The organism is Halomonas sp. CSM-2 (assembly GCF_002119345.1).
In the GTDB taxonomy this organism is placed as follows: domain Bacteria; phylum Pseudomonadota; class Gammaproteobacteria; order Pseudomonadales; family Halomonadaceae; genus Vreelandella; species Vreelandella janggokensis.
Genome location: NZ_NBYR01000009.1, coordinates 114,890 through 172,560, shown reverse-complemented (window position 1 = coordinate 172,560; position 57,671 = coordinate 114,890). Strand labels below are relative to the sequence as shown.

Here is a 57,671-nt window from a genome sequence, read left to right as displayed (position 1 = left end):
CATTTTTTGTGGGTGCCGATTGGGTGATCACTCCTCGGCGACTTGTGGAGAGGGAAGTGATGCCGATATTACCGAGCAAGACGTTTATTGAGCGCAAGGCGCGGGTAGTGGGCTACCACGACAAGGGGATTATCGTTGAAGCGACGGCATCGTCTGGCTGCACTCAATGCGCGAAAGGGCAGGGTTGTGGGCTGGGGCTTCTCTCGCGTCCCCGCTCGTGGCAGTTGGAAATAGACGTACCAGCATGTTGGGAAGGAGACCCCGTTCCGCCACTGAACAGCGAGGTAACGGTGGCGATAGAAAAAACCTCAGTGACTCGGTTGACGTGGTTGGTCTACGGGTTTCCGCTTCTGGCCGGATTGGTGGTCGCCGGCCTGGGGAGTGTGGTGAGTGATTCGACCTGGCTTGCCCCGGGGCTTTTTTTTGGTGTCTTGATGTGTGGCATGGTGGGTCTTAAATATGCGTTAGGTCAGCGAGCGGAGTTATTTCGCCCACGATTGATCGACGCACCGTGATGGATGGCTCGCTGTGAGCTGTATTAACTTGGCATGATAGTGTTTTTAGTAGGAGTTCTCATGAAGCGCTTAATGTTTTCCTCCACATTGTGGGTATGCTTTGTCGTGTTGTTCGCTTTGGGGCAAAACGCCCACGCCCAGGATCTGCCTGACTTTACCGATCTCGTTGAAGACGCTGCCCCCGGTGTGGTCAATATTTCCACTAGTCGCACGGTGCAGCGCGGCGGGCCCTCATTTGACAATTTTGGCGGGCAGGAGATACCCGAGATATTTCGCCACTTCTTCGGCGATAATTTTAGTGATCGTTTCCCGTCACCTCCAGGTAGCGGTCGTGGGCGAACAGAAGAACGCCAATCACTGGGCTCTGGCTTCATTATCAGTGAAGACGGCTATGTGATGACCAACGCCCACGTGGTGCAGGATGCCGATGAAATTCTGGTGCGTTTGAACGACCGTCGTGAATTGAACGCCGAGCTTATTGGCAGTGATCCGCAAACTGATGTGGCGCTTTTGAAGGTGGAGGCAAGTGATTTGCCCACGCTAGAACTCGGCGATTCCGACGAGCTTCGCGTCGGTGAGTGGGTGGCGGCGATAGGTTCTCCATTCGGATTCGATCATTCGGTGACCGCTGGCATTATCAGTGCGATCAATCGCACGCTTCCGCGGGATGCCTACGTGCCGTTCATTCAAACCGATGTGGCGATCAACCCGGGTAACTCCGGTGGTCCGCTGTTCAATCTCGATGGCGAAGTTATTGGTATCAATTCACAGATTTTCACGCGAAGCGGCGGGTTCATGGGCGTTTCCTTCGCCATCCCGATCAATGTCGCGATGGATGTGGCCGATCAGCTTCGCGAAGATGGGTACGTTAACCGTGGCTGGTTAGGGGTGATGATACAGCCCGTATCCCGTGACCTGGCCGAGTCATTCGGCATGGAAGAAGCCGAAGGCGCGCTAATCGCTGATCTTGACCCTGAAGGGCCGGCGGCGAAAGGCGGGCTTCAAGCAGGTGATGTGATCCTTGAAGTCAACGGCGAAACCGTGGACAGTTCGAGCAGTCTGCCGCGTCTGATCGGGCGTGTCGCGCCGGGCAACGAAGTGGACTTGCTGTTGATGCGTGATGGAGAAGAGCGCAGTGAGTCAGTCGAGCTGGGGACCTGGCCGAACGTTGAACAAGCGTCTGTACCATCGTCGTCCAGCGATAGTCAGGTACGCCTTGGGGTGTCGGTGGCCGAAATTGACCAGGAAACCCGTGAGCAACTTAACCTGGAAGGCGGTGTCATCGTGCGTGAAATAGAGCCCGATAGCGTGGCAGCACGTGCAGGGCTGCGTGCAGGTGATGTGCTGGTGAGCCTGGACCATCGCAGCTTAACGTCGCCTGAAGAGCTGCGTCGCATCGTGGAGGAGTTGCCCACTGATCGAGCGATTCCGCTACGCCTCTATCGCGAGGGGCGCTCGCTCTTTGTGGCGCTGCGCTTTGAGTAACTGATTAACCTCTCTATAACGGCAGTCCGTTTTCACTTAACGGGCTGTCGTTTTTTTTGCTCTTTTTTTTGCACATAGCACCGGGACCGTCGTAACGGTACAATGGCGTCAAATTTCTACTGCGTATACCACAGCAAGACTGTTAACCGTACATGGTTGCGTACATATACCGGATAAAAACGGCCAATGACCCAAGAAACAGTTAGCAAAATCAAGCACATTAGAAACTTCTCGATCATCGCGCACATTGATCACGGCAAATCCACCCTATCAGACCGGTTGATTCAAACCTGTGGTGGTTTAACCGAGCGCGAATTGAAAGAACAAGTGCTTGACTCGATGGATATCGAACGCGAGCGTGGCATTACCATCAAGGCTCAGTCGGTAACGCTGGACTACACCGCGTCCGACGGGCAGGTCTACCAGCTCAATTTTATCGACACGCCCGGGCACGTCGACTTTTCTTATGAAGTGTCCCGCTCGCTTTACGCCTGCGAGGGCGCGCTGCTGGTTGTCGATGCCGCTCAGGGGGTTGAAGCCCAGTCGGTTGCCAACTGCTACACCGCCGTTGAACAGGGCCTGGAAGTATTGCCGGTGCTGAATAAAATCGACTTGCCCCAGGCCGACCCTGACAGGGTGGCTCAGGAAGTCGAGGAAATCATCGGCATTGATGCGACCGATGCCTGTCAGGTGTCCGCTAAAAGCGGGATTGGCATCGATGAGCTGTTAGAACGTCTGGTACGCGATATACCGCCCCCCAAAGGCGACCCTGACGCCCCCTTGCAAGCGTTGATTATCGACTCGTGGTTTGATAACTACCTTGGGGTTGTGTCGTTGGTTCGCCTGTTTGACGGTACGCTGCGCAAAGGCGACAAGATCCGAATCAATTCCACAAATAGGGATTGGAATACCACTGAAGTGGGTATTTTTACGCCGCTGCGCAAACAGACCGATATTCTGCGTGCTGGCGAAGTGGGCTTTATCGTGGCGGGTATTAAAGACATTCACGGTGCCCCGGTGGGTGATACCATCACGCATACCAAAACACCGGATGTGCCCAGGCTGCCAGGCTTTAAAAAGGTCAAACCGCAGGTGTATGCCGGGATCTTCACCGTCAATTCCGATGATTATGAAGATTTTCGCGATGCGTTGGAAAAGCTGGCACTTAACGATGCCTCGCTCGAATACGAACCTGAAAATTCGGATGCGTTGGGCTTTGGTTTCCGGGTAGGTTTTCTTGGCACGCTCCACATGGAGATCATTCAAGAGCGCCTGGAACGTGAATACGATCTGGACCTGCTGACGACCGCTCCCACGGTGGTCTACGAGCTTTCCATGAAAAATGGCGATCTCCTTTACGTATCGAACCCCTCCAAGCTGCCCGACATGGCCGACGTTGAGCAAATGCGCGAGCCCGTTGTGCGAGCAAGTATTCTGGTACCCCAGGAGTTTGTCGGGAATGTGATTTCCGAATGTGAACTCCGTCGCGGCACCCAGCTGGACATGCAGTTTCTCGGCAACCAAATCCAGTTGACCTACGAATTACCGATGTCTGAAGTCGTGATGGACTTTTTTGATCGATTGAAGTCTATTTCACGGGGTTACGCGTCGCTTGAATATAATTTTGAGCGTTTTGAAGCGGCCCAACTGGCCCGCCTGGACGTGCTGATTAACGGTGATAAAGTAGATGCCCTCGCGGTGATTATTCACCGCGATCACGCCCACTCGCGGGGTCGACTGCTGGTGGAGAAAATGAAAGAGTTGATCCCCCGGCAAATGTATGACGTGGCGATTCAGGCCGCTATCGGAGGGCAGGTCGTGGCGCGCTCCACTGTCAAAGCGCTGCGTAAAAACGTGACGGCAAAATGTTACGGCGGTGATGTTAGCCGTAAGAAAAAACTGCTGGAAAAACAGAAAGCTGGTAAGAAACGTATGAAGCAGGTCGGTCGGGTGGAGATCCCCCAGGAAGCCTTCCTTGCTGTACTCAAGGTTAACGACTAAGGAAGACGTCCACCCATGGATTTTGCATTACTGCTGGTACTTGCCGTTGCGCTTTCTGGCGTTATCTATTTGCTTGATGTGGTTTGGCTGCGTCCCAAGCGTCGGGAGCGTGTCGAGCGCGCCGACGCCAATACCCAAGAGGGGGTGGACTCGGCCACCCGGGAAAAGCTGCTTAAAGAGCCATGGCTAGTCGATTATTCGCGCTCATTCTTCCCGGTATTGCTGGTCGTGCTGGTGGTACGCAGCTTTATCGTTGAGCCGTTTCAAATCCCTTCCGGGTCGATGCGTCCGACCCTTGAGGTGGGCGACTTTATTCTGGTCAACAAGTTCGCTTATGGCCTGCGCCTACCGGTCGTCAATACGCGGTTCCTTGAAGTCGATGATCCTGAACGTGGCGATGTCATGGTGTTTCGCTTCCCTGAAGAGCCCTCGGTCAACTTCATCAAACGCGTGGTAGGTCTGCCTGGTGACCAGATTCGCTATGAAGGCAAACAGCTGTACATCAATGGCGAGCCGGTGCCCAAGGAGCTGATGGAAGAGAGCGCGACTCAGCAGCCGTTATTTGAAGAGCGTTTAGGTGACGTGGAGCATTATATCTATAACAACCCCCGTGATCCCGGGCCGCAGATGCGTGAGGTGGAGGTGCCCGAAGGCCACTATTTCACCATGGGCGACAACCGCGACCACTCCAACGACAGCCGTTACTGGGGGTTTGTGCCTGAAGACAATATTGTCGGGCGCGCCTTTGCTGTCTGGATGCACTGGGATGGTGGTCTGCCAAGCTTTACCGACGTGCGCCGTATTGAGTAATGAAAACAATCGTCATGTATAACCATTTATTTTTAGTCGACGTCAATGACGTAGGGGCCCCGTGAGTACTTCGTTAACCGCTTTTTGCCGACGTATTGGCCATACCTTCGGCGATATTACGCTGATAGAGCTGGCCATGACCCACCGCAGTTACGGCGGCCGCAATAATGAACGCCTGGAGTTTCTGGGCGATTCCATCGTCAATTTCGTGATTGCGGAAGCCCTTTATGAGCGTTTTCCGCAGGCCCGTGAAGGTCAGCTATCGCGCCTGAGGGCGCGTCTGGTTAAAGGACAAACGCTGGCAGAGCTGGCCAGGGAAATGACGTTTGGTGAATGCTTACGGTTAGGCTCAGGCGAAATGAAAAGCGGCGGGCATCGCCGGGAATCGATTCTGGCGGATGCGGTAGAAGCGGTGATCGGTGCCATCTACCTGGATGCAGGCATGGATGCCGTTCGCGAGCGTGTCCTGTCATGGTACGCCGAACGGCTGGCGGGTATATCGCTGCAGGACACCCAGAAAGACCCTAAAACACGGCTGCAGGAATTTCTTCAGTCTCGCCAGGCGGCGCTACCCCGCTACGAAGTGGTTAGCGTCAAGGGGGAGGCCCACGCCCAGATGTTCACTGTGGAATGTTACATTGATCTGCTGAGCGAACACACAACGGGCAAAGGCCCCAGCCGTCGCCACGCAGAACAGCAAGCCGCTGAAGAAGCGCTCGCCCACCTTGAAAAACGTCCTGGAGACAATGCATGAGCCAGTCCTGTGGATTCGTTGCGATTGTCGGCCGCCCCAATGTCGGCAAATCCACTTTGATGAATCGTATTCTGGGGCAGAAGATTTCGATTACCTCCCGGCGGCCGCAGACCACACGCCACCAGGTGATGGGGATCAAGACGGAAGGCGACGCCCAGTTTATTTACGTCGATACACCGGGCATGCACATCATGTCCAAAGATCGCAATAAAGCGATTAACCGGTTCATGAACCAGGCGGCGACCCAGGCCCTGCGTGACGTTGACTGTGTCGTGTTCATTATTGACCGCACTCGTTGGACCGATGAGGACCAAGCGGTGCTTAAGCGCCTTGAACACGTCGATGCGCCCATCATCCTGGCGGTTAACAAGGTGGACCGTCTCAATGACAAAAGCGACCTGCTCCCCTGGCTTTCCGAGGTGGGAGCGCGCCGTGAGTTTGCCGCCATTGTGCCCATTTCCGCCAAGCATGGTACCCAGGTAGATACCCTCGAGGAAGAGGTTGCCAAGCATCTTCCCGAAAGCATTCACTATTTCCCCGAAGACCAGATTACCGATCGTAGCCTGCGGTTCATGGCGGCTGAGCTGGTGCGGGAAAAAGTCATGCGCCAGTTGGGTGACGAGTTGCCCTATCAGATGACCGTGGAAATAGAAGAGTTTCGCGAAACTGAGCGCGTGACCCACATCAGTGCGCTGATTCTGGTGGAACGCCAGGGGCAGAAAGTCATTTTGATCGGTGAAAATGGCGAGCGCATCAAGAGCATTGGCCGTGAGGCGCGCCTGGATATGGAGCGTGCGCTGGGTACCAAAGTCATGCTGAATCTGTGGGTGAAGGTTAAACGTGGCTGGTCAGACGATGAGCGCGCGCTGAAGAGCCTGGGCTACGATCTCGATTGAGCATGGCAATGTCGGCGGAGCCGGCCTTCCTGCTTCACCGAAGGCCATACCGCGAAACCAGTGCGCTGGTGGATCTGTTGACACTCCACCATGGGCGTATCCGAGCGGTCGCCCAGGGCGGTCAGCGACCCACGTCAAAATCGCGCCAGCGGCTTCAGCCTTTTACTCCTCTTCTAGTAACCTGGCGAGGCGAACGTGAGCTCAAGCGGCTGAACCTGATGGAATCACGGGGAGCGACAGCGCTGTTGGCGGGCGAGGGCCTGCTTTGTGGGTTTTATGCCAACGAGATTGCGACTCGCCTGTTGCCGCTGGAACTGCCCGCAGGCAATGTCTTCGCCTTTTACACGGCCTTGCTGGAGGCGCTGCCGGTGCCAGCCGCCCGTGCGCTGGCGCTGCGCCGTTACGAATGGTCGCTCCTGGAGGTCCTGGACGCCACGCCACGCTTCTGCACCCCCGACGGTGGCGCACTCGATCCACATGCCCACTACCGATTCGATGCGGCCAGCCGGGCGTTCATCCCGGCCGCCAAAGGGCTGGACGGTCGAACCCTGCGTTATATTGATCACCATGACTGGCAGGAACCGACACTTTCCAATGCGTTGAAAGCCGTCATGCGTGCCGCCCTGGCACCGCATCTGGGGACCACCGCATTACGCTCCCGGGAGTTGATGCGCGATCTCGCCCAGCGTCGCCAACGTTAGGTAGTCACCCTTTATAAAACTGGAGGTCATTTATGCATCCCCCCCGGATACTGTTAGGTGTCAACATCGATCACATTGCCACGTTGCGTCAGGCACGCGGCACCCGCTATCCGGATCCTGTGCAGGCGGCGCTGTTAGCCGAAGAGGCGGGCGCCGACGGCATTACCGTGCACCTGCGTGAAGATCGCCGCCATATCCAACCGCGCGACGTGAAGCTGCTCGCCGAGGTGCTCAATACGCGCATGAACCTGGAAATGGCGCTGACCGAGGAAATGCTGGCCCTTGCCGAGGAGATTCGCCCCGCCCATGTATGCCTGGTGCCCGAGAAGCGCGAAGAATTGACCACTGAAGGCGGTCTCGATGTGGCGGGTGGTTTCGACGCTGTTGCCAGTGCCTGCCAGCGACTTGCGGCAGCCGGTTGCGAGGTGTCGTTATTCATTGATCCGGACGCTGACCAGATCGATGCGGCGCAGCGCACGGGTGCGCCGGTCGTTGAATTGCACACCGGTGCGTATGCCGAGGCGCGCCCGGGCAGTGAGATAGCCACGGCCGAGTACCAGCGGTTAACCGCTGCCGCCACGCACGCGGTATCACTTGGGCTGGTGGTCAATGCCGGCCACGGGCTGCATTACCATAACGCTGAGGCCATCGCCGCATTGCCGGGCATCAATGAGTTGAATATCGGCCACGCGATTATTGCACGCGCTCTCTTTGTTGGTCTGAAAGACGCCGTTGCCGAGATGAAACGGTTGATAATCGCGGGTCAGGAAGCCGGTCTGATGGCGGCGCTGGATGCTCATGACCATGAACATGAGGAGCAGCACGGTCATGTCCATGATGGCTGCTGTGGGCACTGATCCGTGATCGTCGGTATCGGCTCAGATATAGCGCGGATAGAGCGTTTTGAGCGGGCCTTAAAGCGTCATGGACCGCGCTTCGCACTGCGTATCCTGGGCCCTGAAGAACACGTCATGTGGCAACAGAAAGCGCATCCCGTCGCCTTTCTGGCCAAGCGGTTTGCGGCCAAAGAGGCTTTTGTCAAAGCGCTGGGCCTGGGATTGCGGCATGGGTTGCAGTGGCGCGATATTCAGGTGCTCAATGATGCCCTGGGCAAACCCTACTTTAACCTCCAGGGGGCTGCCGCCGAGAAAGCGTCAGCCGCCGGGGTGGCCGCTCTGCATATCACGTTAAGCGATGAAGATGACTATGCCATTGCGTTTGTAGTCCTGGAAAGCTAAGTGGTCCTGGAAAGCTAGGTCGTCCTAGCCAAGCGTTCCGCGCTGGGCAATGAGCTTGTCCATGGCCCGGTAAAGATCGTTGATGAGGGTGTCCGCATGGTCCAGCCCGCTGGTGCGCAGCCGGGTTTCCAGGGTCTCGACAATCAGTGCTAACTCGGGGGTCCCGCAGTAGCGGCTGGCACCGTTCAGGTCGTGGACGTTGTCCAGCAGCGCTTCAATGTCGCGCTGCTGATGAGCGGCATCCATGGCTTGCCGCGTGGCGGGCAAATTGTCGATCAGGCGCTTGATCTGGGCCCGTGCAATGTCGTCCTTGCCGCCGGCCAGGCGTGTACCCAGCGTCAGGTCGATCACCGGTAACGTGGCAGATGTCGAGGTTTCGCTGGGCAGCTTTTTAGTCGGCAGGGGCGCTGAATCCGGTGCGTCAATGCCCAGGAACCGGTTGAGCAATTGGTTCAAGTCATGTTCGTCTATCGGCTTGATAATCACGTCGTCCAGCCCTTCGGCCAGCCAGTGCTGACGCTCACTATTCAGCGCGTGCGCGGTCACCGCAATGATCGGACAGCGGCTCCAGGCATTGCTGATGCGTCGCAGCGTCTGGGTGGCTTGGACACCATCCATCTCAGGCATGCGGATATCCATGAACACCATGTCAAACGTCTGCTCCCGACCAATCTTGATCGCTTCATGACCGCTTTCCGCCAAGGTAATGTGCCGACCGGGTGCCTCCAATAACGCACTGAGCAGTTGTCGGTTGGATGTATTGTCGTCGACAACCAATAATCGATACCCCTCGTCCGCGGCAGGTAACGCCGGAAGAGGAGCGTTTTGGAGGGAGGGGACTTCGCTGACCGACACCAATAGATGCGTCAGCGAGACAGCCAGTTGCGAACGGGTAAATGGCTTGCAAAGCAGCTCGCCTTTGAACGGAAAATCGAGTTTTGGCAGTTCAAAGCTTGACCCGTTGACCAGCACCAGTACGGGACACTCGGCGGCACGGATGATGTCCTGCCATTGGCTAAGCGCCTTGGGTTGTAAATCATCCTGGTCAAGACTGATGAGCAGCAAATCGCTGGCCGCGTTGCTGGAAAGCGCGACCGGCATTGCTCCCCAGCGTTCCAGTAGATGATCCAGCACATGGCGCGTGGTGGTGTGTGGTTCGTGAACGCGGATGATCGGACCGTCAAGGCGCAGCTCTGGGCTGCGCTCGTCGGCGTGGGTGGCCTGGAGGGGCAGGGTAAAAGAGAACGTCGAGCCTTTATTCAGTTCGCTCTCGACGCTGATCTCGCCCCCCATACGGTGAATGAGCTGACGGCAGATGGTCAAGCCGAGCCCGCTGCCGCCAAACTGCCGGGGGTGGCTGGGCTCGGCTTGAGAAAAGGCGCTGAATAACTGTTGCTGGTGTTCTTCGCTCAGGCCGATGCCTGTATCGCTGACGCTGATATTCAGCACGACATGTTTGCCCGCATAGTGCTCCAGCATGACCCTGACGACCACATCGCCCTGATGGGTAAACTTGAGGGCATTGCTGAGCAGGTTGTTGAGCACCTGATGCAGTCTGAGCGGGTCGCCGCTGAGCGGTGTTGGCACATCGTCGTACACCATGGCCACCAGATGAAGGTGTTTACGCTGGGCTTCGGGGGCATGCAGGCCGAGAACCTCATCAACCAGCGTCACGATGTCGATATCGGCTTCTTCCAGGGTTAGCCGGTTGGCTTCCAGCTTGGAAAAGTCGAGCACATCGTTGACCAGCATGAGCAGGTTATCGCAGGCCCTATGCACGTGCTGTAGCCAATCGCGCTGGCGGGCATCCAGGGATGAACGGCCCAGTAGCCGACAAAATCCGATGATCCCGTTCAGTGGTGTACGGATCTCGTGACTCATGTTGGCGAGAAACTCCGACTTCACCGTATTGGCCCGCACCGCGCTGCGATGGGCCAAGTCGAGCTTGATATTCTGTTCTTCGATGGTCTCCATGGATTCCTGGAGTTCGCTGGTCGCCTGTTCGATTTGCGTTTGCATGTCATGTTTGGCGCTTTGGAGATGACGGGCAAGGGCATTGATCTGTTGGGCTAACCGGTTAAGCTCGACGGCGTCATGTGACATCGCCGTTTGCTCATAATCGCCCCGCGTCAGACGATAAAGTGCATGGTTTGCCTCTTCAATGGGCCGCGTGACATAGCGGCTGATCGCAAAGGCAATCAGGAACAGGCAAAGCCCGAGAAGCATGCCGCCCAGGCTTAAACTGGCAATCATCTGATAGCGAGCAAGGTTTAGTGAATAGGTGTCAATCGTGGCTTCGAGCCACCCCGCTCGTGAGGGAGATTCGTTGCCTGTCGTCGACGCCTCCAGAGGAGCTTGCAAGCGCCATCCATCATCAGTGGTGACCAGTTGTGTGGTATCGGGATATGACGAGAGCGGTGATGCTGAGTTGGTGCGCCCGCGCACCATGAGACGGTTTTTGTGATCATCGAAGATGGTGACTGAACTGATGCTCGGCTGTGCCAGGAAGGCGGCAACGTGGGTGTCCAACTGATCAATATCTGTTTCCAGTAACGCCTCTGCCATGTCGGGGGCAATGGCGTGACTGGCGCTTACAATACGCTCCTCTAACAGCGCGTGGGCTTTTTGGTCGTTTTGGATGATGAGCAGTATCGCCATGCAGGCATAGACCACAAGCGGAAGGCCAAGCAGCGCAAAAAGAAGTCGCGTGTTCAAAGACATGAAAGCAGCCTGCTGATTCAAGAGGGTTACCTGTCCAGTGTACGTTAGCACCGATATAATGTAGGTAACGATCACGATAAGGAATTGATGCGATGGATTATCCCACGTTAGAAGAGGTGGTTGGCAACACGCCGTTGGTGCGTCTGAAGCGTATCAGCGCGGGGCGCAACAATACCCTCCTGGCGAAACTGGAAGGTAACAATCCGGCAGGGTCGGTGAAAGACCGGCCCGCGTTGTCGATGCTCAGCGAGGCAGAAGCGCGCGGCGATATTACGCCCGGCGACACGCTGATCGAGGCCACATCGGGCAATACCGGGATTGCCCTGGCGATGGCCGCTGCCATTAAGGGTTACCGCATGGTGCTGATAATGCCCGAGAGCGCATCCGAGGAGCGTAAGCAGGCCATGGCAGCATTCGGCGCTGAGCTGGTGTCGGCAAGTAAGGAAGGCGGCATGGAAGAAGCCCGGGATATTGCCGACGACATGATTGCTCGGGGGGAAGGCAAGCCGCTCAACCAGTTCGCCAATCCGGACAATCCCCTGGCCCACTATCGGACGACAGGCCCTGAAGTCTGGCGGCAGACGGGCGGCGAGGTAACCCATTTTGTCAGCTCCATGGGGACAACCGGTACCATCATGGGGGTATCGCGTTATCTGAAAGAGCAGAATCCTGCCATCCAGATTGTTGGCCTGCAGCCAGCAGATGGGGCGAGCATTCCGGGGATCCGGCGCTGGCCGCAGGAATATCTGCCAGCCATCTTTGAAGCGCCACGAGTGGATGCCACGCTGGATATTGCCCAGCACGAAGCCGAGGAGCACATGCGGCGTCTGGCGCGTGAAGAGGGCATTTTTGCGGGCGTCTCCTCCGGCGGGAGCCTGGCGGGCGCGCTGCGTATTGCCGAGCAGGTGGAAAATGCCGTGATCGTGTTTATCGTCTGCGATCGCGGAGATCGCTATCTTTCCACGGGCTTGTTTGCCCCGGAGGTATAGATGGCCATGCTGGGAAAACGGCGACCGCCGCGTCCCGCGTCGGGGCATTCCGGGCTGGCACGCCAACCCACGGCGAAACCCTCGAGCCAGTCGCCGCAAGAGTCAAACACGCTGGTGATAGAGCGCCTGGCGCATGACGGCCGGGGGGTGGCTCACAACGCCGAGGGCAAAACGGTTTTTATCGACCAGGCGCTACCCGGCGAGTACGTTGACGTGGCGGTTCACCAGACCCGCAAGCGCTACGACGAAGCGCACGTCAAAAATCTGCTGACCCCCTCGGCGCAGCGTGTTGCGCCGCCGTGCCCGCATTTCAGCCATTGCGGCGGCTGCGATCTTCAGCACATGACAGTGGCGGCGCAGCGCGAGCATAAAAGAGAGGTCGTGCGTGATTTAATGGCCCGCCAGGGAATCGAACTGGGTGAGATCGAATCGTTGCACGACGATGTTCAGGGCTACCGTCGGCGGGCGCGCCTGGGCGTTAAGGTCGATGCTGACGGCCATCCACGGCTGGGCTTTCGAGCGGCCCATTCTCACAGACTGATCGACATCGAACGCTGTGTGGTGCTGGTCGATGGGTTGCAAGCGCTGATTGCTCCCTTGCGCGATCTGCTGGCAACGCTGGATGCCCCGCGTCAGGTTGGGCATATCGAACTGCTGGCGACCGCCAGCCAGCGAGTCGTTCTGGTTCGTCAATTGAAAGCCAATCCATTGGACGCCGAGCGCTGGCAGGCGTTTGCTGACCACCACCAAGTCGCTTTAGGCACCTGGTTAGGGCGTGAGAGCCCGAGACTGCATTGGTATGGTGCAGCGCCGGTACTGGAAGAGACCCTCGATAGGCCGGATGCGACGCCGTTGACTCTTCATTTTGCGCCTGGTGACTTTTTACAAGTCAACGCCGCCGTGAATCAGCAGATGGTCAATACTGCCATGCATTGGCTGGCGCTTTCGCCCGGCCAACGAACGATGGACCTGTTCGCCGGTATCGGTAACTTCAGCCTGCCAATGGCAGCGGCCGGAGCATGTGTACATGCCGTGGAAGGCAGTCCTGCCATGGTCGAGCGGCTTGCGGATAATGCCCATCGAAATCGACTTGATGTGACGGGCCAACAGGCCGATCTCAGCGACCCGGATACCGTCGCCTCCCTGCTCAAGGCCGAAGGTCTGGAGGCACTGGTGCTTGACCCGCCACGTAGTGGGGCCGAGGTCATTTGCCAAGCACTGGCGCGCAATCCGGTTGCCAGGATAATGTATATTTCCTGTGATCCCGCCACGCTTGCCCGTGATGCGGCACATCTTGTGCATGCAGGTTACCGCATCAACCGCGTCGCAGTGGCCGACATGTTCATGCACACTGCACATATGGAAACGCTGATGCTGTTTGAACACACTAAGTGTGCCTAAAACGTCGTTAGCCTCGGCAGCGGTGTCGCAAACGGCTGCCTCGAATGGATGAGAATCGTCATGGTAAAAGTGCGTGAAGACCAGCCGCTAACCGACAGCGGAACGGTGGACTTGCAGAAATGGTTATCTCGCCTGCAAGAAGACGTGCGTCTTCCGGAACCAGCGCGTTTACGCGAGGCCTGTGAGCTTGCTCAAACCCTGGAGCTCGAGGCGCCCAGGTCACACCGTGTGTGGCTGACGCCGGGTTCCAGCTTTCGTATGGGCCTGGAGATGGCCGACATCCTGGGGGAACTCAAGCTCGACCAGTCAACGTTGGAAGCAGCCGTTCTCTATCGTGCGGTGCGAGAAGGCCTGTTGAGTTTGGAGGGAGTCACCAAGCGCTTCGGCGATGAGGTGGCCAACCTCATCGATGGTGTCTTGCAGATGGCCGCGATCAGCTACCCGCTGGCCCCCAACCATGGCATGGGCCAGCACAACCAGCAGGAAAACCTGCGCAAGATGCTGGTCAATATGGTCAGTGACGTGCGCGTGGCGCTGATCAAAATTGCCGAGCGTGCCTGTGCCCTGCGCCAGGTCAAAGATGCGCCCCGTGAAAAGTGCCAACAGGTCGCCCGGGAAGTGGCCGATATCTATGCACCGTTGGCGCACCGCCTGGGTATTGGCCAGCTCAAGTGGGAGCTGGAAGACCTCTCGTTTCGTTATCTCCACGAAGATGAATACAAAGCGATTGCCAAGCTACTGGCGGAAAAACGCCTTGACCGGGACCGCTATATCAATGATGTCGTAGAGACCTTGAAAGGCTTGATGGAAGCTCAGAACATCCATCATTACGATGTCGATGGGCGCGCCAAGCACATCTATTCGATCTGGCGCAAAATGAAGCGCAAGCGGATCGATTTTTCCCAGGTTCACGACGTACGCGCCGTACGTATCCTGGTGCCTGAAGTGGCCGATTGCTACACGGTATTGGGGATTGTTCATTCCCGTTGGCATCACGTACCCAACGAGTTTGACGACTACATTGCCAACCCCAAGAAAAACGGCTACCAGTCGCTGCACACGGCTGTGATGGGACCGGAAAACAAGGTTCTGGAAATTCAGATTCGCACCTTTGCGATGCACGACGAAGCCGAGCTAGGGGTCTGTGCCCACTGGCGCTACAAGGGCCACGACACCAACGCCAAGAGCCGCAGCTACGAGGAAAAAATCGCCTGGCTGCGCCAGGTGCTCGAGTGGCAGGACGAGGTTGGCGGCTTTGGCGACCTGCGCGAAGGGCTTTCAAGTGATGTCGCCCCGGACCGCATCTACGTGTTTACCCCCGATGGCCACGTGATCGATTTGCCACGGATCGCCACGCCTATCGATTTCGCCTATCGCGTGCACACTGAAATTGGACACCGTTGCCGCGGGGCCAAGGTCAATGGCCGTATCGTGCCGCTTACCTACAAGCTGAAATCCGGTCAGCAGGTCGAAATTCTTACAGCGACAAAAGGCGGGCCAAGCCGGGACTGGCTCAACCCGAGTCTTGGCTATGTGCGCACCTCCCGGGCCCGGGCGAAGATCCAGGCCTGGTTCAAGTACCAGGCCCGCGATCAAAACCTGGACGAAGGTCGCGTGCTTTTTGATCGTGAAATGCGCCGCCTGGATGTCGATGGGCTCGATCTTCCCAAGCTGGCCAAAGCGGTTAATTACCAAACGCCGGATGACATGTATGCCGCCTTGGGGGCGGGCGACTTGCGCATTGGACAGGTTCTTCACCAGGCCCAGCAGCTGTTTGGTGAAACCGATGACCAGGACCAGCTCGACCGACTGCTGGCCAAGCCCAAGCGTCAGTCCAGCAAGGCGACCAAAAGCGATATTACCGTGCTGGGGGTCGGCAACCTGAAAACCAGCATGGCGAACTGCTGTCGCCCGGTTCCCGGCGAACCCATCGTCGGTTTCATTACCCAGGGTCGCGGCGTGACGGTACATCGCCAGGATTGCAGCAACATCCTGCAATTGCGCCTGGACGAACCCCAGCGCATTATTGAGGTGGAGTGGGGTGAGCGCGCCGAGACGCGCTATCCGGTAACTATCGAGATCCAGGCCTGGGACCGTTCAGGCCTGCTGCGCGATGTCACCGGTCTGCTGGGCAACGAAAAAGTCAACGTGCTGGCGGTGAATACGCTGACCGACACTGACGAAGGTATTGCCCGGCTTCGCATTACCCTGGAAGTCGATGGTCTGGAAGCGCTGGGGCGTCTTTTCTCACGTATTCAACAATTGCCCAATGTGACCGAGGTGCGTCGCCTGCGCGACACCGACCCAGACAAGACAGCGCGGGGGGGAAGGGGCTGATGCGTTACTCGCTGGATGATTTGCTCACCCTGATGCAGGTGCTTCGAGACCATGAGCAGGGCTGCCCCTGGGATATCAAGCAGGATTGGGACAGCATCGTGCCGCACACTCTTGAAGAAGCCTACGAAGTTGCCGATGCCATCGAACGCCGCGCTTTTGATGAATTGCCCGGCGAGCTGGGCGATCTGTTGTTTCAGGTGGTTTACTACGCCCAGTTCGGGGCGGAAGAGCAGCGCTTCGATTTCCATGACATTATCGATACGCTCACCGACAAGATGTTGCGTCGCCACCCGCATGTCTTCCCCGACGGCACCTTGAACTCACGTCGACCACCGGGGGTCAGTGCCAGGGACGTACAGACACAGCAGGTGAATAGCCGCTGGGAATCGCTGAAAGCCGCAGAACGTGACGAAAGGGCGCGTGCTGACAGGGCAGGCGTACCTGCCTCGGTGCTTGATGACGTGCCCCGAACCCTGCCCGCACTTAGCCGTGCGGCCAAGCTTTCCAAACGCGCGGCAAGGGTGGGCTTTGACTGGCCGGATTCCCATGGCGTTCTGGCCAAGATCCGCGAAGAGCTTGATGAAGTGGAAGAGGCCCTTGCCGCAGGCGACCAGCAGCACGCCCATGAAGAAGTCGGTGATCTGCTGTTTGCCGTCACTAATTTAGCACGCACGCTAGGGGCCAACCCGGAACAGTGCCTGCGCGCGACCAATGCCAAATTCGAGCGGCGCTTTCGCTACGTAGAGGGCGAACTCAGCGCTGCCAAGCGGCCACTCGCCGAGGCCACGCTGGACGAGATGGAAGCCCACTGGCAGGCAGCCAAAGCCGAAGACACCCAATAACATCGTTATCAACCGTTTATACGCGACCCCTGCAAGGAGGCCACGCCATGAGCCATGATCTACACGAATCGCTGCGCGATAACGTGCGTATTCTGGGCGACAGCCTGGGGCGTACCATTGCCGACGACCTAGGCCAATCATTTGTCGATAAAATCGAAACCATTCGTGCCCATGCCAAGCAGGGGCGGCAGGGTGATTCGCTACAGCAACGTGATTTGATTGAATACCTGCGTCAGCTACCTGAGCAGGATTTGCTGCCCGTCACCCGTGCTTTCAACCAGTTCCTCAATCTCGCCAATATCGCCGAGCAGCACTACCGGGCGCGATTCCGCCGTGTTGAAGACTACAAGCCAGGCTCGCAGCCGGTGCTAGGCGAGCTGCTCAAGCGCGCCGAGCAGGCAGGCAACTCGCCGCGCAAGCTGGTCGAGAGCCTTGCCAATATGCGGGTTGAACTGGTGCTCACCGCGCACCCTACCGAAGTCATTCGCCGCACGCTGATTCAAAAGTACGATGCCATCGACGACTGCCTGACGGCCATTGAAGGTTCTGATGACTACCCTGAGCGTGGTGCCCGCGCACAGGGGCGGCTGGAGGAACTGATCAGTCAAGCCTGGCATACCGACGAGATTCGCCATGAACGACCCACGCCCGTCGATGAGGCCAAGTGGGGCTTTGCCGTGATTGAAAATTCGCTGTGGCAGGCGGTGCCTGACTTTCATCGTGATCTGGACAACCTGCTGCTCGATACCGCTGGCGAACGCTTGCCGCTGGACGCCGCGCCCATTCGCTATGCCTCCTGGATGGGAGGTGACCGGGATGGCAACCCGAACGTCACGGCCAAGGTCACCAAAGAAGTGCTTCTTTTGGGGCGTTGGATGGCAGCAGACCTCTACCTGCGTGACCTTGAGCAACTCAAGACCGAGCTCTCCATGTGGAAGGCCAATAGCGCCCTTAAAGCCGAAGCGGGCGACGTGGCAGAGCCTTACCGCGAAGTACTGAAGCGCCTGCTGGCGAAAATGGAGTCCACTCGCGACTGGGCAAAGGCCGAGCTGGAGGGGCATAACTATGACGGCGGGCCGATTATCGAAACCCGCGACCAGCTGTATGCGCCCTTGCTGGCCTGCTACCGTTCTCTGTGCGATGTGGGCCTGGACACCATCGCCAACGGCGCGCTGCTGGACACCCTGCGCCGGGTGGCGGTCTTCGGCGTCACGCTGACCAAGCTCGACCTGCGTCAGGAAGCTAGCCGTCATGCCCAGGTAATGGAAGAGCTGACCGACGCGCTGAACCTGGGTCACTACCGTGAGTGGGATGAAGCCCAGCGCCAGGAATTTTTACTGGCCGAACTTGAATCGCGGCGGCCGCTGATCCCGCGCCGCTGGGAGTGTTCGGCAGAATCCCGCGAGGTGCTCGATACCTTCAAGGTGGTCGCCCAGGAGCACAGTGAAGCGCTGGGGACCTACATCATCTCCATGGCGGCTGAACCGTCAGACGTGCTTACCGTAGCGCTGTTGATGAAAGAGGCCGGCGGCAACGTGACCCTGCCGATTGCACCGCTGTTTGAAACCCTGAACGACCTGGATCACGCAGGCGACGTGATCGACCAACTGCTGGCGCTGCCGGGCTATCGCAAGCTGATGCGCAAGGGCCAGGAGGTGATGATTGGCTACTCGGATTCTGCGAAGGACGCCGGGCAGCTGGCCGCCGCCTGGGCCCAGTACCGCGCTCAGGAGTCGTTGGTCAATGTGTGTGAGCGCCATGGTGTCGACCTCACCCTGTTTCATGGCCGCGGTGGCACCGTTGGCCGTGGCGGCGGCCCCGCCCACGCGGCGATTCTTTCCCAGCCGCCTGGCTCGGTGAACGGCAGCCTACGGGTGACTGAACAGGGCGAGATGATTCGCTTCAAGTTTGGTCAGCCCGATATTGCCCTGCGTTCGATGGAAATTTATGCCTGTGCGGTGTTGGAGGCCACGCTGCTGCCGCCGAGGGCACCCGAACCGCACTGGCGCGAAGAGATGGACCAGCTTTCCAGCGTTGCCCACGCCGCCTATGTTGGCGTTGTGCGTGAAGACCCGGACTTTGTACCTTACTTCCGTTCGGTAACACCGGAAGGCGCACTGGGTAGGCTGCCGTTGGGCTCGCGGCCAACTAAACGCCGCCAGGATGGTGGGGTGGAGACACTCCGCGCGATTCCGTGGATTTTTGCCTGGACGCAGATACGTCTGATGCTGCCCGCATGGCTGGGTAGTGGCGAGGCGTTCTCGCACCGGCTGGCGCAGCCGGGCGGGCGCGAAGTGCTACAGGAAATGCGCAACGAGTGGCCGTTCTTCGGCACCTACCTCGATATGCTGGAAATGTTGTTGGCCAAAGCCGACGTGGCGATTGCTGCCTACTACGAGCACCGCCTGGTGGACGAGCCTTCGTTGAAGGCATTGGGTAAACAGTTGCGTGAGCGGTTCGCACGGCTGGAAGAGTCCGTGCTGGATATTCTGCAGCAGGAGGAACTGCTGGAAAATACGCCGCTGATTCGTCAGGCGATTGATGTGCGTAACCCCTATATCGATCCGCTCCACGGCTTGCAGGCGGAGCTCTTGCAGCGTAATCGTGACGCCGACGGGGCTATCAGCGCCGATCTTTCAAGAGCACTGATGGTTACCATGGCGGGGATTGCGGCTGGTCTACGTAATACGGGCTAGTTTTTATCACCATCAGCGTTTTTGTCACCATCAGGAGGCGTCAATGTCATCAGATGCTCAAGCGGTACTCGATTTCTGGTTTGAGGCCTTGACGCCTGCGCAGTGGTTTAAAAAAGACCCCGAGATGGATCAGGTGATCCGGGAGCGGTTTGGCACTCTGCATGCCCAGGCAGCGCAGTGCGAGTGTTACGCCTGGCGGAAAACGCCCCAAGGGCGGCTCGCGGAGATCATCGTGCTGGATCAGTTCTCGCGCAATATCTATCGCGACGACGCCAGTGCCTTTGCCACCGATACCTTGGCGCTGGCGCTGGCTCAGGAAGCGGTGGCCGCTGGCGCCGATGCTGAGTTATCCAGTGAGCAGCGGGCGTTTCTGTATATGCCCTATATGCATAGCGAGTCGGCGACAATTCACGAGCGGGCGATGGAGCTGTTTAACCAGCCTGGGTTGGAGAAAAACCTCGACTTTGAAGTGCGCCACAAAGCGATTATTGATCGCTTTGGGCGCTACCCGCACCGCAATGCGCTTCTGGGGCGGGAGTCTACCGACGAGGAACTGGCGTTTCTGAAGCAGCCCGGGTCGTCTTTTTAACCGTTTATTTATCTCTTTCAGCCACATGGCGTTCTATGACGTTACGAAAATCTACCCGTATCAATAAATATATCAGCGAGAGCGGCCTGTGCTCACGGCGGGAAGCCGACCGTTTTGTGGAGCAGGGCAACGTCTGGATTAACGGTCGCCGGGCGACCACCGGTGATCAGGTGGTGGCAGGCGATCGGGTCAAGGTGAACGGCCAGGATATCGAGCCCCAGGAAGAGGAAGATCTCGTCCTCATCGCGCTCAATAAACCGGTGGGTATTGTCTGTACCACGGAGCCGAGCGAAAAAGACAACATTGTCGATTTTGTAAAACACGGCACGCGCATTTTTCCCATTGGCCGGCTGGATAAAGACTCCCAGGGACTGATCCTGCTCACCAATAATGGCGACCTGGTGAACAAGATTCTGCGTGCCAACAATCATCATGAAAAGGAATACCGGGTAACGGTTAACAAGCCGATTACCGATGACTTTATTCAAGGGATGCAGAACGGGGTGCCCATCCTTGGCCAGGTCACTAAAAAATGCCAAGTGGAGAAGGTATCCACCTTCGAGTTCACGATAACGCTGGTGCAAGGGCTGAACCGCCAGATTCGCCGCATGTGTGACTATTTCGGCTATGACGTCACCCAGCTCATTCGCACGCGCATCATGAATGTGTCGCTAAAGGGCCTGGCGCTGGGTGACTGGCGCGACTTGACCCCGAAAGAGATCGCGACGCTTGAGGCGTTAACCGCCAGTTCAGAGGCCAAGCCCGCGCCGCCGTCTGCTCCAAAGCGTTCGGGCGGTCAGAACAAATCCCGGAAAAATGCGGCGGGTACGCCGGGCAAGCGTGGCGGTAAATCCGGTGACAAAACGCCGAGCAAAAGGGCGGGAAAAGCGGCGGGAAAACGCACTGCCAGCGCCTCGGGGCGGCCCAAGGCCAAAAGCGCTGGCGGCAAACCAGCGCTTAAAGGCAAGTCGAGTGGGGTTCCTTCCGGCCGGAAAGCAGCCGGACAGGGCAAGCCTGTGAAAAAAAAGCCGGTTAAAGGAAAGCCGGCCCCCCGCCGAAAGTAGTGGCGATGGCGTCAGGCTGCATAGGCAAACAGGAAATTGCCAATCAGCTCCTTGCCGCCCTCGGTTGCAAACGATTCCGGATGGAACTGAATGCCGTGGATGGGATAGTCCCGGTGTTTAACGCCCATCAACTCAAACTCGCCGACCGCCTGCCAGCGGCTACGCTGTTCAAAGTTGTCCGCCGCCAGGGCGCCAACCGTGGCGGTCACTTCCAGGCACTCGGGCAGGGTGGTCGCATCGGCAATCAGTGAGTGATAGCGCATCACTTCAAGCTGGTCGGGCACGCCGTTAAATACCGAATGGTTGTTGTGGTTGATGGGACTGATCTTGCCGTGCATGGGTAGCGGCGCCTTGACCACCTGGCCGCCGAACACGTGCACAATGCCCTGCATACCCAGACAAACCCCCAACAGCGGGGTGGTCTTGCCAAGCTTTTCTATCACCTCGGCACAGACGCCAAAGTAACGCGGGTCATCCGGTGAACCGGGGCCGGGGGAGATAATAATGCGGTCCGGCGCCATGGCTTCAATCGCTTTGAAGTCGATCTGGTTGTTGCGCTTAACGAGTATCTCGAAATGGGGCACCTTACCGCGATTTTTTTCCGTGGTCAGAATCTCACCGATGAACTGATAAAGGTTATAGGTGAAGGAGTCGTAATTATCGATGATCAGTACCTTCATGCTTGGCTCTCCATGTCCGTCTCCATAAAGGGGGCAAGGGCTTTGCGGGTGCCGGCAAACTTGCGGCGAATCTCTTCGTATTCATCCGCAGCATTACTGTCAAAGACGTTACCGCCGCAGGTTTGCACATAGGCGCGCTCGCCGTTCACGAAAACGGTACGGATGGGAATCGCAAAGGTGCAGTCGCCGTTGAACGAGAACTGGCCCACGGCGCCGCCGTAGGGGCCGCGCCCATCGGTCTCCAGATCGTCGATGATTTTCATGGCTTCGATCTTGGGCGCGCCGGTGAGGGTGCCCGCCGGGAAGTTGCTGGCCAGGGCACTGAACATGTCGTCACCTTCGGCGATAATGCCGACAATTTCGCTTGAGATATGCTGAACGTGGCTGAAACGCTTGATATCCATCAGGCTGCGCACCTTTACCGTGCCAAACTGTGCCACCCGGCCAATATCATTGCGGTGCAGATCGACGATCATGTTGTGCTCGGCGATCTCTTTGGGGTCATTGAGCAGAGCCCGGGCAAGCTGGGTATCCTCTTGAGGCGTTTGACCACGAGTTGTTGTGCCCGCCAGCGGGAACGTCTCCATTTCACCCTGGCGCAGCCGGAATAGAAGCTCGGGGCTGGCGCCAATCAGCTTCTGATCGCCAAACTTGACGTAGTACATCTGCGGCGAGGGATTAATGGTGCGTAGCTGGTCATACAGCGCCAGGGTATCGCCCTGAATCCGGAAGCGCTTTTTAAAGCCGACCTCGCACTGGAAGACCTTGCCGTCGATGATGTCCTGTTTCACCTTGGCCACGGCCTCGGCGTGCTCCGCCTGGCTCATGGTATCGCCCAGGGCCGTGATATGCAGCGGGCCGGGCGGCGCGTCCTCGGCGTCAATCAGCGACTGCAGGAACTCGTAGCGGCTATTGTCGTAGTAAAAATAGATAACCTCACCGGTCATCTTGTCGAGAATCAGTCCATCTTTATAGAGCCCGAACCGGAACGTATCGAAATCATCGCTGGCTTTTAACGTCAGCGATGGCTCGAAGTACTGCATCGCGTCGTAACCGAGGTAACCGCTTAATCCGCCGGCGTATTTACGCGAAATAATATTCTGCGGGATGAGGCTGCGCAGCAGTTCATATGGGTTATCGCTCGGATAGTGGTTGGCATGGCCGTCGCGGTCTTCGATCGTCAGCGTCTTGCCATTGGCATAGAGCGTGTATTCTGGGTCAAAGCCGATGATCGAGTGGCGCGCCATGTGGCTATCTTCGCCCAGCGACTCCAGCATGTAGCAGTTAGTAAACTGCCGCTCGATTTTTTGAAACAGGGCAAAAAAGTCGCAGTCCGCCGCCAGCGTCACATAGTGCGGCTTGCGCGGCAGCGTAAACGGCTCAGGCCCTGTCGATGCATGCGTATCAGCAGTGGTCATGATCAATCATTCCGTGAAGTGGGTAGCGAAGAAAGTGGCGATGTTGAAGAGGGTAACGTGGCCAAGGCGCGGGAACCCCGTGATACCGTAGCGATGCCCACGCCCAGTGTTTCGGCAATTTTGCGGTGTGGCACACCCTCGCGTAGCAGCTTAAAAATCTGTAGGCGCTTGCTGATTTCTTGATATTCTGCAGGGGTCAGCAGGCTGGCCAGCGCCTCATCCATTGCGTCCGGCGAGTCGATGGCGAGCAAGTGCCGAATGAGTTCAGCCTGATAGTGTTCGTTTGAGGGCATGGTCAAGGTCGATGAATAAGTGTGTACTAGCGTACTAGTACGGTATATTGTTAGCTGGAAAAGTCAAGCAGTGAGTGTTGAATTACGTTAAGGAACGTCGATGACCGGTTATTTTATTCAAGCCTTTATTTACCTAGTTGCCGCGGTGATTGCGGTACCGCTTGCCAAGCGTTTTGGCCTGGGATCGGTGCTGGGTTATCTGGTGGCCGGGGTGGTGATTGGCCCTATCCTGGGGCTGGTGGGGCAGGAGACCACCACCATTCAGCACTTCGCCGAGTTTGGTGTGGTGATGATGCTATTTTTGGTGGGCATGGAGCTTGATCCCAAGGGCCTTTGGGCGATGCGCGTGCGTCTATTTGGTCTGGGCGGGCTTCAGGTAGCGCTAACGACGACGGCTGGCACCATCACCGCTTGGTGGCTGGGGCTTGTTTGGCAAACTGCCCTGGCAGTGGGGTTGATTTTTGCGCTCTCTTCCACAGCCATTGTGCTGCAAACGCTCAATGAGAAAGGGCTGGCCAAAACAGAAGGCGGGCGCAGCGCCTTCTCGGTGCTGCTGTTCCAGGATATGGCGGTGATTCCCATGCTGGCGTTGATTCCGCTGCTGGCGCTGCCCGAGCTGATGGGTACCGGCGGCAGTGATGGCCACGCCAGTTTAAGCCTGGTCGCGCACTTGCCCGGCTGGGCGCATGCCTTGGTGGTCGTCGCCGCTATCGCCAGCGTGATAGCGGCGGGCTACTATCTAGTACCGCTGCTGTTTCGCTATGTGATTGGCTCTGGCCTGCGCGAGGTATTTACCGCCACGGCGCTGATGCTGGTTATTGGTATCGCCGCCCTGATGAGTGTGGTCAATCTATCTCCTGCCCTGGGGGCCTTTCTGGCGGGCGTGGTGCTCGCTAACAGCGAGTTCAAACATGAGCTGGAAGCCAATATTGAGCCTTTCAAAGGTCTGCTGCTGGGGCTTTTCTTTATTACCGTCGGCGCGGGCATCAACTTCTCGGTACTGGCGGCAGAGTGGGGGACGGTACTCTCGTTGGGCGTAGCGGTCATCGTTGTCAAAGGTTTAATTTTGCTGGGCTTGGCACTGCTCTTTCGGGTGCATGGCAGCAACGGCTGGCTATTCACGTTAAGCCTTGCCCAAGCCGGTGAATTCGGCTTTGTGCTGCTCACCTATAGTGTACAAAACAACGTGATTTCGACCGATATCTCCCAGGTGCTTTCGCTAGTGGTGGCACTTTCGATGTTCGTGACGCCGCTGCTGTTCATTGCCTATGACCGCTTAGTGCTACCGCGTTACCTAACAGTCAAAAACGATGACCGGGAGGCCGATACGATAGAAGAGCAGGCGCCGGTTATCGTGGCAGGCGTAGGGCGGTTTGGGCAGATTATCTGCCGCTTGCTGCGCGCTAATAACATTCCCATTGTGGCGCTGGATCTCGAGATCGAACAAATCGAGAACCTGCGAAAAATTCGCATAAAAAGCTATTTTGGTGACGCCAGTCGCTCCGATTTGCTCGAAACGGCGGGAATTGAGTACGCTCGGCTGCTCGTCATCGCGCTGGATGATCGCGATCGTGCCTTGCAGATGGTCAGGCATGTCAAGCGTGCCTACCCCCATGTTTGGGTGCTTGCCCGCGCCTTTGACCGCGGCCACAGCTACCAGTTACGTGAAGCGGGGGCTGATGATGTGGTCAGTGAAACCTACCATTCGGCGCTGGAACTGGGTGGCCACGCGCTGACCGCCGTGGGCGTTCATCCCATGCGCGCCAAGCAGATGACCTGGGCATTTGTACAGAACGAAGAGGCCCACGAGGATGAGCTGTTTGCTGCCTGGAAAGAGATAGAGGGAGGTATCAGCTTCAGCCCCCGCTACGGTGAGTTGTTTATGAAACTGGAAGAATCCCTCAATAGTGCCATGCAGCAGGATTGGCCCGAGCCTCAGCGTGAAGATGTGCCGATCTGGACGCCACCAGATAGCTCGGAAAATCGTTAAAACGGCAGGTGCAGCGAAGCGCTGAGCATATTTAGATGATCAAGGGTAGGGTCGTCCACCCGCTCGTATTCCAGGCGGCTGACGAGACGGTCGACGGTGAGAGTGGCGCCAAACCCTTGCAGTAGGGCGGTGCCGCTTTCATCAATGCCTTGCATTGGCCGGTAGCTTTCACCGCGCCACTCGGTAAGCCCTGATTTGGCGTAGATGCTGAATGCTCCCATACGCAAACCTGCCACCACAGCGCCACCTAGGCTGAGGGTGTCCATGATCAACGGCTTAATACTTGATGAGATAGGCACTTCTTCGCTCTCGCGGTAGGCCAGTTCAGCGCCGATATCCAACTGGGGCAACTGCCATGGGCTGAAGCCGGCGGTTAACCGGAAGCCGCTGGTGTAACTGTCGATACTGCTCAGGTCGCTGCCTTCGAGGATGACGCCATTGTCCAGTTGCATTAACTCACTTTGCGGCAAGGCATACGAAGTGGCGGGCGCGAGCTCGTCAGCATGGGCGCCAGCATATGGCACGGCGCAAAAGAGGAGGGTGCTTGCCAAGCGTTTCATTGGCATTTTTCTTACACCTAGAAGCGTAAAGTGAAGGCAGACCTTTTAAGCGTAGCAACGGGCCTTGATTTCTACCAATTTAATTGCGCCATTGACCAGGTTTTCGACCAGGTGCTTGCCCATCTGGGTAAAGCGGTCGCCGAACACCCAGGCTGGGGAGAGTACCGCCGTCCGTGGAATCTGCTCTTTATGTCGTTGGCGCTGGCGCCATTCCAGGGCTGTATCGCTCCAGTCATCGAGGTGTTGAATGTGAAAGCCCTTTGATTCGAGCAGATGGACTAGTGCGTCCTGGGTAAGCAAATGGGAATGCGCTGGCGAATCCGCCCAGGGTACGGGGTAGACAAGGTCTTCCACGTTGGGACCGCTGATCACTTCGTGCATCACCAGTTGACCGTTAGCGCTCAGCACGCGGTGACATTCATCCATCACCCTGACCGCGTCAGGCATGTTGAGCAGGCTGTGCTGGAAGACCACTGCATTGAAACACCCCGACTCAAACGGCAATGCACAGGCGTCAGCAGTGATCGAGACAAGCGGCGGGCTGCCTGCCAGTGCGCTAAGGGATTGGTTGAGAACGTTAAACCGATGGGTAATATCAAGGCCGACCATGTGATAACCCAGCGCCGCTCCCTGGCGCATTAGCCCGCCCAGACCAGCGCCTATATCCAGCACGCGTGTGGGGGCAACGGGATCAATCAGGTTCAGCAACCTGGCGGACGCCGCCATACCGCCAATATGCAGTTGGTCCAGGGGAGCAAGCTGGGGCAGCGTCGGTCCGTCAGGGTAATGGGCCCGGATTTGTTCAAGCACTTCGCGGTCACGAAGTGCCTGATGGTAATGCGTCACCAGGGGCGAGTGGAAAGCCATTTGATGCTCCTTCGCTAGCCGAAGAGCTGCCAGCGCGTGCCGCTAGTCGTCTAACCCGAGCTCTTGAATGGAAATCTCGCGCATTTTGAATTTCTGGATCTTGCCGGTGACAGTCATCGGGAATTCATCGACGAATTTGAAGTAGCGCGGAATCTTGAAGTGGGTGATCTTGCCCTTGCAGTACTCGCGCAGTTCTTCCCCAGTGACCTCATCGGCGGTGCTGTTGAGCTTGACCCAGGCAATCAGCTCTTCCCCATACTTCTTGTCCGGCACACCGGTCACCTGCACTTCTGATATGGCCGGGTGGGCGTAAAGAAACTCTTCGATCTCCTTGGGGTAAACATTCTCGCCGCCGCGAATCACCATGTCCTTGATGCGACCGACGATCTGGACATAGCCCTCTTCATCCATGGTGGCTAAGTCGCCGGTATGCATCCAGCCCGCTTCGTCAATCGCTTCAGCGGTGGCTTTGTCGTTGTTCCAGTACTTCAACATGACGCTGTAGCCGCGAGTACACAACTCGCCGATTTCGCCACGGGGCAGAATGCCGCCGTTGCCGGGGTCAACGATTTTGGTTTCCAGGTGCGGCTGGGTACGTCCGACGGTCGAAACGCGCTTGTCAATGCTGTCATCGGCGCCGGTCTGGGTGGATACCGGGCTGGTTTCGGTCATGCCGTAGGCGATTTGCACGCCCTTCATGTTCATCTTGCTGATGACCTGCTTCATGATCTCGGCAGGGCAGATGGAACCCGCCATGATACCGGTGCGCAGGGTTGAGAGGTCGGTGCTTGCAAAGTCCGGATGGTCAAGCTCGGCGATAAACATGGTGGGCACGCCGTACAGTGCGGTGGCTTTCTGTTCGTGTACTGCCTTGAGAACAGTGCCGGGGTCAAAGCCTTCATCCGGGTAGATCATGGCCGCACCATGGGTCATGCAGCCCAGGTTGCCCATCACCATGCCAAAGCAGTGATAAAGCGGCACCGGGATCACCAGGCGGTCTTCACTGGTAAAGCCCATGCTTTCAGCAACGAAGAAACCATTGTTGAGAATGTTGTGGTGGGAGAGCGTCGCCCCTTTGGGGAAGCCCGTGGTACCGGAGGTGTACTGAATATTGATCGCGTCGTCGAACTGGAGCGTGGCCTGCAGGTCGTCAACGTCGGTTTGGCTGACGTGGCGAGACGCTTCCATCATGTCGGCCCAACGCCACATACCGGGGTGTTTATCGGCACTTAAATTAATCACGCACTCAAGCTCGGGCAGCTTTTGTGACGTCAACTGGCCTTCGGCACAGGTGTTCAGTTCTGGCGCCAGTTCATACAGCATGGCGCTGTAGTCAGATGTTTTGAAACGGTTCGCCGTCACCAGAAAGCGGGCGCCGGATTGATTCAGCGCGTACTCCAGCTCATGGGTGCGGTAGGAGGGGTTAATATTGACCAGAATGGCGCCAATTTTGGCCGTGGCGAACTGGGTGACGGTCCATTCGCTGCAGTTAGGCGCCCAGATGCCCACGCGATCGCCCTTTTTGACGCCGATAGCCAGCAGGGCACGGGCACAGCGATTCACTTCATCCTGAAGCTCGCGGTAGCACCAGTGAATATTCTGGTGTAATGCAATCAAGGCGTCGTTATCCGGGTACTGCGCGGCGATCTGGTCGAATTTATCGCCAATGGTCATGCCCAGCAGTGGCTTGTCGGCGGTGCTGCTGGTGTAGCTTGGCAGCGTGAGTGCAGGTGATGCCATGGTATCTCTCCAAATATTATTGTCTTGTCCGAGCGAAGGCCGCGACTGTTTGTTGTTTGTTATGAGCTGGCGCGACCTTTTGCCAGGGCGACTTTAGAGCTGGGCTTGCGGCCTAACTCGCCGGTAATCCAGTAGCCGGTATCGATCACGGCCTGCAGGTCGATGCCTGTTTCTATGTCTAGCCCTTCAAGCAGGTAGAGTACGTCTTCGGTGGCGATATTACCGGAGGCGCCCTTGGCGTAGGGGCAGCCACCGAGGCCAGCCGTGGCCGCATCGATCACGCTGATGCCTTCTTCCATTACCGCGTACAGGTTCGCCAGCGCCATGCCGTAGGTATCGTGGAAATGAGCTGCCAGGAACTCAACGGGCACCTGCTGGCGTGTCGCCTCAATCATTCGCTTGGCAGCCAATGGGGTGCCCACGCCAATGGTGTCGCCCAGTGAAATTTCGTAGCAGCCCATGTCGTAAAGTGCCTTGGCTACCTCGGCTACCTTGCCAGGCGCTATCTCGCCTTCGTAAGGACAGCCCAACACGCAAGACACATAGCCGCGAACTCGAATACCGGCCTCCCGGGCGCGTTCCAGTACCGGTTCAAAGCGCGCCAGTGATTCGGCAATCGAGCAATTGATATTTTTTTGCGAAAACGCTTCTGATGCGGCGCCAAAGACGGCCACTTCGTCAACGCCCGTTTCCAGCGCGTTCTCCAGGCCTTTCAGGTTGGGCGTCAATGCAGAATAGACCACGCCTGGCTGACGATGGATGCCGGTCATTACCTCAGTTGCATCGCCCATTTGCGGCACCCACTTGGGTGACACAAAGCTGGCGGCTTCGATATGCGTCATACCCGCGTTGGCGAGGCGTTCGATCAGGGCGATTTTGGTCGCAGCAGGCACGATGGCCCCGGGCTCGTTTTGCAGGCCGTCCCTGGGGGCCATTTCAAACAGCTTGACGGAGGTTGGCAATGCCATTGAGAGCTCCTTTATTCGTTGGCTGCAAAGTCGAGCAGCACATCGCCCTGGTTGACGGTATCACCTGCCTGGAAGTGGAAGGCCTCCACGCTGCCGTCTACAGGTGCGGTCATGGTGTGCTCCATCTTCATGGCTTCCATGACCATCAGCGGCATGCCTTTTTCAACGGCAATACCGGACTCCACCAGCAGGGCAACGACGGTGCCGTTCATCGGTGCAGTGAGAGTGGATTCCGCTTCGTGGTGACCATGATCGATGGCATCAATACGCCGCCAGAACAGCCGGGTTTCTCCGTTAGGGTCAGCCATCACCACGACATGCCCATCCCGGCGCGCCTGCAGGCGGCGGCGGTGGCCGTTAAGGGTGACGGCGACCGCATCGCCGGCCAGCGGCTGCAGGCTGGCGGTGAGGGTGTCATCGCCAATGGTCAGGTTCCATAACGCTTCGCCTGCGTTGCGTTTGCCTTCCACAATCACCACTGACTCATCGCTGTCAGCGGCTTTGATATCTGCCGGGTCACACAGGGCAATACGAATAGTGTGGGGTGCGTTAAGGCGGAAGCCGTCGTGGCGATCCCAGGGAGAGTCGCTTTCACACTCCTGGGCGAGTTGGTGCAGACCAATCAGCGCCGCGCTGGCGTAGGCCTCAATGCTGTGGTGGCGCGGTGCGAAAAGCGTGGCTTCGTTGCGCTCGATAAAGCGCGTATCCAGCTCCACGTTCTTGAAACCAGGGTGGGTCGCCAGGCGCATCAGGAAGGCACGGTTGGTAACCACCCCTTGAACGTCCAGCGCTGCAAGGGCGCGGTTAAGCGTCGCCAGTGCCGCATCGCGGTCGGGGCCGTGCACAATCAGCTTGGCGAGCATGGGGTCGTAGTGCATCGACACTGTATCGCCGCTCTCCACACCGCTATCCAAGCGAACCTGATCGGCGTTCAAGCCTGCGCCTTCCAGATCCAGTCCAAAGCGGGTAAGCAAGCCGGTGGCGGGGATGAAATCCTGGTCCGGGTCCTCGGCGTAAAGTCGTGCTTCAAAGCTATGGCCGGTGATGGTTAGTTCATCTTGTTGACACGGGAGCCGTTCCCCCATGGCAACACGCAGTTGCCACTCGACCAGATCCTGACCGGTGATCATTTCGGTGACCGGGTGCTCGACCTGGAGGCGGGTGTTCATTTCCATGAAGTAGAAAGAACCGTCCGCGTCTAAAAGGAACTCCACGGTGCCCGCACCCACGTAGCCGATCTCTTTTGCGGCACGCACTGCGGCATCGCCCATGGCACTGCGCAATTCCGCGGTCATGCCGGGAGCAGGGGCTTCTTCGATCACCTTTTGATGACGACGCTGAACGCTGCAGTCACGCTCGAACAGGTAAACCCCATTGCCATGGCGGTCGCAGAATACCTGCACTTCCACATGGCGTGGCTGCACCAGGTACTTCTCGATCAGCATGCGGTCGTCGCCGAAAGCAGCTTTGGATTCACGGCGACAGCCATCCAACGCAGCCTGGAAACCATCACCCGATTCAACAACGCGCATGCCTTTGCCACCGCCACCCGCGCTGGCTTTGAGCATGACCGGGTAGCCGATCTTGTCAGCCTCGGTACGTAGCAGGGTGTCGTCCTGGTCATCACTATGGTAGCCAGGCACCAGCGGAACGCCGGCATTGGCCATGCGCGCTTTGGCGGCGGATTTATCGCCCATGGCTGCAATGGCCGAGGCGGGCGGCCCCACAAAGGTAATGCCCGCTTCTTCAAGCGCTTTAACGAAGCTGCCGTTCTCGGAAAGAAAGCCGTAGCCCGGGTGAATCGCTCCGGTACCGGTGCGCTTGGCAGCGTCAACCACCGCGTCAATATTGAGGTAGCTTTCCCGCGCGGCGGCAGGGCCCAAGCGCACGGCCTCGTCGGCTTCACGTACATGGCGAGCGCTGGCATCGGCGTCTGAATAGACGGCGACGGTTTTTAATCCCATGCGGCGCGCCGTGCGCATCACTCGGCAGGCGATTTCGCCGCGGTTGGCGACCAGTAGGGTGTCAAAAGGTGTCGTGCGAGCGGCGTTGTCAGCTTTTTCGTCTTTTGCGATGGTCGATGAGTGACTCATGAGCGACGCTCCGAAGCGTTAGATGTGTTATTAGATTCGGCCCAAACGGGGCGGCGCTTTTCAAAGAAGCTGGATAATCCCTCCTGGCCTTCCTGGCTTACCCGCAATCTGGCGATGACCTGGCAGGTGTGTTCTCGAGTGGCGTCGCTATCCGGGGACTGGACGACGCTAGCCAACAACGCTTTGGTGGCACGCTGGGCCTGGGGTGAGCCAGCCAATAGCGTTGCCAGCATGGCATCGACAGCGTCATCCAACGCATCAAGCTCAACCACTTGGTGGGCCAAACCGAGCGCGAGCGCCGTTGGGGCATCCATCACTTCCGCTGTTAACGCATAGCGACGCATCTGGCGCTCGCCTAATGCACGCTGCACGTAGGGGCTGATGACGGCAGGCGAAAGCCCAATCTTGACTTCCGAGAGGCAGAACTTGGCTTTCACGGAGGCAACCACCACATCGCAGCAGGCGGCAAGCCCTACGGCACCGCCAAAGGCAGCGCCTTGCACACGACATAGCGTGGGGCAGGGCAACGTATCCAAACCGTGCATCAGCGTGGCGAGCTTGCGGGAATCAGCAAGGTTGTCCTTCAGGTCGTAATCGACCATGCGCTTCATCCAGTTCAAGTCAGCACCCGCCGAAAAGCTCTTGCCTTCTGAGCCCAGTACGACCGCACGCACTTCGCCCGCTTCAGCAAGCACATGTAGCCGGTTGAGGTGTTCATTCAGCTCGGTGATCAGGCTATCGTCGAAGGCGTTATGCACCTCTGGGCGGTTCAATGTCAGGCGCGCCACGCCCTTTTCAATCATCAGTGTTGAGTAAGCCATGGTGATTGCCCCTTACATCCGGAACACGCCAAAGCGTGTCTCTTCGACTTCAGCATTCATCGCGGCGGCCAGTGAAAGTCCCAGCACATCGCGGGTTTGCAGGGGGTCAATCACGCCGTCATCCCAAAGGCGGGCGCTGGCGTAGTAGGGATGGCCCTGATGCTCATACTGTTCGCGTGTGGGCTGTTTGAAGGCTTCTTCTTCCTCCTTGCTCCACTCGCGACCATCGCGTTCGTGCTGTTCGCGCTTGACCTGGGCCAGCACGCCCGCTGCCTGTTCACCCCCCATCACGGAAATACGCGCGTTGGGCCACATAAACAGCAGGTTGGGATCATAAGCCCGCCCGCACATGCCGTAGTTACCCGCGCCGAAGCTGCCGCCAATCAGGACGGTGTATTTGGGCACCTTGGCGCAGGCCACGGCGGTGACCAGCTTGGCGCCGTGCTTGGCAATACCTTCGTGTTCGTACTTTGAACCGACCATAAAGCCGGTGATGTTCTGCAGGAAGATCAGCGGAATCTTGCGCTGGGCACAGAGCTCAATAAAGTGTGCCCCCTTGACGGCGCTTTCAGAAAACAGCACGCCGTTGTTGGCCACGATACCCACCGGATAGCCGTGGATGTGCGCAAAGCCCGTGACCAGCGTATCGCCGTAGTAGCGCTTGAACTCGTCAAAGTCGGAGTCATCGACGATGCGGCCAATGACTTCCCGCACGTCATAGGGCTTTTTAAGGTCGGTGCCGACAATGCCATACAGCTCGGCGGGGTCGAGCCTGGGTGGCTTGGGCGCCTGCATGGCAAGCTGGCCGCGTTTCTGCCAGTTGAGCCGCGAGACACAGGCGCGGGCAAGCTGCAGCGCGTGGGCATCGTTTTCGGCGTAGTGGTCGGCCACGCCGCTGACTTTGGCATGCACATCCGCGCCGCCCAGGTCTTCAGCGCTGATGCTTTCGCCGGTGGCGGCTTTTACCAAGGGCGGTCCGCCGAGGAAAATCGTGCCCTGTTCTTTAACGATGATCGACTCATCCGCCATGGCGGGCACATAAGCGCCACCTGCGGTACAGGAACCCATTACCACGGCAATTTGGGGGATACCTTCGGCGGACAGGGTTGCCTGGTTGTAGAAGATGCGACCGAAATGGTCGCGGTCAGGGAAGACTTCATCCTGGCGGGGCAGGAAAGCACCGCCGGAATCGACCAGATAAATACACGGCAGGCGATGCTTGCGGGCGATCTCCTGGGCGCGAATATGCTTTTTAACCGTCAGCGGAAAATAGGTGCCGCCTTTGACCGTGGCGTCGTTGGCCACGATGACGCACTCGACGCCGGAAACCCGGCCAATACCGGTCACAACGCCTGCCGCCGGAATCTCACTGTCGTAAATATGGTGAGCTGCGAGGGCGGAGAATTCTAGAAATGGTGACCCCTCATCGATCAAGTGATCGATACGGTCACGAACAAACAGCTTGCCGCGGCTTTCATGGCGCTCGCGGGCTTTGGTACCGCCGCCCTCGGCAATGGCGGCCGTAAGCTCACGTAGCTTGCTAACTTCACCGAGCATTGCGGCTTCGTTGGCTTGGAACACATCGCTGCGCGGATTGATTTGGCTATTGATGGTACTCATGGCGCGGCCCTGCTGATGTTAATTAAAGGGTTTCAGTGAAGAGTTCCCGACCAATCAGCATCCGCCGAATCTCGCTGGTGCCCGCGCCAATTTCGTAAAGCTTGGCGTCGCGCAGCAGGCGGCCAGTGGGGTACTCGTTGATATAGCCGTTGCCGCCGAGTAGCTGAATCGCATCAAGCGCTACCTGGGTGGCTTTTTCCGCGCAGTAGAGAATCACCCCGGCAGCGTCTTTGCGGGAGGTCTGGCCGCGGTCGCAGGCACCCGCCACGGCATACAGATAGGCCCGGCAGGCGTTCAGGGTGGTGTACATATCCGCTACCTTGCCCTGCACCAGTTGGAATTCGCCAATCGACTGGTTGAACTGCTTGCGCTCGTGGATATAGGGCAGCACCACGTCCATGGCGGCCTGCATGATGCCGATGGGGCCGGCCGCGAGCACGGTGCGCTCGTAATCCAGGCCGCTCATCAGTACGCGAACGCCTTTGCCCTCATCCCCCAGAATATTCTCGGCGGGCACGGCGCAGTCCTGGAACACCAGTTCGCAGGTGTTGGAGCCGCGCATGCCCAGCTTGTCGAGCTTCTGGGCGGTCGAGAAACCGGGCATGCCTTTTTCGATAATAAAGGCGGTAATGCCTTTGGAACCGGCGTCCGGGTCGGTCTTGGCGTAGACCACCAGCACATCCGCGTCCGGGCCATTGGTGATCCACATCTTGTTGCCGTTAAGGATGTAGTGGTCGCCATCGCGTTTAGCACGCAGCTGCATGGAGACCACATCGGAACCGGCGCCGGGTTCCGACATGGCCAGGGCACCCACATGGTCACCGCTGATCAGTTTGGGCAGGTACTTGGCTTTCTGTTCGGCGGTGGCGTTGATCTTGATCTGATTGACGCACAGGTTGGAGTGGGCGCCGTAGGAGAGCGCCACCGAGGCGCTGGCCCGCGAAATCTCTTCCATGGCGATACAGTGGGCGAGATAGCCCATACCGCTGCCACCATCTTCTTCAGAAACGGTAATACCCAATAAGCCCATATCGCCGAACTTCTTCCATAGGTCGTTGGGAAATTCATTGCTCTGGTCGATTTCGGCAGCGCGTGGGGCAATCTCGCTTGCAGCGAAGGCGTTGACCTGCTCGCGCAGCATATTCAGCTCGGCATCCAGGCCAAAATTGAGTTCTGAGTAGTGTGAAAACATGGTCAATCACCTGTTGTTCATTGTGTTGGTAAGCGCGCTGGGGGTATGTAGAGCCGTTATCTATTCAATGCGTAGTCGCGGATGAAGATGGCGATGTTGTATCGGGTTCCGTCTGCTCTTCTTCGCGTTGTTTTTGATTCAGTTCCTCCAGCGCCTGACGGCAGCGAATTTCTGCGCTTTCGAGCTCAAGCTGGACCATGGTGATATCTTTCATCTGCTGGTCCAGTGCAGAGCGGCGCTCGGCTATCTTGCTGAGCATTAAATTCAGCTGTTTTTTACTGCCGCTGCGGGTCTCGTCCCAGAGCTCGAAAAGCTCGCGAATTTCGGCGAGTGAAAACCCCAGTCGCTTACCACGAATGGTCAGCTTGAGTCGCACCCGATCCTTACTGCTGTACACGCGGGTTTGCCCGCGGCGGGTGGGGTGAAGCAACTCTTGGTCTTCGTAGAAACGGATGCTGCGGGTGGTCAAATCAAATTCGTTGGCCAATTCGCTGATCGAGTAGGTTTTGCTCATGGTGACGTTCTCTCAAAAGGGCATTGTTCCCAAGAATCATTCTTAAGGCATACCTTCTATGGAACACTGCCAGTGAGGCTAAAACAAGTTTACGTTAACGTAAAGCATATCTTGTTTTCTTTGTTTTGCTGATAGACGTTGCCAATCTTCTGAATAAGAAGTCTTTTTTACAAAACAAGGTCAGTATCTTTCCCTTGCGTAGACCAAAGTTGTAATTGTAATTACCTGACAGAGGTTGCTAGTTTGCACCTACACCTTACGTTAAGGTAAGAATATGTTGCCAGCTAACGAATTTTGCTTCTAGTAAGTACAGGCTGGTGTAAAGAAGTCACTGGAACATGAGGCATGCATCAACATGTCATCGTGCGTCAGAGGGTTCTAAGTCAGCACAAGAACAACAAGAGGCTTACCACTTCATGTGTGCAGACGATGTTCGGAAAGTGCCCGTTCTCGAAACGCGCGGGCTGACCAAAGAGTTTCGCGGTTTTACAGCGGTGGACGATGTCAATCTCCAGGTACAGGAAGGGCATATCCACGCCTTGATAGGGCCTAATGGCGCTGGCAAAACCACGGTGTTCAATCTGCTGACCAAGTTTCTACCCCCTACGCGCGGGGAGATTCTCTATCGGGGTAACGCCATTACCTCGATGAAATCCAATGAGATCGCGCGACTGGGTATGGTGCGCTCCTTCCAGATTTCAGCCGTATTTGCCCATATGACCGCGCTGGAAAACGTGCGGGTGGCGCTCCAGCGTAAGTTGGGTACCTCGTTCCACTTCTGGAAGTCAGAGAAATCCCTGGATCACCTCAATGAGCGTGCCCTTGAATTACTGGAAGAAGTGGGGCTTGGCGAGTATGCCGATACGCTAACCGTTGAGATGCCCTACGGGCGCAAGCGGGCATTGGAAGTCGCTACTACGCTGGCGCTTGATCCGACCATGATGCTGCTGGATGAACCCACACAAGGCATGGGCGCAGAAGACGTCGACCGCATCGTGGCGTTGATCAAGCGGGTATCGAAAGGCCGTACGGTCTTGATGGTGGAGCATAATCTGAGCGTGGTGAGCCGCCTCTGCGATCGTATTACCGTTCTGGCGCGTGGTGCCGTGTTGGCCGAGGGCGATTACGACAATGTGTCCCGTAACCCGCTAGTGCGCGAAGCCTATATGGGCAGCGACGCCGCCGAAGAGGAAGGAGCTGCCGTATGAATACCGTTGAAGCGCAGGCACCTATCGACCAGGCACCTGGCGATAATGTTCAGGGCCTGGAAATGCTGCGCGTACAGGATTTGCATGCCTTTTATGGCGAGTCGCATATCCTCCACGGGATCGATTTCGACGTAAAGCGCGGTGAGCTGGTGACCTTGCTGGGCCGCAACGGCGCCGGGCGAAGCACTACCCTGAAAGCCATCATGAACATGGTGGGGCGGCGTTCCGGATCGATCGTCATCAACGGCAATGAAACGCTGCACATGAAGCCGCACCATATTCCGCGCTTAGGGATTGGTTACTGCCCGGAAGAGCGTGGCATTTTTGCCAGCCTTGATGTCCATGAGAACCTTTTATTGCCGCCTACTGTTCGTTCAGACGGCATGAGTCTCGATGAAATTTACACCATGTTTCCTAACCTCTACGAGCGGCGTAGAAGCCAGGGTACCCGGCTTTCCGGCGGTGAACAGCAGATGCTGGCAATGGCGCGTATTTTGCGCACGGGTGCGCGCATGCTGTTGCTGGATGAAATCACCGAAGGCCTCGCGCCGGTGATTGTGCAAAAGCTCGGCGAGGTACTGGAACAGCTCAAGGCGCGAGGCATGACCATTGTGCTGGTGGAACAAAACTTTCGATTTGCCGCACCGCTGGCGGATCGCCACTTCGTGATGGAGCACGGGCAGATCGTCGAGGAAATCAGCGCCGCCGAACTGCCATCGCGCCGTGAGCACCTCAATTCAATGCTGGGGGTATAACCCGACACGGCTTTCTAGCTTTATCTCACAACCCGTGATTGACCAAGCACACTTGATACTTCGCCTGTACCACAACAACAAAGGCTCTCTAGAGTCAGGAGAATAGCATGACATTTAACAAGAAAACGCTAGCCTGCTGTGTTGCCGCGGCGGCAGCTACCAGTCTGATGGCCTCGAATGCCCAGGCGCAAATGAGTGACGACGAAGTTCGTATTGGCTATTTGGCCGATATGTCGGGTACCTATCGTGATCTTGCTGGCCCTGGTGGCTTGACCGCCATGGAAATGGCGGTTGAGGACTTTGGCGGCAGCGTCAACGGCGCGCCCATCGTTATTTCCAGTGCTGATGATCGCAACAGTGCTGACGTCGGCGCCAATACCGTGCGCGGCTGGATCGACGAGGACAACGTCGACATGGTTGGCGGCCTGGTGGCGTCATCGGTGTCGATCGCCGTCAGCAATGTGATCGAAGAAAACGATGGCCTGGCGATTGTGTCTGGCTCTGCGGCGTCGAGTATCACCAACGAGCACTGCACGCCTAATCACATTCATTGGGTATACGACACTTACCCGCTCGCCAACGGTACCGCTAAAGCGGTGGTGGATCAGGGCGGTGACAGCTGGTTCATGTTGACGGCGGATTATGCCTTCGGTCATGCGTTGGAAGCCGATGTGACCAGCGTGGTGGAGGCGAATGGCGGTGAAATTGTGGGTGGTGTTCGGCACCCGTTTCCGACCAACGACTTCTCATCTTATATCCTTCAGGCCCAGGGTTCAGGTGCCAAGATTGTGGGGCTGGCCAATGCGGGCTCTGATACGGTCAATGCCATCACCACGGCGAGCCAGTTTGGCCTGACGCAATCTGGGCAGCAGTTGGCAGGCCTGCTGATTTTCCTTAACGATGTGCACGCGCTTGGCCTGGAAGCCACCCAGAACCTGCTGCTGACAACTGGCTGGTATTGGGATATGGACGATCAGTCACGCGAATGGGCGGAGCGTTACTACGCAGAAGAAGAGCGCATGCCGACCATGGTGCAGGCAGGTATCTACTCAAGCACCATGCATTACCTCAAAGCCGTTGAAGCCGCTGGCACCGACGACCCTGAAACCGTTCGCGCGCAAATGGCGGAGATGCCGATCGATGATTTCTTCGCTCGCAACGGCCGTATCCGGGAAGACGGTCGCATGATTCATGATATGTACCTTGCCCAGGTGAAAACCCCTGAGGAATCCACCGGTGAATGGGATCTTTACGAAATCCTCAGCACCATTCCCGCCGAAGAAGCTTACCGTCCGCTGTCTGAGAGCCAGTGCGAACTGGTGCAGAACTAATCAGCCCAGACGTAATAAACAAGCATCCATCTTCGGGTAGCAGTCGTTGGCTGCTACCCGCTTGATGGCGGGGAGAGTCGTACCATGACGATGATATTCGGCGTGCCATTGGCAGTGTTCCTGGGGCAGTTGACACTGGGCCTTGTGAACGGTGCTTTTTACGCACTGCTCAGCCTGGGTCTGGCGGTCATCTTCGGTCTGTTGAAGATCGTCAACTTTGCCCACGGAGCGCAATACATGCTGGGCGCTTTTGCCGCGCTTCTAGGCTTTCGCTATTTAGGTATCAATTATTGGCTGGCGCTTGTGTTGGTGCCGCTTGTTGTGGGTGCTTTCGGTATGTTGATGGAGCGCTTTTTGCTTCGTCGTATTGCTCACCTGGACCATTTGTACGGCCTATTGCTGACCTTTGGTCTGGCGCTGATATTCGAGGGCACGCTGGTCAATATTTTCGGCGTTTCAGGCGCGCGCTATACCGCCCCTGAAGCGCTACAGGGCGGTATGAACCTGGGCTTCATGTTCCTGCCCGTGTATCGGGGTTGGGTGCTGGTGGCGGCCCTGGCGATGTGCCTGTTCACCTGGTTCATGATCGAGCGGACCCGGCTGGGGGCCTATCTTCGCGCGGGGACAGAAAACTCCCAGCTGATGCAGGCGTTTGGCGTTAACGTGCCCTTGCTGATTACCTTGACCTATGGCTTTGGCGTTGGTCTGGCTGCCTTTGCCGGTGTGCTGGCGGCGCCGTTGTATCCGGTATCGCCGACCATGGGCTCCAGCCTGCTGATCGTGGTGTTTGCCGTGGTGGTGATCGGCGGAATGGGGTCGATTCTGGGGGCGATTATCACCGGGTTGTCGATGGGAATCATCGAAGGGCTAACAAAAGTTTATTACCCCGAGGCAGCCAATACGGTGATCTTTCTGGTGATGATTCTGGTTCTGTTATTACGCCCCTCAGGGCTGTTCGGTAAGGAGGCGTAAACCATGACGCAATCTCAACACGAAGCCATAGCCGCGCCGTCGATGGTCGTCGAGCGGCAGCGTCGGGCCAAGCAGCGCCGCACCATGTTCTATCTCGCGCTGATCGCGGTAGGGTTGGTCGCCCCGTTTCTGGCCTATCCTGTCTTCTTGATGAAAATTCTCTGTTTTGCACTGTTTGCCTGTGCATTCAATCTGCTACTTGGCTACGCGGGGCTGCTTTCGTTTGGGCATGCGGCCTTTCTGGCGAGCGGCGGTTACGTCACCGGTTATCTGTTGGCCAGCTACCCTGGACTCACGCCAGAGGTGGGTATTATCGCAGGCACATTTTCAGCGACGCTGTTGGGAATACTGTTCGGCGTGCTGTCGATCCGCCGCCAGGGGATCTACTTTGCCATGGTGACCTTGGCGCTGGCGCAACTGATGTTCTTCGTTTACATCCAGGCGCCCTTTACCGGCGGGGAAGATGGCCTTCACGGCGTGCCGCGCGGCGAGCTGCTGGGCTTTATCGACCTGAGCAATAATATCGCCATGTACTATTTCGTGTTTGTGATCTTCCTGTTTGGTTTTGCGTTGATTCAGCGCGCAGTGCATTCGCCATTCGGGCAGGTATTAAAAGCGATTCGCGAAAACGAACCCCGGGCGGTTTCGCTGGGCTATAACGTTGATGCCTACAAACTACTCGCCTTTGTGCTGTCCGCCGCGATCGCGGGGCTTGCGGGCTCCACCAAAACCGTGGTGTTCCAGCTCGCATCGCTGACCGATGCCCACTGGCATATGTCGGGCGAGGTGATTCTGATGACCCTGCTCGGCGGGGTTGGCACATTGCTCGGCCCGGTCATGGGGGCAAGCCTGGTGATCAGTCTTCAGCATATTCTTGCGCAATCGCCTTTGGGTAATTGGGTCAGCGTTATTCTGGGGCTGATTTTCGTGGTCTGTGTGCTGAGTTTTCGCAGCGGCATCGTGGGGGAGCTTGGCAAAATGTACCGCAAAAACTTCAAGTAAATACCGCTGTTTTATCGACAAAGCGGGTTCGCGTCTGTCCGTTGTTGGGTGCCATTCGGCACCCTTTTTTGTCAGGCAGCCATCTACACCAAAGGTCGAGGGGGAGGATGGTTGCTTATGGCAGGGTTAAAATATAAGTTAACGTAAACGTCAATTAGCGTGTTTGGCTTTTCGTCATCCACGCTTGAAGCACACAATCACAATAACGAAAGCGCCCCCTTGAGACCTTGATGTCAGGGGTCGGCTTTCAGCGGAGAGTCGCCATGAATTTCGAGCTGAGTGAAGACCAGGTTGCGTTTGCCGATATGGCGCGTGCCTTCGCCCAAAATGAGCTGGCTCCCCATGCGGCGGAATGGGACCAAGAGGCTATATTCCCCGTTGAGGTGATTCGTAAGGCGGGTGAGTTGGGGTTCTGCTCGCTCTATGCGCCGGAAAGCGTCGGTGGGCTGGGGCTTTCACGGCTGGATGCCAGCATCATTTTCGAGCAGCTTTCCATGGGCTGCACCTCTACCACGGCGTATCTCACGATCCATAACATGGTCACCTGGATGCTGGCCGATTTCGGCACGCCTGAGGTGATTGAACAGTGGGGCGAAAAGCTGGCCACCGGCGAGCTGTTGGGGTCTTACTGCCTGACCGAGCCCAACGCGGGCTCTGACGCTGCCTCACTCAAAACCACTGCCAAGCGCGACGGCGACGACTTCCTGCTCAACGGCAGCAAAATGTTCATCTCCGGCGCGGGCAGTACCGACGTGCTGGTAGTGATGGCGCGCACGGGCGGAGAGGGCGCAGCGGGCGTTTCCGCTTTCGCGGTGGATGCCAAGTCAGACGGCATCAGCTACGGCCGTAAGGAAGCCAAAATGGGCTGGAACAGCCAGCCGACCCGCACGATCACGTTCGAAGACGTGCGGGTGCCTGCCCATCAGATGCTTGGCAACGAAGGTGACGGCTTCAAGATCGCCATGAAAGGCCTGGATGGCGGGCGAATCAATATTGCCACCTGCTCGATTGGTACTGCTCAGCAGGCCATCAACGAAGCCCGGGCCTATATGCTGGAACGCAAACAGTTCGGCAAGCGCCTCGCGGACTTCCAGGCGCTCCAGTTCCGCCTGGCCGATATGGTGACCGAGCTGGTCGCCGCGCGGCAGTTGGTGCGCCTGGCCGCCACCAAGCTGGACGCGGGCGACGCGGATGCGCTTACCTACTGCGCCATGGCCAAACGCTTCGCCACCGATGTAGGCTTCAAGGTATGTGACGAAGCGCTTCAGCTATACGGCGGCAACGGCTATATCAAGGAGTACCCCATGGAACGCTTTGTGCGTGATACCCGTGTCCATCGTATTCTGGAAGGCACCAATGAAATCATGCGCCTGATCATTTCTCGCCGGGTACTGGCAGAGGGTGCCGCCGAGCTTTAGCCATGCCGAGCTTAGCCGTATTGAATGACCAGACACCGATAGCACGATTCTGGTAAATGTTGTGGTCACCGGCCCGAATAAGGAAAGTGAGATGAGTAGCGTACTGTTTACCGAACACCCCACCCAGGACGGCCACGTCATTGCGGAAATTACCCTCAATGCCGAGCGTTCGCTAAATGCCCTGACCCTGGAAATGATCGAGGAAATACTGCCGCGCCTGGCCGACTGGCAGGACGACGAGCGTGTGGTCGCCGTGCTACTCGACAGCGCAGGGGAAAAAGCCTTCTGCGCCGGTGGTGATGTGGTCAGCCTCTACAAGGCGATTAAAGGTGAGGGCGATCCCGATTTTCCGGAGCGCTTTTTCCATCATGAGTATCGTCTGGACTACGCGCTGCATACCTACCCAAAGCCGGTGATTTGCTGGGGCAATGGCATTGTCATGGGCGGCGGTATGGGGCTGCTAAGCGGCAGCAGCCATCGGGTGGTGACAGAAACCTCGCGCCTGGCGATGCCGGAAGTCACCATCGGCCTATACCCGGATGTGGGCGCAAGCTGGTTCCTGAACCGCCTGCCCAACGGCACGGGGCGCTTTCTGGCCATGACGGGCAGCCAGATCAACGCGCCGGACGCCGTCCACCTGGGCCTGGCCGACCGAGCCATCGCCAGCCACGAGCGCGACACACTGGCCAAAAAACTGACCCAAGCCCCATGGGGCGAAGGGGAGAAAACGGATACCCATGGTGTCGTCAACCGTATTCTGCGCGAGCTGGAGCAAGCGTCGCAGCCGGTGTTCGAAGAGCTGGAAGCCCCGGTTTATAAATTCTCCCCGCTGATCCGCGAGCTGATGGATCACGACACCGCTGAACAAATTGTTGCCGCTATTGCGGACGTCAAAAGCGACGACAAGTGGTTTAGCAAAGCCCAAAACACGCTGGCCCACGGCAGCCCCGTGTCCATCACGCTGATCGATGAACAGCTCAAGCGGGCCAAGTACATGTCGCTTGCCGAGGTGTTTCAGTCGGAGCTGGCGCTTTCGGTGCAGTGTTGCCGTCACCGTGAGTTCCCGGAAGGCGTGCGTGCCCTGCTGGTGGATAAAGATGGTGAACCTGACTGGACCTACCCCGATGTGGCCTCGGTTGAAGCGTCGTTCATCGATGAGCTGCTAACGCCCCCGTGGGCAACGAATCCGCTCCACGATCTTCGCTGACGTTTTACAACGTTTGGTTTACGACTGACAACCTACAACAAGGACAAATTCCATGAGCACCGTCGCATTTATCGGTTTAGGCAATATGGGCGGCCCCATGGCCGCCAACCTGGTCAAGGCAGGTTTTCAGGTGCGCGCTTTCGATCTTTCGGCAAGCGCGCTGGAAACCGCCAAATCCCAGGGCTGCGAAGTGGCAAGCTCCGCCCAGGAGGCCGTCGCTGAGGCTGACTTTGTGATCTCGATGCTGCCCGCGGGCAAGCATGTCATGGGCCTTTACGCGGAAGGCGATGCGCCGCTGTTTGATCTCATCAAGCCCAGCGCGCTGGTGATCGACTGTTCAACGATCGATGCCGATACCGCCCGAGACGTGGCGGCGTTGGGTCAGAAGAAGGGGATTGGCTTTGTCGATGCGCCGGTGTCCGGCGGTGTGGGCGGCGCCCAGGCGGGAACGCTGACGTTTATCGTGGGCGGCAGTGAGGCTCAATTCGAGCAGGCCAAGCCGGTGTTGGACGCCATGGGTAAAAATATCTTCCACGCCGGGGATCACGGTGCCGGGCAGATTGCCAAGGTGTGCAACAACATGCTGCTGTCGATTCTGATGGCGGGTACCTGTGAAGCGATCAACATGGGTGTCAAAAACGGCCTGGACCCCGCGGTGCTGTCGGAAATCATGAAGCAAAGCTCCGGTGGCAACTGGGCGCTCAATGGCTATAACCCCTACCCGGGCGTAATGGAAAATGCGCCCGCGTCGAAAGACTATCAGGGCGGTTTCCAGGTGGACTTGATGATCAAGGATCTGGGCCTGGCGATGGACGTCAGCCAGCTAAGCGCCTCGCCGGTGCCCATGGGCTCCGCCGCCCGCTCACTGTTTACCTTTCATAAAGCGGGGGGTAACGGCAAGCTCGACTTCTCGAGCCTGATGCGGTTCTATCAAGACCAAGACGGTAACGCCTAACGTGTAAGCAACCGTGATGGGCTCGTCGGCAGACCCTAGCCGCGCTCGTCCTTGGGCGAGCCCATCACAATCAGGGTAGAAATGGCGCTGACATGAGGCTGGGTGCCCAGCACCTCGGTGTGAAAGCGCTTGTAGCTGGCGAGGTCCCGGGTTTCGACGCGCAGCAGGTACTCAAACGGACCGGCGATGTTATGGCATTCCGCCACTTCATTGGCCACGGCCATCGCCCGCTCAAAACCCTCCTGAGCCGCCTTGGTATGTATTGCCAACCCCACCGTGACATACGCCACAAAGCCTCGCCCCATCGCCTCTGGCGCCGTGACTACCCGATACCCGAGGATGACCTCGTTTTTCTCGAGCTCCTGGACCCGGCGCAGGCATGCCGAGGCAGACAGATTAACGCGCTTGGCAAGTTCAACGTTGCTGAGGTTTCCATCACGCTTGAGTTCGTGCAATATTTTTCTGTCAACGGTATCTATTTTCATATTTTCTTGCGAAAAGCGATCGTGTAAATGGATATTAGGCACCAAATTGCGCATTCGAGCACGTAAAATTCTACGCACACTCACCCAAAAGAGACAGCGAGAATGAGCATATCGGTATTGGCTGCCTTAACGGCCTTTGCGTTTGTCACCACTGTGACCCCAGGGCCCAACAATTTGATGCTGATGGCTTCAGGCGCGAACTTTGGCTTCAGGAAAACCCTGCCGCATATGCTCGGTATTATGGTGGGCGTCAGCGTGATGGTGCTGGTAGTCGGGGGCGGACTCATGTCGCTTTTCGACGCCTATCCGCTGCTGAGCAAGGTGCTGCAGGCGGTATCGATTGCCTACCTGCTTTGGCTGGCCTGGAAGATCGCCAACGCCGCGCCGCTCAAGGCATCCGATGAAAAGGGCACGCCCATGACGTTCCTGCAGGCGGCTGCCTTTCAGTGGGTGAACCCCAAAGCCTGGGCAATGTGCCTTTCGGCGATCACCCTCTACGCGCCGGACAGAACCCTGCTTTCCGTGGTGATGGTGGCCTGTGTATTTGCCATGGTCAGCTTCCCCGCGATTTCGATCTGGGCCTGGCTGGGTCTGGTGGTGCGCCAGTGGCTGACCAGCCCCAAGCGCAACCGGGCGTTCAATATCACCATGGCGGTGTTGCTGGTGGGCTCGCTGTATCCGGTGCTGGCCTAGGATTTTGTACTTAGTGAGGGCTCAGGTAACTGGCCTCCAACGCCGCTAGCTCGGCATCAAGCGCTTGCAGCACCTCACATGGCAGTCCATGGTGCTTTGCACTTTCGATTAACGGCCCCAAGATCGCCCCGCGCTCGGTGGGGCGCTGGGCTTCAACATCCTGAAGCATCGAGGCCTTGTTGCCCGCGGTATTGTCCACGACCTGCCAGACCAGCGCCCGCCACGCGGCGTCGCCTTGGCCCGCGTTTGGCGACTGAATGCTCTCTGCCTGCAATATCATCGCCACTTCAGTTATCACAGATGCCACGCGGCCCGAATACTGGGCACCACGTAATTCGCCGTTGCGCACCCCATGCAGCGCCACCAGCGGATTGACCGCCGCGTTGACCGCCAGCTTCTGCCAGAGTCGGGCGCGAATATCGTTCACTGCCGTCGCCGTTAAGCCTGTTGTTGACAGTGTTTGGACCAGCGCTTCGGTCAGTGAACGATGCTGGTGGTGCAAATCGCCAATAAACGTATGCCCGCGCCCTGCGTGTACCACCTCATCACCCTCGGTGAGATAAGCGCCTTCTGTGGTGGTGGCACATAGCACAGGGCCAGGCCAGGCTTGCGTAATACGTGGCTGGGCCCAATAACCGTTTTGCCAAAGCACCAGCGGGGTAGTGGGGGGTAGGTAGTCAGCAATGCTTTCCAGTGCCGCTTCAGCGGCCATTGCCTTGGTGGTGATATGCACAAACCCAGGCGTGGGCAGATCGGCAGATGCCAATTGATCAACGGTAAGTGCGTTTAAACGCTGAACTCGCCGCTCGCCTTCTGGCGTGGTCAGCCATTGCGGCTCAGCCAGCGCCCGGCGGCCAATTAATGTGACCGCACCTATGGGCGATAGCGAATGGGCCAACAGGCGGCCAATGGCGCCAGGGCCAAGAATCCAGTGGCTCGTGATCATTGAGGTCGTTGCTCAGCAGCGGTGTTGTCGTCAAGCTTAACGTGTTCACCGCCAAGAAACGAAGGCAGGTAACGGCGTAGGGCTAATGACGAGCATCATCATTAATTGATACAGGTCATTATTTACGGGATGACAGCTTTTTTAATTCAATTTAATGCCCCTGGTGCCGATATCCATTTTAACTTCGCAAAAACCAGTATTTTATATGCTTTTTTCGAGGTACCTTCCCAGTGGCCGGATGCATTCACGTTGAATGACTCCCTCTCTTAGAGAACACAGATGCATAACCTATTGAAAAAATTAACCGTCAAGGCGAGCTTGACGGTTGTGCTAGGCCTGTTTACCACCTTGATTCTCATCGTGGCGGCACTTGGCTACAAATCCAGCATGCTGGGCGCTGGTTCGATTGATGAGCTTAACCGCATCAATGTTCAGCAGCTGAATATGCTGAATCGAGCGCAGGTCAATATTGCCGATACGCAGCTGTTTTTTCTGAACCACCTGGACGCGCTGAACGAAGGGAACGAGGCACTCGCAGAACGCTATCTTGACCAGGCAGGGCAGACCCTTGAGATGGCCCAGCAGCGTTTTGATGCCTTTTTGTCTGTGCCCAAGACAGAAACAGGCAAGCCTTACGCAGACGCGATCGAGAACGCTTTTACTCAATTGCTCTCGCGAGGCCTGATGCCTCAGCATGAAGCACTTAAGCGCAATGATGAACGAGCCTATCGAGCGGCCAAGCGCGAAGGCGACCAGCTCAATCTTGCCTATATCGAAACCAATGAAGCCTTTATTGACTATGCCACAGCACGGGGCCGTGAGCTGATGGCAGGCTACCAGTCAACCATGACGACGTCAGCATACGTGGGGATCGGCGCATTGCTGCTGGTCATCCTGAGTGTCGTCCTGGTGCGAATCGGCATGATGCGCGTGGTCATTCGCCCTCTTCAGGAAGCCGTTCACCACTTTGAGCGCATTGCCCAGGGCGATTTATCGCACAAGATCGCTGATCGTGGCCGAAACGAAATCGGCCAACTGTTCGCGGCAATGCAATACATGCAGTCAGGACTTTCTCAAACGGTGTCGAGCGTGCGTGACAGCAGCGGCTCGATTCATATTGGGGCACGGGAAATTTCAATGGGAAATGCCGACCTCTCATCACGCACGGAGCAGCAAGCCGCGTCGCTGGAAGAAACCGCTGCCAGCATGGAACAGCTCACTGCAACGGTGAAGCAAAATTCAGACAATGCACGTCAGGGCAGCAAGCTAGCGAGCGATGCGTCTGCCACCGCAGCGCGGGGTGGTGACGCGGTCGGTCAAGTTGTCGACACGATGCATAGCATCTCGGAAAGCTCCAGAAAGGTCAGCGACATCATCGGTGTGATCGACTCGATTGCCTTTCAGACCAATATTCTGGCCCTAAATGCGTCTGTCGAGGCAGCGCGTGCGGGTGAGCAAGGCCGCGGCTTTGCTGTTGTTGCCACGGAAGTTCGCAATCTTGCCAGCCGCAGCGCTGATGCCGCCAAGCAGATAAGAGGCCTCATTGAAACATCGGCAGGCCAGGTGCATCAGGGCTCTTCCCTCGTGGAAGGGGCCGGTAAGACAATGGAAGAGATCATGGCGTCCGTTAAGCGCGTTGCGGATATCATGGATGAAATTTCGGCTGCCTCCACAGAGCAAAGTGATGGCATCGAACAGGTGAATCAGGCCGTTTCACAGATGGATGAGGTAACGCAACAAAACGCCGCCTTGGTTCAGGAAGCCTCGACAGCCGCTGCTTCCCTGGAAGATCAAGCCGCCCAGCTTGAAACGGCGGTGGCTATCTTCAAACTGCAGGGTGGCGTGGCCTCTGCAGCCCTTCCGCTTCGCAAGCCGGTGGCAAGAGCAATCGCCAGCAATCCGGGGCGCCCTTCACTTGGCCAGCCTGCCAGCGCCAAAAAAGTAGCAGAACTGGAGTGGGAAGAATTTTAAGTCATCGGTTTGGATGAGGGCACCTTAACGCCTGGTAATCGTCAACTCCCGGCCACGAAGCCGGGAGTTTTTGTATAAGCAGAGTTCAAGGCGTTCGCTGTCGTGCGCAGCTGCCAATAGCGGCGCAGTACGGCATCGTTGATGGCGCGCTCCATTTCAAAGGCGCTTGGCGTGGGGCAGAAAAGCGTGACGCCAATGCGCTGCTTGCCAATGTCCGTGGTCGTCAGGGTCACGCGGGGTTGCGGATCTGCGATGTCGACGCCGCTGCGTTTTCTGATGACCTCGCTGTAGCGTTGGGCCAAGTCGGAATGTGGCGCATGCAGGGAGGCCACTTCGTCTTCAAGAGCCGGCAGTTCGGATCGCATATCCACGTCGTGCTCTAACACCACGCCGACGTCAAGATACACCCATTTCTTGAAGAAGTTCTGGTTCTGAACCGGGGTGGTCAGGAACACGCTGTTGGGCACTACGATGGTCTTGCCGGAGTATTCAAAACGGCCCACTGCGCCCCCAATTTCCTGAAGGGTCGTCGCCAGCATGGTCTCGTCGACAACCTGACCACGCAGGCTGCCGATTTCGACCCAGTCACCAATCTCGAACGGCTGGTTGACGATACGCAGCACGGTGCCCGAAAGACACAGAATCAACTCCTTGGTCGCGATAACCAAGGCCACGGCGAAAGCGGTGATGGAAAGCGCAAAGGCATGCAGGGAAGGCAGCCAGATTAACGCCAGGCCGAGTAGCGTCAGGATGACGGCCACATTGCGGATGCGGGCCAGCCACGCACGCCGGTAATCGGACAGAATCTCTTGGCGCCCGCGAATGACACGCACGGCAAGGATACGCAGCGTTATGAGAATCGCCACGAGCGCAACCGAGCTCACCAGCCGGTTGCTCAACAGCTCCAGCCAGAAGGAATCCTCAGGCATGATGGTTTGGCGCTCCTCTTGCAGATATTCGGTACATCACGATCTTGGCACAGTGATGCAAAGCCGTCGATCAGCGGCGAGCGCCACCTCTCAGTAAACGCATGGGCGACGCGCGTACCAGCGGCTAAAGCATTTAAAACCCGCAGGGCTGGGATGCACGGATGCGCAAAATATTTTGCGGCAGCGTTGAGGGAGAAAGTCCCGTGATGTGGAGCGGATCATGCGATCAAGTGCTAAGGTGGTTGAAGAAATAGCCGTTCGCTTAGCTGCTAGCCAGGATACTACCAGCTAAGCGACAACTGCTTGGGTGCCTATGTGATAGGTGCTCGAATGTATTGCTCGACGAAGATGCCGTCAGGATTTATGGGCGCGTTTTGAATAGGGTGTTTTGGTCGGCTATCGATCCAAAGCGGACATTCCTGGAAATGTAGCAGGAGCGCGAATTTTTGCTATGCGGCCTAATGGAAATTACCAGCCTAAGAAATCATAGGCTTGGGAGAATCTGGCAGGCTGCATTTGCCGGAAAAAAGTGCCAGCACGTTTATCCAATCATAGGCTGTGCAGTCTAATACTTGTTACATCGAGAGGGGCAATTGCGTATGTCGGCTCATGAAGAGCAATTCGAAAACCACGGTATCCATGACGTGATTTCTCAGCTTGAGTCGGCGTTGCAGAAAAAGAGTAGCAAAGATTTACCTGATGATGCGCTTGATAACTTAGATCGAATTCGACAAGCAACCGCATTCATTCGCGGAAGAATCGAAATAGCAAGCCCTTTATTGACTCCAAAGGCTCGCTTAGATCAGATTCAAAAATCTCTCCAAGCTAGCCTCAATGAGGTGAATCAATTTCAAAGTAATAGTAATGCCGCACATCTAGCGAATGCATCGAACCAGATTGACGCTGGGCTAAATCAGGCCGCAACTGTGATTTCACTTGAACAGCCTGAACCATCTATAAAAGCAAAAGACGCAGTCAGCTTTAAGTCTCTTGCCGAGGAAATCATTGAGTCTCTTCGTGAGAAGGCAGGGGAAATCGAGGGCCAAGCTGAGACAATCGAGTCAAAGCTACAGAAGCTTGATGCAACGTCCCAAGAGCAAAAGGCAGTACTGGAGACTTTGCAATCGACCTTGGATTCGAAGCTGCAGGAGCTAGAATCCAAATTTTCGGCGGAGCAGACAGAGCGTTCCTCGCAATTCGACTCCCACTTACAGAGGATTCAGCAGGCAGCAGATGAGAAGATTGCCTCAATATCCGAAGCTGCTGATGAAAATCTGGAGACGCTTGCTGAAAAACAAAGTGAGGCCGAGCGGATCGTGAGCCTCATCGGCAACATTGGCTTAACTGGTAACTTCAAAGGTGCCGCAACGCGGGAGAAGCAAGCTGCGGATCGCCTTCGAAGCATTGCGCTCGTATGCTTTCTGGGTATGGTCGGGGTCGTCCTGGCGACACTGTTCATTGCAGTTAAAGACGGTTTCGATCCATGGCTCGCACTGTTTCGGCTGGGTGCGGGACTTACCCTAATCATTCCTGCCGCATATGCGGCTCGCGAGTCCTCTCGACACAGGACGTTGGAGAATAAAAATCGCCGTGCTGAGCTGGAGCTAGCAAGTATTGATGCTTACCTTGAGAGTTTACCGGCGGAGAAGAGAACAGAGATAAAGGCGGCGTTGACTGACAAATTTTTTGGCCAGCCATCAGAAGATAGTAACTCGGATGAAGATAGTGTTTCGTCCAACACTCTGGCTAAGTTACTACGTGATGCCATAAATGAGTTGGGTAAGCGTTGATTTACCAAATCCATGCAGCCAACGCTCGTGCCCCACGCGGCTGATTACCGGCGTTATACGCCTACTGAACACTACGCGAATTTTAGATCAGGGGTTTTATGTCAATAAAAAATATTCCAAAACTAAAGCAGTTCGGTATCTTTCAGAATCATATAAACGCTAATGCTAAAGATTTTGGAAAGTACAACCTATTTTATGGTTGGAACGGAAGCGGTAAGTCTACGCTTTCAGCCGTTTTTCGTTGTATCGAAAATAAAGCTAATCCAGTTAAGTTCCCTTCATCTGAATTTACGATAACCGTGGATGGTGGAACGGCGATTACACAAGCAAACATCACCGAAGCAGACCTTAATGTCTACACCTTCAATCAAGACTTCATTGACGAAAACATTTCATGGGATAGCATAGTCAAAAGTATTTTGCTTGTAGACAAAACGAAGATTGAAGAACGCAAAAGATTGGAAGAACTGCAGGAAAAGCAAAAGATAGATTCGGAAGCGTATGTCAAAAAATCAGAAAAAATTAAGAAGCTTACGGACGCCGTATCAAAATTTGGAACTGATAGCGCGAGGCACATTAAAACTAGCCTTCAGTCCATTGATACGACTGACCGCTACTACCTTAATTATGATAAACGTAAGTTTGAAGGTTTTATTGCCAATAATCTTGAAGCCATGAAGACAGGTGATCCGCTTCTTGATGAAGGTAAAATTATCGAGCTAACAAATGCGGCTAAGCCTGACCAAAAGAACCCTGTTTCCTTCACACAACAGACTGTTAATCAGGCAACTTTCATCAAAGCAAAAGAACGACTTGATGATCTTTTAAATACCAGTGTGGTCAGCAAAACCATTCAACGACTTGTGGAAAATAGTGATATAAAGTCTTGGGTGGAAACTGGTCTTTATCTTCATAAGCGCCACGATAAAAATGAGTGTGAATTTTGTGGCAATACCATTACCGAAGAACGGAGCAAACAACTTGAAGCTCATTTCAATGACGACTACAAAGCCTTTCAGGACAGACTTATAAAAGCTGATGATTGGCTTGCCAATCAATACATTCAAGCCCCTGTACTGCCAGCAGAAAGCGACTTTTACGAAGAGTTCAAAAAAGAGTACAGCGAAGCCTGTACAGCTTTGGAGGAGGCTATAACAAGCCTGAACGAAGAAATATCTGCTTGGCACACCATCCTGAAGGAAAAGACCAGAAATCCGCTTGAAATTGGTCTTACGATCGAAGTCATTAATGAATCTTCGGTAAAAGCTTTTAACGACGCCATGACAGCGATTGGCGCAACTGTTGGTAAGCACAACCACAAATCGGGAAACTTCAAAGAAGAAACAGACAAAGCCAAGAAGCAGCTTGAACTACACTATGCAACCACAGAAGTTAAATCTTTCTATTACCACGAAAAGAAAAAGGAAGTGGTTGATCGCACAGCCGAAAATGATAAATTGAAAGCAGCTATAAATGGCCGCGCTAGTGAGATCCAAAGTCTTGAAGATTCACTATCAAATGAGAGCTTAGGGGCTGATAAGTTTAACGAATCACTTCACAAGTTTCTTGGTCGTAGCGAGTTAACTCTTCGTTTCAGTCCGATGAAAAAAGGTTATGAAATACTGCGTAACGATTCTGACCCAGTTGACGGAAATTTAAGCGAAGGTGAAAAGACGGCTATCGCGTTTGTTTACTTTATTACTAAGCTAAAGGAAAATGACAATAATATTGAAGATACAATTGTTGTTGTGGATGACCCTATTTCAAGTTTCGACTCAAATCACCTTTTTCACGCATATTCATTTATGAAAATTAATTGCGAGAAGGCAAAGCAACTATTTGTTCTGACCCACAATTTTACGTTCTTCAAACTGGTGCGCGATTGGATCTCAAGAAAGAACAAGCGTGACAATCAAAATATTGCAAATTTCTATGTAGTAAAAGCGAACAACGAAAGACCAAGAGCTTCAACATATGCGGACGCTGAACCAGCATTGACGCTCTATAATTCGGAATATCACTACATATTTTCACGGCTGCACTCGTTGAAGAACCAGCAAGTCCTTGAAACTGATGATTACTTTCTTGCAGCAAATCTATCCCGTAAACTACTGGAAGCCTTCCTATCCTTCAAGTTTCCCAAAAATCGTGGCAACTTTTCCAATCTATTCAATACAGCTGTTTCATCCAGTGCGAACCCAGAAGATGAAGGAAAAGAGAAGATAAGGAAGTTTATCAACGAGTATTCACATAATGACCTTATCGAGACAAATGAAGACTTCGTTGAAAACCTGATTGGTGAAGGTGTCTCTGTTGTTTCTGATATTTTTGATTGGATTAATGAACTGGACGAAAAACACTATCAAGAAATGGTGGATGTTGTATCCTGATTCAGAATGAATCGTATAACAAGTCGCTGCTGTCGGACAAATTTTCCGCAGAGCGCGGCGTGGTGTCATATCAGCAATACTTTAAAGACCGCTCCTGGCCGAGTGCATAGCTTCAAGCTACGCTGATAGTGGAGCGGCAGTTGACGACCCAAAGCGGACATGCTGATAAGTCAATCGAATGGTATTGAGCTACCTTACATTTTTTAAGCTTTATAAAGGAAAGGAAATTGATAGAAGAAGATTATAAAAAAGGTTGGCGACAGCACTTTCCCACTTATCACTTCGAAAAACGTGATATCGCTTTAGAAGAATATAAAGTTGCAGCTAAAAATCTAGAGTCAGAGGAGCGTGTTTTTCTTAACGCCTCAAATGTGTCTCTCGTTTCATCGGCGGCTTTGGGGTCGTTGCTAGTTGGTTCCTCAGACCGATTGGCTTCAGTATTTGAAGATATAATACCACCCTATGTCATCTCCATGATTTCACTATTAATAATATTAGGGTTTTCGTTCGTCACTCTTAAGTATTTTTCTGATCGACAAAGATCCATAGTTTTTTCAGGAAGGAAGGTTATTATTTTAAGACGAATGCTTGGGCTCAGTTATGGAAGAGTGCAACTGCTACTACCTAATTGGAGAGTTGAGGGCGCTGACCAACCATTAGCTGTTCGTTTATTCCCGGGGTGGTTTACTTATGTTGCTTACCCGTTTTGGATCGTTTCAATTATTTCAACCTCAGTAGTGTTTTTTTGATCGCTTATATGGTTAAGCAGAATCAAAATTTTTTTGAATACATCCCTGCAGGCGCGTTTATAGCTTGCTGTGCCGTAGTTTGGTTTTTCGCTACAATGCTAGTTTATAGAATTTCTTTACTAGATGTGCATGAGACGTCTAGGCTGCTTTTTTATAGGCTCTTGGCTAAGGTTATTGGCTTAGCTCTCGTTGAAAATATTGAATATATAATTTATCGAGCAAAACTTTCTTTTCATGAAACGGATAGACTAGAAATCAACACCCAAGAAATTAAAAAATTTCTCATTTTCATTGAGGACAGACAATTCTACAGTCATAACGGAATTAACTATAGGTCAATTGCCCGGGGGATTCTCAGCCTGATTAAAATAAAACCTAGATCTGGAGGTTCAACAATCGTGCAGCAGGTAATAAGAACACTGTTTATTTCAGATTTACAAAAAACTTATCGCAGAAAGTTTATAGAGCTTTCTTTGGCTCCATGGCTAACGAATACTTTTTCTAAGGATACCATATTAAACATATATATTTCTGCTGTTCGTTTTGAGAGAGGCTGTTTCGGTATCGTGGAGGCAATGGAATACTTCTGGTGCAAAGTAGAGAAAAACCCCAATAATGCCCAAGCTTTTTTTCTTATTGAAAGGGTTAGTAATGTACGCTCACGGTTATTAGTACCTAAAATTTTAGAAACTGCCAAGTCCGCAAAAAATAAAGGCTTGATGGATGAGTCTGATTTGCACGACTTGATTTTTCTATATGAGGAAGCGGTAAGCAACAATAAGATTATAGCCTCAAGCGATCAATTAAAAGTATTACGGGATTCGCTGCGAGGCTAATTAAATACATTTAATTCAATTCAAAAACTGCTTTTCAGTTCTAAAATGCCGGAAAAATATTACGCAACAATAACCTGCAAGGCCGCTTCTAGACGGATAAGAAATGTTAGATATATGCTAATGGATATAGTGTAACAGTTCGCTATCCGATGTGGTTATTGCGCCAGGACTGAAACTTAATTCTTCACTGTTCGCCACTAGATAGAAAAGGAGAGAAAAAATGCCACGTTACTACGCGAATCAGAATACGGACGAGAATGGAAATCACGAAGTCCATACGACTGGATGTTCCCATCCCCCAGCCGACCACAACCGTGTACCTTTGGGTATCCATGCTTCCTGTGGACCGGCGACAGCGGCTGCACGTACGAGGTTTGGCGGAAGAGTTGATGGATGCAGGTGGTGCTGCCCGGCATGTCATCGAGGCCGTTGATCGTCCGCTCTTGGCCGGGTGCGGTGGCTCAAGATACTCTGATGGTGGTGCGGCAGTTTCTAACAAGTAGTTGCAGTACGTTCCGGCCTTGCCGGCCCTCCACCGGACCGGTTTTCCGTTGCACTCCAAACCGGCCGCTGAACATTGGCGGTATGCGTAAAGCTTTGACTTCACACCAGATAGTTAATAAAGTTTGCTTGAGCCTATAGCTTAATATGGTAGAGCAGTCGCGTCTGACGCGAAAGGTGCTGGTTCAATTCCAGCTGGGCAAAGGGTATTTAATTAAATATCCTTTGCCTAGTTGAAGTTGGAGATATGAATGTCCCCACAAGAAATAGAGCAAATTTTCGATGCTCAGTGTGATAATGTTCGTGAGCTAAAAAGTGCATGGACACACGTCAATAAAACAATTAATCAAGCTTTAAAAGAAGACAACGCTAAACAACTAGCATTTCAAACGAGAATACTAGGTCTTATTTTTTGTGCGTATTCTGAAGCTACTTTCCTCAAACTCATCCATACAAACAAAAAATTTTCCAGCGACGAAGTTAAAAAAATTAAAGTATCTGCTAAGCAAAGTATTGTCGAGGGTTGGAAAAAGTGTTTGGAATTAGCTCTTCGAAAAGTAGATGCAAAAAAGTCAAATCACGTGCCGAATGTACATCAGAGAACATTATCACTTATTAAAGATTATATCGAGGAGCCGAGCTTAATTCGAAATAAAATTGCCCATGGACAATGGCACACTGCTCTAAATCGGAAGAATACAAAAATAAACCAAGATCTAACAGATAAAATTCAAAACCTTACTGTAATTGACTTGACAAAATATCGCGCTGCATTTGATAGTTTGATTGCCATAATTGAAGACATTATTGAGTCGCCTAATCATGCCCACTGGAAGTTCTATTGGGATCATGTCGCTCAGTTCGAGCAAGAGCAGAAGAAAATGTCCGGTCATACTATTGAAGCTAAAAGAGCACTACTTAAGAAAAAGGCTGAATACCACAAAATTTATGCATAACAAACTGTTTAAGAGTGATTCCAGCGCGTGGCATTTTTACTATGCGTTGCGTCTAGTGTTTAAGGTGGTTTTCGGAGGCTTCGGTATTGCGTTGCTCACTCCTTAACAGGGCATTGAAGCGCTATATCAATGGCTCCTAAAAGGCCGCTCATGGCCGGACAACGACGGCCCGAAATAGGCCGTCGTTCATCCTCATCAAACTTCTGTCTGTTCTGCCATTTCCAAAGCGTCATCTACCTCAATCCCTAGATACCTGACGGTGCTTTCCAGCTTCGTGTGACCCAAGAGAAGTTGCACTGCCCTCAAATTTTTCGTGCGACGGTATATCAGAGACGCTTTGGTGCGTCGCATCGTGTGCGTGCCATAGATAGACGCATCTAAACCTATTTCGGTGACCCAGGCTTTCACGATACGGGCATATTGGCGCGTGGAGAGATGCTTTGCGCTATTGATTCGGCTTGGAAACAAGAAGTCCTCGTTTCTGAGTTGAGCAAGCTGTATCCAGTCCACAATAGCGATACGGGTTTGCTCGGTTATTTCGAACTGGACAGGTCGATGTGTTTTTTGCTGCATCACGATGGCTCGTGGTGATATGCATGCACCATGAGCTATATCTCGTACTAGTAAATTGACTAGATCGCAGCCTCGTAATTTGCTATCGATGGCTAAGTTGAAGAGGGCAAGATCTCTCGTCTTTTTGGCAAGCTGTAGCCGCACACGTATGGCCCAGATATCACGAAGGCGCAGAGGCGCCTTCTGCCCAACCAACTTGCCTTTATTCC

49 protein-coding genes (2 of these 49 running past the window's edge) are annotated in these 57,671 nt (G+C 55.5%); 32 read left to right on the top strand and 17 right to left on the bottom strand.

The features are described from left to right. The 9 genes from B7L15_RS09815 to acpS form a co-directional block, all read left to right on the top strand. Nucleotides 1–515, top strand: partial view of a SoxR reducing system RseC family protein gene (locus B7L15_RS09815; protein WP_085918791.1) — the 3' portion only. The gene continues 37 nt to the left of window position 1, outside the view; the window shows 515 of its 552 coding nt (coding positions 38–552); its start codon lies off the left edge, out of view; its stop codon occupies nt 513–515. Between the two features lie 60 nt (nt 516–575). After that, on the top strand, nt 576–2,000 hold the full coding sequence (locus B7L15_RS09810) for a DegQ family serine endoprotease (RefSeq protein WP_085918790.1): 1,425 nt from the start codon (nt 576–578) through the stop codon (nt 1,998–2,000). A 186-nt stretch (nt 2,001–2,186) separates the two neighbouring features. Continuing rightward, entirely contained in the window at nt 2,187–4,001 is a 1,815-nt protein-coding gene (gene lepA, locus B7L15_RS09805) for a translation elongation factor 4 (RefSeq protein ID WP_085918789.1), read from the top strand. 15 nt (nt 4,002–4,016) lie between these two features. Beyond that, complete coding sequence (gene lepB / locus B7L15_RS09800) at nt 4,017–4,811, top strand: signal peptidase I (protein ID WP_085918788.1); 795 nt, start codon at nt 4,017–4,019, stop codon at nt 4,809–4,811. 61 nt (nt 4,812–4,872) lie between these two features. Further along, nucleotides 4,873–5,565: a ribonuclease III gene (gene rnc / locus B7L15_RS09795; protein WP_066320021.1), complete on the top strand. Its 693-nt coding sequence runs from the start codon at nt 4,873–4,875 to the stop codon at nt 5,563–5,565. After that, nucleotides 5,562–6,461, top strand: a complete 900-nt coding sequence (gene era / locus B7L15_RS09790) for a GTPase Era (protein ID WP_085918787.1) — start codon at nt 5,562–5,564, stop codon at nt 6,459–6,461. The genes rnc and era overlap by 4 nt, the downstream gene beginning before the upstream one ends. 8 nt (nt 6,462–6,469) lie before the next feature. Further along, nucleotides 6,470–7,162: a DNA repair protein RecO gene (gene recO, locus B7L15_RS09785; protein ID WP_085918786.1), complete on the top strand. Its 693-nt coding sequence runs from the start codon at nt 6,470–6,472 to the stop codon at nt 7,160–7,162. Between the two features lie 32 nt (nt 7,163–7,194). After that, on the top strand, nt 7,195–8,019 hold the full coding sequence (gene pdxJ, locus B7L15_RS09780; RefSeq protein ID WP_085918785.1) for a pyridoxine 5'-phosphate synthase: 825 nt from the start codon (nt 7,195–7,197) through the stop codon (nt 8,017–8,019). A gap of 3 nt (nt 8,020–8,022) precedes the next feature. After that, nucleotides 8,023–8,400, top strand: a complete 378-nt coding sequence (acpS, locus tag B7L15_RS09775; RefSeq protein WP_085918784.1) for a holo-ACP synthase — start codon at nt 8,023–8,025, stop codon at nt 8,398–8,400. Between the two features lie 24 nt (nt 8,401–8,424). Here the strand turns inward: acpS and B7L15_RS09770 are convergent, their stop codons facing one another. Beyond that, entirely contained in the window at nt 8,425–11,121 is a 2,697-nt protein-coding gene (locus B7L15_RS09770; RefSeq protein WP_085918783.1) for an ATP-binding protein, read from the bottom strand. A gap of 92 nt (nt 11,122–11,213) precedes the next feature. On the opposite strand from B7L15_RS09770, the gene cysM reads away from it, so the two are divergent. The 7 genes from cysM to rluF are packed head-to-tail and all read left to right on the top strand — an operon-like array spanning nt 11,214 to nt 21,039. Beyond that, a complete protein-coding gene (gene cysM / locus B7L15_RS09765; RefSeq protein WP_085918782.1) occupies nt 11,214–12,110 on the top strand; it encodes a cysteine synthase CysM in 897 nt (298 codons plus the stop codon). Further along, nucleotides 12,111–13,511, top strand: coding sequence for a TRAM domain-containing protein (locus B7L15_RS09760; RefSeq protein WP_085918781.1), 1,401 nt, complete (start codon nt 12,111–12,113; stop codon nt 13,509–13,511). 60 nt (nt 13,512–13,571) lie between these two features. Continuing rightward, nucleotides 13,572–15,848 carry a GTP diphosphokinase gene (gene relA / locus B7L15_RS09755; protein ID WP_085918780.1) on the top strand — a complete coding sequence of 759 codons (2,277 nt, stop codon included), beginning with the start codon at nt 13,572–13,574 and terminating at the stop codon, nt 15,846–15,848. Beyond that, a complete protein-coding gene (gene mazG, locus B7L15_RS09750; RefSeq protein WP_085918779.1) occupies nt 15,848–16,690 on the top strand; it encodes a nucleoside triphosphate pyrophosphohydrolase in 843 nt (280 codons plus the stop codon). The genes relA and mazG overlap by 1 nt, the downstream gene beginning before the upstream one ends. 47 nt (nt 16,691–16,737) lie before the next feature. Next, nucleotides 16,738–19,386, top strand: coding sequence for a phosphoenolpyruvate carboxylase (gene ppc / locus B7L15_RS09745; RefSeq protein ID WP_085918778.1), 2,649 nt, complete (start codon nt 16,738–16,740; stop codon nt 19,384–19,386). 43 nt (nt 19,387–19,429) lie between these two features. Continuing rightward, a complete protein-coding gene (locus B7L15_RS09740) occupies nt 19,430–19,975 on the top strand; it encodes a DUF924 family protein (protein WP_085918777.1) in 546 nt (181 codons plus the stop codon). A gap of 35 nt (nt 19,976–20,010) precedes the next feature. After that, nucleotides 20,011–21,039 (top strand): 23S rRNA pseudouridine(2604) synthase RluF, encoded by a 1,029-nt coding sequence (rluF, locus tag B7L15_RS09735; RefSeq protein ID WP_085918776.1) that lies wholly within the window; start codon nt 20,011–20,013, stop codon nt 21,037–21,039. 11 nt (nt 21,040–21,050) lie between these two features. Here the strand turns inward: rluF and B7L15_RS09730 are convergent, their stop codons facing one another. The 3 genes from B7L15_RS09730 to B7L15_RS09720 are packed head-to-tail and all read right to left on the bottom strand — an operon-like array spanning nt 21,051 to nt 23,430. After that, nucleotides 21,051–21,719 carry an anthranilate synthase component II gene (locus B7L15_RS09730; RefSeq protein ID WP_085918775.1) on the bottom strand — a complete coding sequence of 223 codons (669 nt, stop codon included), beginning with the start codon at nt 21,717–21,719 and terminating at the stop codon, nt 21,051–21,053. Further along, the gene (locus B7L15_RS09725; protein ID WP_085918774.1) at nt 21,716–23,137 is read right to left on the bottom strand and encodes an anthranilate synthase component I family protein; all 1,422 of its coding nucleotides are present in this window, start codon (nt 23,135–23,137) and stop codon (nt 21,716–21,718) included. Before B7L15_RS09725 ends, B7L15_RS09730 begins: the two co-directional genes overlap by 4 nt. A gap of 2 nt (nt 23,138–23,139) precedes the next feature. Further along, nucleotides 23,140–23,430, bottom strand: coding sequence for a Trp family transcriptional regulator (locus tag B7L15_RS09720; RefSeq protein ID WP_085918773.1), 291 nt, complete (start codon nt 23,428–23,430; stop codon nt 23,140–23,142). Nucleotides 23,431–23,530: 100 nt separating this feature from the next. Here B7L15_RS09720 and B7L15_RS09715 point away from each other — a divergent pair, with 100 nt between their 5' ends. Beyond that, on the top strand, nt 23,531–25,420 hold the full coding sequence (locus B7L15_RS09715; protein ID WP_085918772.1) for a monovalent cation:proton antiporter-2 (CPA2) family protein: 1,890 nt from the start codon (nt 23,531–23,533) through the stop codon (nt 25,418–25,420). Here B7L15_RS09715 and B7L15_RS09710 read toward each other — a convergent pair. The 9 genes from B7L15_RS09710 to B7L15_RS09670 form a co-directional block, all read right to left on the bottom strand. After that, nucleotides 25,417–25,986 carry a hypothetical protein gene (locus B7L15_RS09710; protein WP_085918771.1) on the bottom strand — a complete coding sequence of 190 codons (570 nt, stop codon included), beginning with the start codon at nt 25,984–25,986 and terminating at the stop codon, nt 25,417–25,419. The genes B7L15_RS09715 and B7L15_RS09710 overlap by 4 nt on opposite strands. A 39-nt stretch (nt 25,987–26,025) precedes the next feature. Continuing rightward, nucleotides 26,026–26,847, bottom strand: coding sequence for a class I SAM-dependent methyltransferase (locus B7L15_RS09705; RefSeq protein WP_085918770.1), 822 nt, complete (start codon nt 26,845–26,847; stop codon nt 26,026–26,028). A gap of 42 nt (nt 26,848–26,889) precedes the next feature. Then, nucleotides 26,890–28,587: an AMP-binding protein gene (locus tag B7L15_RS09700; protein ID WP_085918769.1), complete on the bottom strand. Its 1,698-nt coding sequence runs from the start codon at nt 28,585–28,587 to the stop codon at nt 26,890–26,892. 59 nt (nt 28,588–28,646) lie between these two features. Next, a complete protein-coding gene (locus B7L15_RS09695; RefSeq protein WP_085918768.1) occupies nt 28,647–29,555 on the bottom strand; it encodes a hydroxymethylglutaryl-CoA lyase in 909 nt (302 codons plus the stop codon). A gap of 11 nt (nt 29,556–29,566) precedes the next feature. Next, nucleotides 29,567–31,648, bottom strand: coding sequence for an acetyl/propionyl/methylcrotonyl-CoA carboxylase subunit alpha (locus B7L15_RS09690; RefSeq protein ID WP_085918767.1), 2,082 nt, complete (start codon nt 31,646–31,648; stop codon nt 29,567–29,569). After that, nucleotides 31,645–32,469, bottom strand: coding sequence for an enoyl-CoA hydratase/isomerase family protein (locus B7L15_RS09685; RefSeq protein WP_085918766.1), 825 nt, complete (start codon nt 32,467–32,469; stop codon nt 31,645–31,647). The genes B7L15_RS09690 and B7L15_RS09685 overlap by 4 nt, the downstream gene beginning before the upstream one ends. Before the next feature lie 12 nt (nt 32,470–32,481). Next, the gene (locus B7L15_RS09680) at nt 32,482–34,089 is read right to left on the bottom strand and encodes a carboxyl transferase domain-containing protein (RefSeq protein ID WP_085918765.1); all 1,608 of its coding nucleotides are present in this window, start codon (nt 34,087–34,089) and stop codon (nt 32,482–32,484) included. A 22-nt stretch (nt 34,090–34,111) separates the two neighbouring features. Beyond that, entirely contained in the window at nt 34,112–35,281 is a 1,170-nt protein-coding gene (locus B7L15_RS09675) for an isovaleryl-CoA dehydrogenase (protein ID WP_085918764.1), read from the bottom strand. A 64-nt stretch (nt 35,282–35,345) separates the two neighbouring features. Next, entirely contained in the window at nt 35,346–35,795 is a 450-nt protein-coding gene (locus B7L15_RS09670; RefSeq protein ID WP_085918763.1) for a MerR family transcriptional regulator, read from the bottom strand. A 416-nt stretch (nt 35,796–36,211) separates the two neighbouring features. Between B7L15_RS09670 and B7L15_RS09665 the strand changes: the two genes are divergently transcribed. From B7L15_RS09665 to mmsB, 8 genes are all read left to right on the top strand, one after another. Beyond that, a complete protein-coding gene (locus B7L15_RS09665; protein ID WP_085918762.1) occupies nt 36,212–37,003 on the top strand; it encodes an ABC transporter ATP-binding protein in 792 nt (263 codons plus the stop codon). After that, nucleotides 37,000–37,758 (top strand): ABC transporter ATP-binding protein, encoded by a 759-nt coding sequence (locus B7L15_RS09660; RefSeq protein WP_217808014.1) that lies wholly within the window; start codon nt 37,000–37,002, stop codon nt 37,756–37,758. The genes B7L15_RS09665 and B7L15_RS09660 overlap by 4 nt, the downstream gene beginning before the upstream one ends. Nucleotides 37,759–37,865: 107 nt before the next feature. Next, complete coding sequence (locus tag B7L15_RS09655) at nt 37,866–39,089, top strand: ABC transporter substrate-binding protein (RefSeq protein WP_066320109.1); 1,224 nt, start codon at nt 37,866–37,868, stop codon at nt 39,087–39,089. Nucleotides 39,090–39,173: 84 nt separating this feature from the next. Next, on the top strand, nt 39,174–40,061 hold the full coding sequence (locus B7L15_RS09650; RefSeq protein WP_066320111.1) for a branched-chain amino acid ABC transporter permease: 888 nt from the start codon (nt 39,174–39,176) through the stop codon (nt 40,059–40,061). A 3-nt stretch (nt 40,062–40,064) separates the two neighbouring features. Further along, nucleotides 40,065–41,063: a branched-chain amino acid ABC transporter permease gene (locus B7L15_RS09645; RefSeq protein ID WP_085918761.1), complete on the top strand. Its 999-nt coding sequence runs from the start codon at nt 40,065–40,067 to the stop codon at nt 41,061–41,063. Between the two features lie 263 nt (nt 41,064–41,326). Further along, nucleotides 41,327–42,481, top strand: a complete 1,155-nt coding sequence (locus B7L15_RS09640) for an acyl-CoA dehydrogenase family protein (RefSeq protein WP_085918760.1) — start codon at nt 41,327–41,329, stop codon at nt 42,479–42,481. Between the two features lie 91 nt (nt 42,482–42,572). Beyond that, the gene (locus B7L15_RS09635; protein WP_085918759.1) at nt 42,573–43,688 is read left to right on the top strand and encodes an enoyl-CoA hydratase/isomerase family protein; all 1,116 of its coding nucleotides are present in this window, start codon (nt 42,573–42,575) and stop codon (nt 43,686–43,688) included. Between the two features lie 52 nt (nt 43,689–43,740). Then, the gene (gene mmsB, locus B7L15_RS09630; RefSeq protein ID WP_085918758.1) at nt 43,741–44,643 is read left to right on the top strand and encodes a 3-hydroxyisobutyrate dehydrogenase; all 903 of its coding nucleotides are present in this window, start codon (nt 43,741–43,743) and stop codon (nt 44,641–44,643) included. A gap of 35 nt (nt 44,644–44,678) precedes the next feature. On the opposite strand, the gene B7L15_RS09625 is transcribed toward mmsB, so the two are convergent. Continuing rightward, on the bottom strand, nt 44,679–45,128 hold the full coding sequence (locus tag B7L15_RS09625) for an Lrp/AsnC family transcriptional regulator (RefSeq protein ID WP_085918815.1): 450 nt from the start codon (nt 45,126–45,128) through the stop codon (nt 44,679–44,681). 102 nt (nt 45,129–45,230) lie between these two features. Between B7L15_RS09625 and B7L15_RS09620 the strand changes: the two genes are divergently transcribed. Beyond that, nucleotides 45,231–45,821 carry a LysE family translocator gene (locus B7L15_RS09620; protein WP_085918757.1) on the top strand — a complete coding sequence of 197 codons (591 nt, stop codon included), beginning with the start codon at nt 45,231–45,233 and terminating at the stop codon, nt 45,819–45,821. Between the two features lie 10 nt (nt 45,822–45,831). Here the strand turns inward: B7L15_RS09620 and B7L15_RS09615 are convergent, their stop codons facing one another. Next, a complete protein-coding gene (locus B7L15_RS09615) occupies nt 45,832–46,767 on the bottom strand; it encodes a ketopantoate reductase family protein (RefSeq protein WP_085918756.1) in 936 nt (311 codons plus the stop codon). 279 nt (nt 46,768–47,046) lie between these two features. Between B7L15_RS09615 and B7L15_RS19940 the strand changes: the two genes are divergently transcribed. Next, nucleotides 47,047–48,738, top strand: a complete 1,692-nt coding sequence (locus B7L15_RS19940) for a methyl-accepting chemotaxis protein (RefSeq protein ID WP_085918755.1) — start codon at nt 47,047–47,049, stop codon at nt 48,736–48,738. Nucleotides 48,739–48,779: 41 nt separating this feature from the next. Here B7L15_RS19940 and B7L15_RS09605 read toward each other — a convergent pair whose 3' ends face one another. Then, entirely contained in the window at nt 48,780–49,667 is an 888-nt protein-coding gene (locus tag B7L15_RS09605; RefSeq protein WP_085918754.1) for a mechanosensitive ion channel family protein, read from the bottom strand. A 599-nt stretch (nt 49,668–50,266) separates the two neighbouring features. Here B7L15_RS09605 and B7L15_RS09600 point away from each other — a divergent pair. The 5 genes from B7L15_RS09600 to B7L15_RS09575 all read left to right on the top strand — a co-directional run bounded on the left by B7L15_RS09600 (nt 50,267) and on the right by B7L15_RS09575 (nt 56,889). Beyond that, nucleotides 50,267–51,457, top strand: a complete 1,191-nt coding sequence (locus B7L15_RS09600) for a hypothetical protein (protein ID WP_085918753.1) — start codon at nt 50,267–50,269, stop codon at nt 51,455–51,457. Nucleotides 51,458–51,555: 98 nt separating this feature from the next. Continuing rightward, nucleotides 51,556–53,847, top strand: a complete 2,292-nt coding sequence (locus tag B7L15_RS09595) for an AAA family ATPase (RefSeq protein WP_085918752.1) — start codon at nt 51,556–51,558, stop codon at nt 53,845–53,847. 227 nt (nt 53,848–54,074) lie between these two features. Further along, nucleotides 54,075–54,596, top strand: coding sequence for a hypothetical protein (locus B7L15_RS19670; protein ID WP_217808011.1), 522 nt, complete (start codon nt 54,075–54,077; stop codon nt 54,594–54,596). After that, the gene (locus B7L15_RS09590; protein WP_217808009.1) at nt 54,593–55,432 is read left to right on the top strand and encodes a biosynthetic peptidoglycan transglycosylase; all 840 of its coding nucleotides are present in this window, start codon (nt 54,593–54,595) and stop codon (nt 55,430–55,432) included. Before B7L15_RS19670 ends, B7L15_RS09590 begins: the two co-directional genes overlap by 4 nt. 752 nt (nt 55,433–56,184) lie before the next feature. Next, the gene (locus B7L15_RS09575) at nt 56,185–56,889 is read left to right on the top strand and encodes a hypothetical protein (RefSeq protein WP_085918750.1); all 705 of its coding nucleotides are present in this window, start codon (nt 56,185–56,187) and stop codon (nt 56,887–56,889) included. Between the two features lie 195 nt (nt 56,890–57,084). On the opposite strand, the gene B7L15_RS09565 is transcribed toward B7L15_RS09575, so the two are convergent. Then, nucleotides 57,085–57,671 carry the 3' portion of a tyrosine-type recombinase/integrase gene (locus B7L15_RS09565; RefSeq protein ID WP_085918748.1) on the bottom strand. It continues 34 nt past the right edge of the window, so only the last 587 of its 621 coding nucleotides appear in the window; its start codon lies beyond the right edge, outside the window — the gene reads right to left on this strand; it ends in the stop codon at nt 57,085–57,087.

What these genes read in the sequence shown, in the direction of transcription:
- B7L15_RS09810 (WP_085918790.1), top strand. Translation starts at nt 576, where the DNA reads ATGAAGCGCTTAATGTTTTCCTCCACATTGTGGGTATGCTTTGTCGTG.
- lepA (WP_085918789.1), top strand. Translation starts at nt 2,187, where the DNA reads ATGACCCAAGAAACAGTTAGCAAAATCAAGCACATTAGAAACTTCTCG.
- lepB (WP_085918788.1), top strand. Translation starts at nt 4,017, where the DNA reads ATGGATTTTGCATTACTGCTGGTACTTGCCGTTGCGCTTTCTGGCGTT.
- era (WP_085918787.1), top strand. Translation starts at nt 5,562, where the DNA reads ATGAGCCAGTCCTGTGGATTCGTTGCGATTGTCGGCCGCCCCAATGTC.
- recO (WP_085918786.1), top strand. Translation starts at nt 6,470, where the DNA reads ATGTCGGCGGAGCCGGCCTTCCTGCTTCACCGAAGGCCATACCGCGAA.
- pdxJ (WP_085918785.1), top strand. Translation starts at nt 7,195, where the DNA reads ATGCATCCCCCCCGGATACTGTTAGGTGTCAACATCGATCACATTGCC.
- B7L15_RS09770 (WP_085918783.1), bottom strand. Translation starts at nt 11,121, where the DNA reads ATGTCTTTGAACACGCGACTTCTTTTTGCGCTGCTTGGCCTTCCGCTT.
- cysM (WP_085918782.1), top strand. Translation starts at nt 11,214, where the DNA reads ATGGATTATCCCACGTTAGAAGAGGTGGTTGGCAACACGCCGTTGGTG.
- B7L15_RS09760 (WP_085918781.1), top strand. Translation starts at nt 12,111, where the DNA reads ATGGCCATGCTGGGAAAACGGCGACCGCCGCGTCCCGCGTCGGGGCAT.
- relA (WP_085918780.1), top strand. Translation starts at nt 13,572, where the DNA reads ATGGTAAAAGTGCGTGAAGACCAGCCGCTAACCGACAGCGGAACGGTG.
- mazG (WP_085918779.1), top strand. Translation starts at nt 15,848, where the DNA reads ATGCGTTACTCGCTGGATGATTTGCTCACCCTGATGCAGGTGCTTCGA.
- ppc (WP_085918778.1), top strand. Translation starts at nt 16,738, where the DNA reads ATGAGCCATGATCTACACGAATCGCTGCGCGATAACGTGCGTATTCTG.
- B7L15_RS09740 (WP_085918777.1), top strand. Translation starts at nt 19,430, where the DNA reads ATGTCATCAGATGCTCAAGCGGTACTCGATTTCTGGTTTGAGGCCTTG.
- rluF (WP_085918776.1), top strand. Translation starts at nt 20,011, where the DNA reads ATGACGTTACGAAAATCTACCCGTATCAATAAATATATCAGCGAGAGC.
- B7L15_RS09730 (WP_085918775.1), bottom strand. Translation starts at nt 21,719, where the DNA reads ATGAAGGTACTGATCATCGATAATTACGACTCCTTCACCTATAACCTT.
- B7L15_RS09725 (WP_085918774.1), bottom strand. Translation starts at nt 23,137, where the DNA reads ATGACCACTGCTGATACGCATGCATCGACAGGGCCTGAGCCGTTTACG.
- B7L15_RS09720 (WP_085918773.1), bottom strand. Translation starts at nt 23,430, where the DNA reads ATGCCCTCAAACGAACACTATCAGGCTGAACTCATTCGGCACTTGCTC.
- B7L15_RS09715 (WP_085918772.1), top strand. Translation starts at nt 23,531, where the DNA reads ATGACCGGTTATTTTATTCAAGCCTTTATTTACCTAGTTGCCGCGGTG.
- B7L15_RS09710 (WP_085918771.1), bottom strand. Translation starts at nt 25,986, where the DNA reads ATGCCAATGAAACGCTTGGCAAGCACCCTCCTCTTTTGCGCCGTGCCA.
- B7L15_RS09705 (WP_085918770.1), bottom strand. Translation starts at nt 26,847, where the DNA reads ATGGCTTTCCACTCGCCCCTGGTGACGCATTACCATCAGGCACTTCGT.
- B7L15_RS09700 (WP_085918769.1), bottom strand. Translation starts at nt 28,587, where the DNA reads ATGGCATCACCTGCACTCACGCTGCCAAGCTACACCAGCAGCACCGCC.
- B7L15_RS09695 (WP_085918768.1), bottom strand. Translation starts at nt 29,555, where the DNA reads ATGGCATTGCCAACCTCCGTCAAGCTGTTTGAAATGGCCCCCAGGGAC.
- B7L15_RS09690 (WP_085918767.1), bottom strand. Translation starts at nt 31,648, where the DNA reads ATGAGTCACTCATCGACCATCGCAAAAGACGAAAAAGCTGACAACGCC.
- B7L15_RS09685 (WP_085918766.1), bottom strand. Translation starts at nt 32,469, where the DNA reads ATGGCTTACTCAACACTGATGATTGAAAAGGGCGTGGCGCGCCTGACA.
- B7L15_RS09680 (WP_085918765.1), bottom strand. Translation starts at nt 34,089, where the DNA reads ATGAGTACCATCAATAGCCAAATCAATCCGCGCAGCGATGTGTTCCAA.
- B7L15_RS09675 (WP_085918764.1), bottom strand. Translation starts at nt 35,281, where the DNA reads ATGTTTTCACACTACTCAGAACTCAATTTTGGCCTGGATGCCGAGCTG.
- B7L15_RS09670 (WP_085918763.1), bottom strand. Translation starts at nt 35,795, where the DNA reads ATGAGCAAAACCTACTCGATCAGCGAATTGGCCAACGAATTTGATTTG.
- B7L15_RS09665 (WP_085918762.1), top strand. Translation starts at nt 36,212, where the DNA reads ATGTGTGCAGACGATGTTCGGAAAGTGCCCGTTCTCGAAACGCGCGGG.
- B7L15_RS09660 (WP_217808014.1), top strand. Translation starts at nt 37,000, where the DNA reads ATGAATACCGTTGAAGCGCAGGCACCTATCGACCAGGCACCTGGCGAT.
- B7L15_RS09655 (WP_066320109.1), top strand. Translation starts at nt 37,866, where the DNA reads ATGACATTTAACAAGAAAACGCTAGCCTGCTGTGTTGCCGCGGCGGCA.
- B7L15_RS09650 (WP_066320111.1), top strand. Translation starts at nt 39,174, where the DNA reads ATGACGATGATATTCGGCGTGCCATTGGCAGTGTTCCTGGGGCAGTTG.
- B7L15_RS09645 (WP_085918761.1), top strand. Translation starts at nt 40,065, where the DNA reads ATGACGCAATCTCAACACGAAGCCATAGCCGCGCCGTCGATGGTCGTC.
- B7L15_RS09640 (WP_085918760.1), top strand. Translation starts at nt 41,327, where the DNA reads ATGAATTTCGAGCTGAGTGAAGACCAGGTTGCGTTTGCCGATATGGCG.
- B7L15_RS09635 (WP_085918759.1), top strand. Translation starts at nt 42,573, where the DNA reads ATGAGTAGCGTACTGTTTACCGAACACCCCACCCAGGACGGCCACGTC.
- mmsB (WP_085918758.1), top strand. Translation starts at nt 43,741, where the DNA reads ATGAGCACCGTCGCATTTATCGGTTTAGGCAATATGGGCGGCCCCATG.
- B7L15_RS09625 (WP_085918815.1), bottom strand. Translation starts at nt 45,128, where the DNA reads ATGAAAATAGATACCGTTGACAGAAAAATATTGCACGAACTCAAGCGT.
- B7L15_RS09620 (WP_085918757.1), top strand. Translation starts at nt 45,231, where the DNA reads ATGAGCATATCGGTATTGGCTGCCTTAACGGCCTTTGCGTTTGTCACC.
- B7L15_RS09615 (WP_085918756.1), bottom strand. Translation starts at nt 46,767, where the DNA reads ATGATCACGAGCCACTGGATTCTTGGCCCTGGCGCCATTGGCCGCCTG.
- B7L15_RS19940 (WP_085918755.1), top strand. Translation starts at nt 47,047, where the DNA reads ATGCATAACCTATTGAAAAAATTAACCGTCAAGGCGAGCTTGACGGTT.
- B7L15_RS09605 (WP_085918754.1), bottom strand. Translation starts at nt 49,667, where the DNA reads ATGCCTGAGGATTCCTTCTGGCTGGAGCTGTTGAGCAACCGGCTGGTG.
- B7L15_RS09600 (WP_085918753.1), top strand. Translation starts at nt 50,267, where the DNA reads ATGTCGGCTCATGAAGAGCAATTCGAAAACCACGGTATCCATGACGTG.
- B7L15_RS09595 (WP_085918752.1), top strand. Translation starts at nt 51,556, where the DNA reads ATGTCAATAAAAAATATTCCAAAACTAAAGCAGTTCGGTATCTTTCAG.
- B7L15_RS09575 (WP_085918750.1), top strand. Translation starts at nt 56,185, where the DNA reads ATGTCCCCACAAGAAATAGAGCAAATTTTCGATGCTCAGTGTGATAAT.